Below are 55,963 nucleotides of genomic sequence, written 5' to 3' on the forward strand. Positions count from 1 at the left end.
AGCTGCTGGTGCTGTCGCTGCGCGACCACGCGTACGCCAAGGCGCCGTACCTGCTGGCCGGCGGCGGCAAGGACCTGACCGGTGAGGAGAAGGCGACCGAGGCCCAGTTGGCGCACGTCGACGTGCTGGCGCTGGCCGAGGCGAACCGGCCGCTGATCGGCGGTGCCGAGGAACTCGGGGTGATCGACCCGGACGTGCTCTGGTCCTGCACCACCTGCGGGGCCTGTGTCGAGCAGTGCCCGGTCGACATCGAGCACGTCGACCACATCGTGGACATGCGCCGCTACCAGGTGCTGATCGAGTCGAGCTTCCCGTCCGAGGCCGGCGTGATGCTGCGCAACCTGGAGAACAAGGGCAACCCGTGGGGAGCCCCGCCGAACACCCGGGAAGACTGGACCAAGGGGCTCGACTTCGAGGTGCCCCGGGTCGGCGAGGTCGAGGACTTCGAATACCTGTTCTGGGTCGGCTGCGCCGGGGCCTTTGAGGACCGGGCCAAGAAGACCACCCGGGCGGTGGCCACCCTGCTGCACTCCGCCGGGGTGAACTTCGCCATCCTCGGCGAGGGCGAGACCTGCTCCGGCGACCCGGCCCGGCGGATCGGCAACGAGTTCGTCTTCCAGATGCTCGCCCAGCAGAACGTGGAGACCCTGAACGAGGCGTTCGGCGACCGCGAGCCGGCGAAGCGCAAGATCGTCGCCACCTGTCCGCACTGCTTCAACACCCTCGGCAACGAGTACGGCGAACTCGGCGGCCAGTTCGAGGTCGTGCACCACACCCAGTTGCTGGCCCACCTGGTCGCCGAGGGCCGGCTCACCCCGGTCCAGCCGGTGGACGGCGGGCTGACCTACCACGACCCGTGCTACCTGGGCCGGCACAACCGGGTCTTCACCCCGCCGCGCGAGGTGCTCGGCGCGGCCGCGGCCGACGGGATCACCGAGATGCCGCGCAACCAGGAGCGCTCCTTCTGCTGCGGCGCGGGCGGCGCCCGGATGTGGATGGAGGAGCGGATCGGCAAGCGGATCAACGTCGACCGGGTCGAGGAGGCGATGTCGACCGGCGCGAAGACGGTCGCGGTCGGTTGCCCGTTCTGCTCGACGATGCTGAATGACGGGGTCAACGGCAAGGAGGCCGGCGACCAGGTCGAGGTGGTCGACGTCGCCACCGTGCTGCTCCGCTCGGTCAAACCGGCCGCCCCGACCGCCACCGCCGACCCGGAACCGGCCGGCACCGCCGGCTGAGCGCACCGGCCGGGCGCGGTCCCCAGCGCCGTACCTGTGGAAAACCACACCGGTAGCCTCCAGAGGTGTCAGCAGGGCCGGAGAACGTGACCGACGGCGCCGCTCCGGCGGCCCGGCGGGACGCCGGCCGCGCCCTGCCCGGCCTGCTCCGCCGCTCGCTGCGGCTCGGCGCCGGACTGCTGATCGGTGCGGTGACCGCGGCGGTGGAGCTGACGTACCTGCTCGGGCTCGGGTCGATCCTGCTGGTGCTCTGGGTACGGGCCGAGTCCCGTCGGACGGCGGCGGAGCGGATCGTCGAGCGGATCGAGACCGGCGCCCGCCAGTTGGCCGAGGTCGAACGGTGGCGGCTGGCGACGTTCCTGGAGAGCGAGAACGCGGCCGACTACACCGGTAGCCGGGCCGTGCGCTATCTCGCCGTGCGCTGGGCGGTCGGCATGCTCGGCGGCTCCGTACTGCTGCTCTTCGGCTGGGGCGTGCTCTCCGGCGGGGTCTGGATCTGGGAGGCGGTACACGGCGAGAGCACCCTGCTGACCTTCCTGGCGCAGCTCGTACTCGGGCTGGTCGGCCTCTTCCTGGTGGTGCAGGGCGCGACCGGCGTGGTTGCGCTCGACCGTCGGGTGGCCCGGCGGTTCCTCGGCCCGAGCGGCCGGGAGGTGCTCGAACGCCGGATCACCGAGCTGGCCACCAGCCGGGCCGGGGTGGTGGCGGCGGTCGACGCGGAGCGGCGGCGGATCGAGCGGGACCTGCACGACGGCGTACAGCAGCGGCTGGTCGCGCTCGGCATGCTGGTCGGCCGGGCCCGCCGTACCGCCGACCCGGCCAAGGCGGCGGACCTGCTGCGCCAGGCGCACGAGGAGTCCGGCCGGGTCCTCGACGACCTCCGCGAGGTGGCCTGGCGGGTCTATCCGACCGCGCTGGACAACCTGGGGCTGGCCGACGCGCTGGCCCGGGTCGCCGAGCACGCCGGACTGCCGGTCCGGATCGACCACCGGCTGATTGGGCGGCCAGCGCGGGCGGTCGAGACGGCCGCGTACTTCGTGGTCTCGGAGGCGGTGACGAACGCCGCCAAGCACGCCCGGGCCAGCCGGGTCGATGTCGAGGTCGCGGCCCGGGACGGCCGGCTGGTCGTGACGGTCGTCGACGACGGCGTCGGCGGTGCCGACCCGGCTGGCGTCGGGCTGTCCGGGCTGGCCCGCCGGGTCGCCGCCCTGGATGGCCGCTTCCGGGTCGAGAGCCCGGCCGGCGGCCCCACCACCATCGTCGCGGAGCTGCCATGCGAGTGATGTTGGCCGAGGACTCGATCCTGCTCCGCGAGGGGCTGGTCCGGCTGCTGGCCGAGGAGGGACACCAGGTAACCGCCGCCGTCGGCGACGCGGACGCGCTGGTCGCGGCCATCGCGGCGGACCCGCCGGACGGGGTGGTGGTGGACGTGCGGATGCCGCCGACCCACACCGACGAGGGGCTGCGCGCCGCGCTGGAGATCCGCCGCCGCTGGCCCGCCGTCGGGGTCCTGGTGCTCTCCCAGTACGTCGAGAAGCGTTACGCCGTCGAGCTGCTGACCAGCCAGAGCGGCGGGGTCGGATACCTGCTGAAGGACCGGGTGGCCCAGGTCGGCGAGTTCCTCGACGCGCTGGCCCGGGTGGGCGACGGTGGCGCCGCCTTCGACCCGGAGGTGGTACGCCAACTGCTGGCCCGGACCAGTCACACCGACCCGCTGAGCCGGTTGACCGTACGGGAGCGGGCCGTGCTCGACCACATGGCGCAGGGGCACACCAACGCCACCATCGCCGCGCAGCTACACGTCTCGCAGAGCGCGGTCGAGAAGCACGTGAACGCCATCTTCGACAAGCTCGACCTGGCGCACGTCACCGGGTACAGCCGGCGGGTGCTCGCGGTACTCCGCTATCTGGGCGGCTGACCGGGGCCGGACCGGGCCGCCGCGGTGGACGGCCCGGGACCGGCGGGTCACATCCGGTGGCGGCTGCGCGGCCGGTCGCGGCGGGCCAGCCGGGAGAGCACGAACCAGCCGACCGCGATCACCACCAGCGCGATCACCACCTTCTGGAAGAGGCTGGCGTACTCCTCGACCCGGTGCCAGTTCTCGCCGAGCAGATAGCCGGCCAGCACGAAGACGGTGTTCCAGATCAGGCTGCCGAGGGCGGTGCAGAGCAGGAAGGTGCCCAGCCGCATCCGTTCGATGCCGGCCGGGATGGAGATCAGGCTGCGGAAGATCGGAATCATCCGGCCGAAGAAGACCGTCTTGACCCCGTGCCGGACGAACCACGCCTCGGTGCGGTCCACGTCGGCGAGCTTGACCAGCGGCAGCCGGGCGGCGATCGCCCGGGTACGCTCCCGGCCGAGCAGCGCCCCGACGCAGTAGAGCGCCAGCGCGCCGACCACCGAACCGAGGGTGGTCCAGAAGATCGCCGACCAGAGGCTCATCTCGCCCCGGCTGGCGGCGAAGCCGGCGAGCGGCAGGATGATCTCGCTGGGCAGCGGCGGGAAGAGGTTCTCCAGCGCCACCGCCAGGCCCGCTCCGGGGGCACCGAGCGTGTCCATCAGGTCGGTCGCCCACTCGGCGATCCCGCTCAGCGGGGTGGGTTCGGCGGCCAGCGGAGCCGTATCATCGATCATGAATTCGACGCTAGCCGGTGCCACCTGTCCAAACCCTGTGGACCGGCGCCCGATCGACTGCCGGGCACCACAGTCACGCACTGCGGTGAACCACACACGGCACTCGTTCGTACCTGTCGATGCCGGACCGCCGTCGGCGGTCCCGAACCAGGCGATGGCGGGCCGGCGACGGCCCCAGGACCGCGAGGAGGCGGGCGCCGCGTGGCGGAAAGCGCACCACACCGGATGGCGGCGGAGTCGAGTGGACGGCACCGGAAGGCCGGGCCGGTCGACCGGCGCGACCGGTCGGGACGCCGGCTCCGGGTGATCTCCACGGTGGGGCTCGGGGTCGGGCTGCTGCTCCTGGCCGTCCCGTTCGGCGCGGAGACGCTCCGGACGATGGGCTGGGGTGGCGGCACCGAGCCGGGGGTCGGCGTACCGGCGGCGGTGGCCAGCCCGCCGGCACCGGATTCGACACCGGCGGCCTACCCGACCCCGGACGACGTCCTGCCGACCGGTACGCCCGGAACGACCCCGACGCCGACCTCCAGCCCGACCTCCCGGGCGACCGGCGCTCCCGCGCCGACCCCACCCGCGCCGTCGAACTCGTCGCGGCCACCGCTTCAGGGCGCGGCGGCACCGACGCCACCCGCGACCACCAGCCCACCGCCCCCGCCGGCCGCCCCGACGCCGCCCCCGCAGCCCGTGTTGCTCGGCCCGGACGGCCGGGACGAGCTGGCCCGGATGATGGACCGCTACTGCGACGAGCACGTCGGCGGGGCGAGCTGGGCGGACACCCGTGACGACGGCGGCTGGGAGTGCGAGCGGCTGCTGCTGCCCTCCCGCACCGTCGACATGGACCGGGCCTGCCGGGACACCTACGGCGACGGCGCGTTCGCGGAGAACCCGGAGGGCCGGGACCCGTTCGGCTGGCGCTGCCTGCGGCGCTGAGCAACCCGCGCGGAAGCCTCGCCGGCCGCCCCGGGGCACGCCGGCCCACTCACCGTGGCCACCGGGCAGCCGCCGCCTGGTCGGGCCGGTACTGTGCTCGATAATCGCGGGCCGGACGCAACCACGGTCGAGGTGAACGGATCATCGACGCCCTACTCCTCACCACCCTGTTGCCGCTGGTCGGCTTCGTCCTGCTGACCGCCGGCAACGCCTTCTTCGTCGCGGCGGAGTTTGCCCTGGTCACCGTCGACCGGGCGGAACTCGACCGGCGGGTGGCCGGCGGTGACCGGCGGGCCGGCACGGTCCGCAAGGCGCTGCGGGAACTCTCCTTCCAGCTCTCCGGCGCGCAGCTCGGCATCACCATCACCGCCCTGCTCACCGGCTATCTCGCCGAGCCGGCGCTGGCGAAGCTCTTCGCCCCGCTGCTGCGCCCGGTCGCCGGGGACGCCACCGGGCGGGTCACCCCGCTGCTCGCGCTGGCCCTGGCGACGCTGCTGTCGATGCTCTTCGGCGAGCTGGTGCCGAAGAACGCCGCGCTGGCCCGGCCGATGCCGACCGCGCTGGCCACCGCCGGGCCGATGCGGACCTTCTCCCGGATCTTCGGCTGGCTGATCCGGGGCCTGAACAACTCGGCGAACTGGCTGGTCCGCCGGCTCGGCGTCGAACCGCAGGAGGAGCTGGCCAGCGCCCGCTCCCCCGAGGAACTCGGCCTGCTGGCCGCGATCTCGGCGCGGGCCGGGGCGCTGCCCCGGGAGACCGCGATGCTGCTGCAACGGACTATCCGGTTCGGCGACAAGCGGGCCGCCGAGGCGATGACGCCCCGGGTCGACGTGGTCGCGCTGCGGGCCACCGCCTCCGTCGCCGAGCTGCTGGCGCTGGCCCAGCAGACCGGCCGGACCCGCTTCCCCGTCTACGAGGAGACCGTCGACCTGGTCACCGGGGTGGCCGGGGTCGTCGACGCGCTGGGCGTACCACCCCACCGCCGGTCCCGCACCACGGTGGCCGCGGTGGCCCGCGAGCCGGTGTACGTGCCGGAGAGCCTGGACCTGGACGGCGTACTCGCGGCGCTCCGCTCGGCCGGCGCGGACCTGGCGATCGTGGTCGACGAGTACGGCGGCACCGACGGGGTGGTGACCGTCGAGGACCTGGTCGAGGAGCTGGTCGGGGAGATCGCCGACGAGTTCGACCCGGTCGCCGACGAGTTCGACCCGGACGCCGAGAAGTTTGCCCCGGACGCCGCGCCGGAGACCCCGGTCGAGTTGACGGTGCCGGGCGGGGAACGCACCGTGCTGGTCGACGGGGTGCTGCGCGAGGACGAGCTGGTCGAGCAGGTCGGCTTCCGGCTGCCCGAGGGCCCGTACGAGACGTTGGCCGGGTTTCTGCTGGCCCGGCTCGGCCACATCCCGGTGGCCGGTGAGACCGTCGAGGAGCAGGGCTTCGAGTTCACCGTGGTCGAGGTGGTCCGGCACCGGATCGAGCAGGTCCGGGTGGTCCGGCCCGAGGAGGCCGCCGGGTGAACCTGCTGATCACCCTCGGACTGCTGCTCGGCAACGCCTTCTTCGTGGGCAGCGAGTTCGCGCTGATCGCCTCCCGGCGTACCGTGATCGAGCCGCTCGCGGCCGGGTCGCAGCGGGCCCGGTGGGCGCTGTCGGCGATGAACCAGATCCCGCTGATGATCGCGGGCGCCCAGCTCGGCATCACCATCTGCTCGCTCGGGCTCGGCGCCATCGCCGAGCCGGCCCTGGCGCACCTGCTGGAGGAGCCGTTCCACGACCTCGGGCTGCCGGACCGCGCGGTGCATCCGATCGCCTTCGTGATCGCGCTCGGCGTGGTGGTCTTCCTGCACACCGTGATCGGCGAGATGGTGCCGAAGAACATCACCCTGGCCGGACCGGAGCCGTCCGCGCTCTGGCTCGGGCCGGCGATGCTGGCGTTCTGCCTGGCGACCAAGCCGCTGCTGCTGGCGATGAAGTGGACGTCGGCGCGGATCCTGCGGCTGTGGCGGATCGAGGCGACCGATGCGGTGAAGACGGTCTTCACCGCCGAGGAACTGGCCGGGCTGGTCTCGCAGGCGCGGACAGAGGGATTGCTCGGCTCAGAGGAGCACGCCCGGATCACCGGCGCGCTGGCGCTGAACCGGCGTACCGCCGCGGACGCGCTGCGGCCCTGGGCGGCGGTCACCACCGTGGCCGAGGACGTCTCTCCGGCCTCCCTGGAGGTGCTGGCGACCCGCACCGGCCGGTCCCGGTTCCCGGTGGTGCAGCGGGCCACCCGCCGGGTGCTGGGCTTCGTGCACGTCAAGGACGTCCTCGGGTACTCCGGTGCGGCCCGCCGGGCGCCGGTCCCGACAGAGCTGCTCCGGCGGCTGGCCGTGGTGCCGCCGGACCGGAGCCTGGCCGACCTGCTGCTGTCGATGCGCCGGGAGCGCCGGCACATGGTGCTGGTCAGCGACGGGCGGGTGCCGATGGGGGTGGTCACCCTGGACGACGTGCTCACCGCCGTCGTCGGGACGGCCACGGACCCCACCGGCACCGGTGCGCAACCCGCGCCGGCTGCCGGCCAGGTCTAGCGCGGCGCGCCGATCGGCGACGGCAGCAGGTGTACGTCGTCGGCGTTGACGAACATGATCCGGTGACCGAACTGGATCTGGACGTACCTCAGGTCGCCCCGGACCACCGTCCAGTCACCGGGTGACGAGCCGTCGAAGGTGGTGGCCCGGTAGTACTCGCTGGGCAGCACGTTGCCGACGGCGTACCGCTGCCCGGCGGCGAGGGTGTACTGCAACGGCGTGACCGCCTGCACCGGCACGCCGGCCGGATAGGCGTCCGGCTCCGGGTACGCCCTGCCGTACACCGGGATCGTCGCCCGGCCCGGCTTCGGCGTCGCGACCAGCCCGAGCGCCCACTTCGCGGTCGGGTTGCTCCTCGGGTTGTGGAACCACGCCTTCTGCCCGAGATACCAGATCGCCGTCCAGTCGCCCTGCCGGCCGGCGAGCGCGTAGGTCTGGCCGGCCGAGGCCCGGGCACCGTGGTCGGAGATGTGCATGGTGTTCGGGGTGCCGTCCGGGCGCAGCGCGATGTCGTTCACCAGCGGCGCGTCGGCGGCCGGCGCGGTACGCAGGATCACCGACGACGATCCCCGGGCCGGGCACGGCACCCCGGCGGTCTCGCAGCCGGTGAAGGCCGGCCGGTTGGTGGCGAAGTCCGGATCGATGGTGACCAGGCCGGCGGCGGGCAGGCCGATGCCCCGGAACGGCGCCTTGAGCAGGTCGAAGTAGTGCGACCAGTCCCAGTACGGGCCCGGATCCCAGTGCATGCCGCGCACGTTCGCCGGCAGGATGCCCGGGACGTTGTCGTGCCCGATGACGTGGTCGCGGTCCAGCGGGATGTCGTACCGGTCGGCGAGGTAGCGGACGAGTTTGGCCGAGGTCCGGTACATCGCCTCGGTGTACCAGGTGCCCTGGGCGGCGAAGCCCTCGTGTTCGAGGCCGATCGCCTTGGCGTTGACGTACCAGTTGCCGGCGTGCCAGGCCACGTCCTTGCCCTTCACGTGCTGCGCGATGTGCCCGTCCGCCGAGCGGAGCGTGTACTGCCAGCTCACGTAGGTCGGGTCCTGCACCAGCCGCAGCGTGGTGTCGTAGCTGCCCTCGGTGTCGTGGATGACGATGTACTCGATCTTCTGCCGGCCCGGCCGGTCGGAGAGGTCGTGGTTGCCGTAGTCGCCGTCCCCGAACGCCTGGTAGGGGGCCGGAATCCACTCGCAGGAGATGTCGCGCGGGCACTCCAGCCCGTCCGGACGGGGCGTGCCGGGCAGGCCGAGCCGGTCCAACCAGGAGCGCTGCGGTGCGATCCCGGGGCGGCCGGGCAGGGTGATCCGATGGCCGTCGTCGGTGGTCCGGGTGGCGCCCTCGGCGAGGGTCCGGTACACCTCGTCGGCGAAGGCCGCCGCGGCATCCGCGCGGTCGCTGCCGGCGTACCGGGCCACCGCGCCGTACCAGGCCGCCGGGTCGCTGGCCGGGCCTGTCGGCGCGGCCAGCGCCTGCTGGTACGACGCCAGCAGCGCCGCCCCGCCCCGGATGTTCGCCGCCGGTTCGGCGCGGAGTAGGTGTTCGTCGACCCCGGTCAGCGCGGCGGCGGCGTCCAGGGTCTGCCCGCCGGGCGGTGCGTCGCCGGTCCGGTCGGCGTACGGCCCGGCCGGTCCGGTCACCGGTCGGGCGGGTCGGGCGTCGTCACCGCGCCGGTCCTCGCCGTGCTCGGGGTGTTCCGGCTCGGCGGCCAGCCCGGCGACGTCGGTCAGGTGCATCGGGCCGTACCCGCCGCTGGTGCTCGGCGTGCCGGCGTTCGTGTCCCAGCGAGATTCCAGATAGGAGACGCCGAGCAGCACGCTCTCGGGTACGCCGAACTCGGCCGCCGCGGCGGCGTACTCCTGTTGCCGGGTGTCGGGGGATGTGACGGTGGCTGGCGCGGGGCTGGCCGGCAGCAGCGCGGCGGCGCCGACGACTGCGGCCCCGATCGCGATTCTCCTGCTCAGCGGGTGTCTGGTGGGAAGCATCGAACCTCCATGAGCCGGGGGTGGGCCTGAAGATCACCCTCCACCCGGGACCGGTGCCCGTCAATACCTGCCGACAGAGCTCGTCGCTATGCAGAAAACTTTCACCGACACGCAGCGTGTTCGGCGTGTCCCAGTGGCTCCCACCGTCAGCGACCGGTCCGATACCTAACGAATCGACTCAGATCACGGGGTTGCGTTTGGATAACACCCTTCTCTAGTGTTGGGGACCGTCGAGCCGACGGCAGGCCGCCTAGCCGGGCGGCGACGTCTCGACACCGCCGAATCGTCACACTCAGCGAACCGGGGACCCGAGCTTCATGGGGTGAATCCGCGTCTCACGCGGTAGGGCGACAATCTTCCCGCCCGAACCCGTCAGCTAACCCGGTAGGCGGGCTACGGAAGAAGGAGTACGGACCCCGGTGGCTCCCCCTGCCCCGTCGCGGTCGCCATCCCTCCGGTCGGCATCCACCGACGCCGGGAACGCGAAACCGCGCCCTCGAAGGTCCATTCTCGCCATCGCGCTCACCGCACTGGCCAGCGCCGCGGTGTTGCTCACCGGCACGACGCCGGCGCTCGCCGAACCGTCGGTGGCCGAGATCGAGCAGCAGATCGACACCGCCTGGCGCAAGCTGGAGCCGGTCGTCGAGAAGCACAACGCCACCCGGCAGGACCTGGCCGCGAAGAAGAAGCAGGCCGCCGCCCTGCAGAAGAAGATCGCCCCGCTCCAGTCGCAGATCGACGCCGCGATGAACCGGGTGAGCGACTTCGCGGTGCAGGCGTACAAGGGTGACAAGGCCTCGGCGGTCAACGCCCTGCTCACCTCGAAGTCGCCGACCGCGCTGGTCGGCCAGCTCTCGGTGCTCGACCAGTTCGCGCGGCAGCAGCAGCGCGAGGTGCAGGCGGTCGTCGACCTCAAGGACAAGTACGCCTCCCAGAAGGCTCCGCTGGACCGGCTGGTCAGCCAGTTGACCAAGACCGAGAAAGAGCTGGCGGCGAAGAAGAAGGAGATCGACGCCGAGGTCGAGCGGTTGCAGAAGCTGCGGATCCAGGCGTACGGGAACGGCTCGGCCGGCCCGCTGCGGCCCGCACCCTGCCCGGCCACCTACCCTGGAGGTGCGGCCGGCAAGGCGGTCAAGTTCGCCTGTGCCCAGATCGGCAAGCCGTACAAGTGGGGTGCCGAAGGCCCCGGCTCGTACGACTGCTCTGGCCTGACCCTGGCGGCCTGGAACCAGGGCGGCGTGTCGCTGCCGCACAACGCCCGGGCGCAGCGCAGCCAGACGGCCAGCATCAGCCGCTCCGCGCTACGCCCCGGTGACCTGGTCTTCTACTACGCCGACCTCAGCCACGTCGGCATGTACGTCGGCGACGGCTGGATCGTGCACGCCTCCCGGGCCGGCGAACCCATCAAGATGAAGCGGATGGACGACGGCGAGATCCACAGCTTCGGCAGACCCGGCTGACGCCTGCCGGACCGAGTCAACGGCAGAACCCCCGTCGCGCAGGTGCGGCGGGGGTTCTTGCCATTCGGTTCTGTTCGCGTTCCAGCTTCCGGTCGGGCCCGGTCCGGGCCGTTCGGTGCCGGTGTGCTGCTGCTGTCGACCGCGGCGTCAGCGGGTGGGCCAGGTGCGCCAGTTCTGCCAGGAGCGGCTCGGGGTGGGGCCGCGCTGCCCCTGGTAGCGCGAGCCGTAGACGGCCGACCCGTACGGGTGGGCGGACGGCGACGAGAGCCGGAAGATGCAGAGCTGACCGATCTTCATCCCGGGCCAGAGCCGGATCGGCAGGTTGGCCACGTTCGACAGCTCCAGCGTGACGTGCCCGGAGAAGCCGGGGTCGATGAAGCCCGCGGTCGAGTGGGTGAGCAGGCCGAGCCGGCCCAGACTCGATTTTCCTTCGAGTCTTCCCGCCAGCTGGTCGCCGAGGGAGATCACCTCCAGCGTGGAGGCGAGCACGAACTCACCCGGGTGCAGCACGAACGGCTCGCCGTCCGGCACGTCGACCAGCGAGGTCAGGTCGTCCTGCTGCACCGCCGGGTCGATGTGCGTGTAGAGGTGGTTGTTGAAGACCCGGAAGAGCCGGTCCAGGCGTACGTCGATGCTCGACGGCTGCACCAGCGCGGGCTCGAACGGCTCGAGCGCGAGCGTGCCCGCCTTGATCTCGATCACTAGGTCGTGGTCGGAGAGCAGCACCGGATCACCTTAGCGAGTCGTGCGAAGTCGACGGGCCGCGACCTCGCCGATGGGTGGGATCGGGGTAGGTGATCGAACATGTGTTCGATAGAATGTACCCATGGCATCCTGGTCCGAATTCGCCTCTGACGAGCCCCGACTCGCCGACGCGATCCGCGTCCTCATCCAGCAGTACGGCCCGGGTCTCGGCTACCTGGCGACCGTGCGCGCCGACGGTGGGCCGCGCGTGCACCCGGTGTCCCCGGTCATCACCGACGAGGGACTCTTCTGTTTCGTCGTCGACTCTCCGAAGCGGCGCGACCTCGAACGGGACGGGCGCTACGCGCTGCACTCGTTCCCTCCCGAGGACAGCGACGACGAGGCGTACGTCGCCGGCCGGGCCCGACCGGTGACCGACCAGGCGCGGGTGGACCAGCTCGCCGGCAACCTGCGGGCCGCACCGCAGGTCGACTGGCGGCTCTTCGAGTTCACCGTCGACGTGGCGATGGTTGCCCGGCACGGCAGCAACGGCGCCACGCCGCTTGCCGCCGGAGACCGGTCCGAGCGTCCCGCCGTGCAGGTCTGGCTCGACCCGGCCGGCGCGGCCGGCGGTCCCGAGGGCAGTGCCGCCGCCGCGCCAAAGCGACGCGGCCGGCGCCGGGCCGTCGAAGAGGCGCCGGTCCCGGCGTCCTGACCTACGGCTCGCGGAACGCCTTCCACGCCCTGAGCATCCGGAGCGCCTGCCCAAAGGTGAACTCGTACATGCAGGCGTCGACCGAGTAGTCCATGAAGTTGTGGATCGGGTCGAGGCCCGGCCTTGTCGTGCAGGTGTCCCGTCGCTGCGGGCAGCCGAAGCCCGGCTCCGCCTCGGCGGGCGTGTCGAAGACGTGATCGCCTCGACCCGCGCAGCCCTCCTGGAAGGTGTGGTAGAGGTTCAGCCAGTGTCCGATCTCGTGGGTTGCGGTGTCACCCGCGTTGTACGGCGCCGCCGTGCCGCCCGGCAGCGACTCGGCGAGTACCACCACCCCGTCGTGCGGGTCGAACTCGCGCTTCGGAAAGGACGCCCAGCCGAGCAGTTCGTCGTCCAGTAGTCCGGTGTAGACGTTCAGGGTGTGCTTGCCGCCGACCCGCAGCGCACGCTTCATCTGCGCCTCCGCCGGGCTCTCCGGCACGATCGGATACCAGGCCGGGTTCACCACCCGGTTCACCTTCCTCAGCCTGAAATGGAACGGCGTCCAGGCCCCACCGGTACGCCCGCCGAACGAGTCGTTCAACACCTTCAGTTGGGTGTTGATCAGTGACAGTGGGATGTCCCCGTCGGCCCGGGTCCGCCGCTCGCTGATCACGTGGAACACCACGTTGACGGTGATCCTGAGCCTCGCCGATACGCCAAGCGGTGCCACCCCGACCCGTTGTGCGTACGCCGAGTCCACCGCACGATCCAGTTCGGCGGCCTCGGTCGGAGTCAGCTCGTTCGGCTCGGTGGTGTGCGCCGCTCCGGGCCGCATTTTCCCATCTGGATGAGCCTCGGTCGTCTCGGCGCAGCCCGGTCCGCCGGACCCTCCGGCCGAGCCCGGGGGTGCCGCCACCACCGGACCGGGTCCGAGCAGCAGGACGAGAAAGATGCTCGCCATGCCGGTCATGCCGGAACGCGACGACGGTCGCAGTCCACGAAACGCCATTGCCAACACCCTTTGCATCCGGAGAGTGGCTCTGTAATGACGCAGAGCCATAGTTGCAGGTGGGGCGGACGTTACTCGCCGTGGCCGTAGTTGCAAACGAGGCGGCACGGCGTGGTTCGCGACCGATCCGAGCGAGTGGCAGCGCGCTCGCCGCCGTACCCGGGGGAGGGTGAGTGCATGATCGGACCCGACCAGGTACAGTGGGGTCCGCTCGCGGGTGTAGTTCAATGGCAGAACATCAGCTTCCCAAGCTGACAGTGCGGGTTCGATTCCCGTCACCCGCTCGGACAACGAAGGCCCAGGTCAGAGAACATTTCCTGACGCTGGGCCCTCGTCGTATCTGATCTCTATCCGGGCGTCGTGCCCCCTGCGTGCCCCTCCGGTTTCGCGTGCCCTTCCGTGCCCTCCGTCGTGTCGCCGGCCGGGTCGGCGGGCGCCTGGTCCTGGTCCACGTCGGCGGTGCCGTCGGTGGGCTTGCGCGCGTCCTCGACGAGCTTGCTCAGCGCGTCGGCGATCTTCCGATCCCGGCCGGCGGTCTTGTGTAGGTAGATGAGCGCGGCCCGGGTGGTGGAGTGGCCCATCCGGTCCATCAGGTCGCGCAGCGTCGCGCCGGTTTCCGCCGCCCAGGTGTTCCCGGTGTGCCGGAGGTCGTGGAAATGGAGATCCGGGATGCCGGCTTCCGCCGTTGCCTTACGCCAATGGTCCTGGAAGTTCGACCGGCGCAGCGGCCCATTCTTCGGCCCGACGAACAGCAGCGCTTCCGGACCCTTCCCGGTGAAGTCCTTCAGGTGCCGTACAACGTCGGGCAGACAGATGCTCGGGATGGTGACGACGCGGACGCTCGCGTCCGACTTCGGCGGGCCGAAGACGAGTTCCGCCGTGGGCAGCTCGACGACCGACCGCTCTACCAGCACAGTGCCGCTGTCCGTGTCGACGTGCTTCCGGGCGAGCGCCGCCAGCTCACCCCAGCGCAGCGAGTTGAAGCAGGCCAGCAGGACGAGGATCCGGTACCGGTCCGGCACCGCGCCCGCGATGGTGAACACCTGCTCGATGGTCGCCGTGGGCCGCTCCGGACTCTTCTCCTGGCCGGCGCCCGGGATCTGGCACGGGTTCTTCGTGATCAGCCGGTCGGATACCGCCGTGTTCAGGATCGACCGCAGCAGCCGGTACGCCTTCGCCACCGTCACCGGGCCGACCCCGGCATCCAGCAGCTCCCGCCGCCATTTTCGGAGCCGAGGCGTGGTGACCTCGGTCAGCGTGAGTTTGCCGAGCGCCGGAGCGATGTGCAGCCGTAGCAGCCCCTCGTAGAGCACCACCGTCTTGGGCCGCAGCTTCGGCCGCTCCCGAATCCACGCCTCGCCGTACGGGAGCAGGGCGACCTTGCCCGCTTCCGGGTCCAACCAGTCGCCCCGGGCGATCTCCGCTTCCTTTGCCGAAAGCCAGAGATCCGCGTCCCGCTTCCGGTCGAACGTGTCCGGCCCCGGCCGCAGTACGCCGTCCGGCCCGGGATACCGCACCTGATAGCGCCCGGATGGGAGCTTCCGAACCCGCCCGAAGTGCCGCCGCTTCGGCATTACGCGGCCCTCCGCATGCTGACCGCCGGAGTAGCCGGGATGACCCGGCCGGCGGCGACGAACGCGTCCAGGGCGTCAGGTTCGATCCGGACGTGAGCGCCGAGCTTGACGTACGCGATCCGCCGTTCCTCGATCAGCCGCCGGACGAATCTCGTTGAAGTGCGTAGCCGCTCCGCCGCCTCGTCGACCGTCATCAGCTTGTCCACAGTGGTCATGCCTCCCCGTCTGCCGTTGTGGTGCTTACTGCGGTTGCCGAAAGGTCAGGCGTCGCTCCCTGGGCTGCCCGGTCCTTCGCGGCGAGGAGTTCGGTACGCCACCGGGCGCGTTCGGAGATGGCGCGCATCAGCCGATGTGACATGGGGCCGACGTCCGGGTCGTCGGGTCGGGCGAGTTCCCACGCGTGGCGTACGGGTTCGGTGGTGGCGCCCTGGGCGTGGTCTACCCCGGCAAGGTCGGTGGTGACGCCGAGGAGCGCCCGGACCCAGGCACGGGCATCGTGCTTGTGGTCGGCGAGGGTCTTGCCGGACCAGTCGCGGGAGATGAGGATGCGCCGACCGCCGATGCCGAGGGTTTCCCGCTGGTGCACCTTGCCCTTGCACCGGCCCGGCTTGAGCTTCGCGTGCGCCTTCTTCGGCTGGACGCCGAACAGCAGCCAGTTGGCACACCGGTCGGTGCAGGGTGTGATCTGGAGCTGCTGCCAGAGCCGATCGAGGTGCCGTTGCTGCCGCTCGGTGATGGCCTTGTGGCAGTCGCCGGTGGCCTTGGTGATGTACTTCGTGATGTAGCGGATCGTCCGGGCCGCATCGTCGGTACCGGGCATGACGCCGCGTGCGTCGACCTGGGTGCCGAAGCGGACGACATGCACGGGTTCGGCGTCGGGGTCCTGGTCGATAGCGTCGAGTGCTTCGGTCCAGGTGGTCAGCGGTTGCCGGGTGTCGGGATCGGCCCAGGCTCCCGCATGCTCGTCCCAGACCGGTGGCCGGTCGCGGGTGTAGAGCTGCACGTCGACGGCTGGCCACCACACCTGGTGGTAGGTGGCCGCTGCCACGGTGCGCAGGATTTCGCGGGGGATGGTGCCCCGGATGGCGAAGTGCGCGTGTGGTGCGAGTCGGCGTTGTGGCTCGACGCAGCCGGCGTACTGGACGTTCCAGCCCTCGCAGCGCCGGAGGTTCTGCCAGAACCGGTCGAGGAGTCGGGGGAAGTGGACCGCGTCCCAGGCTGCCCGGCGGTAGTCGTACCGGTCGGGGTTGACCGGGGTGCCGTCGGAGAGCACCGGCCCATACGAGTCGAGAGTGAGGGTTAGCCACATCGACGGCCGGTAGGTCGTGCCGTCCGGGGCGGTGTAGACCTTGCCGACGGTGCGCCGCTCGACCTTGCGGCGGGGTAGGTCGGGTGCGTCCTGTCGCCGCTTGGTCGACCGCTTGCGCCGCCGCCCGGTGTCCTCGTCGCCCTGGCCGTCGTCGCCGGACTGGTGAGGCGGACCGACCCGACCCCGTAGCCCTTCGGCCGTGATCGCCTCTTCCACCTCGCGGATGGCCTGGTCGAGGTCTTCGATCTGATCCCACTGCGAGGCGCGGGTCGCTTCGTCGCGGCCGTATTCGAGGTGCGCCCGCAGCACGATCAGCGCCTTCTGCTCCTCGGTCGCGGGTTCCGGGCCGGGTAGCGGTTCGTCGGTGCGGTGCCAGCCTTCCCGGATCTGCGCCTGCCGTAGCCGGCGGTTCTTCTTGGCGCAGGCCGGGCACTTGTCCTCTCGGGTCGCGCCGCAGGGCAGGTCGATGAACTCAGTCTGTCCGGTGTTCAGGTCGGTGCGGCGCATGGCGAGGGGGCGGATGCAGACGCCGTATTCGGTGGCGACGTCCTTGAGGACGTCGACCGCGCGGGGTAGGCCCATCCGTGCCGCCCGCGACCCCGGCCGGGGTTGCTCCGGAGTCGGGGCGGGCGGGTCGAGGCCGGGCAGGGTCGGTGCCGTCATCGGGCGGCCCCGGCGGAACGGGTGGGGTGGACGACGCCGAGCGGAGGCAGCACCGCCGACGATCCCGGCCGCGATGCCGATACCGGGGCGTAGACGACCGGCGCGCGGTCCTGGACCGGTTCGGGGTCAACGGTGACGGGTCCCGGGTCGGGGTCGTCGACGACGGCTGGCGCTTGGTCGTCGGTGGCCGGGACGGTGGCGGGTGTGCTGGACAGGACGACTTTGACCAGGGCGAGGAAGGCGAGGGAGGGAACCGCGGCCACGATCCAGCCCCAGACCGACGGCTCGGCTTCGGCGACCTGGGCAGCGAGGGAGAGGAAGGCGAAGCCGACCAGGAGGAGGGCGACGAACCCGACCGGACGACCGGCCCGACGCCGGGCACGGATCTCCAGGCCGAGGTAGATGGCCATCAGCTCGACGGCAACGGCGTTGGCCCAGCCGATCCAGTCGGGTTGACCGTGCGCGACGGTCAGGTCATGCACATGGGTGAACGCGGCAGCCCCGGCCATCCCGCCGATGGCGAGCAGGATCAGCAGCCGGGCAGCAGCTTCGAGGCGTACCCGCATCATCGGCCCGCCCCCGCCCGCTCGGTGCGCAGGTCCCGGACGACGTGGGCACCGTCGATGGTCCAGATGGCGCGGATGGCGTGGTCGACGCAGGTCCAGGCACGGTCGCCGGTCCCGTGCTCGATCTCGATCAGGCCTAGCCGGTCACAGGCCAGCTCGCCGGGGTGGAGGGTGCACGACTTCATCGGTTGCCCTCCTCGTCGGGCCGGATGGTCAGGTCGATGCGGATGCGCCGATACCGCAGCTCGGTGCGGTGGTTGAGGAAGGCAGCCAGGCCGCGCAGGGCAGCCGCCGCCTTGTCAGGGGGAGCGACGAGCCGGATGCGCAGCGGCCGGCGGAATGCAGCCGCGAAGCGGTCGAGGGGTGTCATGGCTGATCACCTCCGGGCCGGTCGGATGGTGGTGCGGATGTTGTCGGGCGGCTCGCCGAGCGTGGCCACGGCTTCGGACAGGCAGCGCCACAACGCCCACGCCTCATCAGGCGTGAGGTACATACGGCGGCGGCCGGCACCTACGGCCAGGTAGACGGGGTACGGGTCCGGTCGGTCCGGGTCGACGCGCACCGATACGGCCGTGCTCTGCCCGGTGTCGCTCGGGGTGCGAAGGCGGTAGAACCGTCGCCCGGTCGACTCGGTCATGCCTGCTCACCCCCGTCCTTGTCCGGGTCCTGCCGCAGGAGGTTCAGGAGCGCGTCCGGCAGCAGCGGGCCGACGGACCGCTGTCGGGGCAGGGATGGCTGGGCGGGTTCCGGGGCGGTTTCCCGGCCGACCTGGGCCAGGATGTCCGCGGCATCGACCGGAGCCGGGAAGCGCTCAGCCATGGCCCGGATCTCGTCGTCCGAGATGTACGAGAACCGAACCCGGGCGGGTTCCGGGGTGCCGTCGAGGATGACGTACCCGACGCCCTTGGCCCAGCGCGGCATCTGGTCGGCGAGCGCCCCCCGGTCCCGGGCACCATCACCGAGCACCATGTCGACCTGCGACGCCTCGGTCAGGCCGAGCGCGATGCGGGTGGGGAACAGGTCCCGGAACGGCAGTACCTCCTTGCGCGGGTCCTGCAACGCCGCCACCACCAGGACGCCGACCCCGGCACCCTGGGACAGCAGCAGCCCCAACGACGCGGCGATCCGCTTGCGCAGCTCGACGTCTTGGAGATAGGCGGTCAGCGCGGCCATTTCGTCGATGACGACCACGACCAGGGGGTCGGCGACGGTCGGAGTGTGGACCCGGACGGCGCCGGCAAGCCTGGCCTGCCGTTCCCGCATGACGGTGACGGCCTCGTCCAGGAGGTCGGCCATGGCCTCGAACGACTTGCAGGCGAACCGGGCGAACATTGGCCGGCCCATGGCGAATTCCATTCCGCCCTTCGGGTCGATGACCCAGAGTCGGACCAGCCCCGACGCGATCCCGCCGCCGAGTGCGCGGACGAGGGACCACAGCACCGAGCCCTTGCCGCGTCGGGTGGCGCCGCCAACCAGGACGTGAGTTGCCAGCAGGTGCAGGCACCAGGTACTCAGGTCATCCCGCCTGGCCAGCGGCAACGCAGTGAAGTCCGGTACCGCCGGGACGTCGAACGGCGGAACGACAGCACGGAGCGCGTCAGTGCGGACCAGGACCAGGTAGACGACGCTGGGCCGGTCACGGAACCGAACGGCATCGACCGCGCGGAGCAGCCACGCCCAGCGCCCCGACCGGGTTGGCCGGTCGTCGGGGTGCTCGGAGTAGACCCGGGCATGCCGACGCCCGAACGCATACGCCAGGTTCGACGTGACCCGTTGGAAGTCCTCCGGCGTCTGACCGCGCACCATCCGGACCGCCAGCACGTCCAACGCCGGATCAGAGCGCACCGACAGCAGCCGAGGCAGGACCGTCTGATGGTCGTACCGCTCGGCCAGCCCGCACAGGGTCATAGCCTCCCGCCACACCCGGCGGTAGACGGTCACCCGGCGGAACCAGCCGAGCAGCGGACCAGCGAACCAAGTCCACCACGATGCTTCGTGCCGCCACCGCCACACCGCCGACACCCCGGCGACCAGGACCAGCAGGGTGACGAGACCTTGCCAGCCGTAGTCGAGGTAAACGGTAAGAAGGAACGCCGTCGACACGGTGGCGACCGGATGGCGCAGGCACCACCACAGGGCCCGCCAGCCCCAGCGCAACAGCAGGCCGGAAATCACCAGCCACAACGGCAGTTCGAGCCGCTTGGGCCGGATCACCATCAGGTCCCCGGCCGAGGTCATCACGACTTCACCCCGAGGCCGCCCGATCATCGGACACCCCGCAGGGACACGAACCGGCCCGATGCGTCCCGCACAGCCGGCAGCGGCAGGACGAGCTGATCCCCGCACAATGGGCAACGGCCGTCCGCGCTGTCGGTCGGGTCGAACCGGGACTGACACACACCACACCGCGACCGCACCTGGGCCGTACGGCGCCTACGCTTGGACACGTCAAAGACCTCTCTCGTCACGAGCAGGGGGATTTGGCAAGAGGGCGGGGCTGCCGTCCGCCAAGACCAGACAGCCCCGCCCACCCAGCAGCGGTCAGGCCGCCGCCAACGACGAGTCACGGGTGACGCCGGCCGGGGCACGCATCCCGGTTGCCCGCAGCGAGTACGCCATCCGGCCGTTGTTCGCCACGTACGGCGTCACGGTCATCCCGTCGAACTCCACCGCCTCGAACGGCACTCCCGTCGGCGGCACCGGCTGGACGTCGGCCGAGATCTTGACCGTCGTCTCCCGCGACCGCTTCCCGAGTTCCGGGTCGAGGTCCATCACCCGGACCTGCCACACCCGCTGACCCGTCACCTTGTCCTTCGCCGGAGACCGCCGCCCCGTCTTCTCGTCGTAGTCCTCCACCTCACCCAGCGACTCGGGCACCAACGCGCACCCCGCCGGGAACACGTCCTCACACCGGACCGCGAACCGGGTCCCACCACGCAGAGCCATCGCCCAGACCTCCGAGACTTGTCTGCCAAGTAGTCGACTTGGCTGCCATGTATGCGAAGGTATGGCGACTTGGCAGACAAGTCAACAAGTCGGTCGGAAGTTGTCTGCTTTGAGCAAGAAGTCGTGTCTACGCGAGATGGTGGCGACTCAGCTCTGAGTGGGTTGGCAGCCGAGCCAGAAGCCGACAAGCTGCGGTGCATGGGGCAACGCGTTGATCAACAGAAGGACGTCGAGCGGCTTCTCTACGAGCTGTGCGTCAAGCTGGGCTTCTGCCTACCGCCCGCCGAGAGCCGCCAACTGTGCGAGTCACCCCCACGCGACGTGGACAGCTTCACCGACGCGGTGTTCGAAGCGGAAGGTATGGGCGACATGTCTTACACAGACCTCCGCCAGCAGGTGTGGAAGGTCGTCCATGAGCACATGAGCCGTTGGGCGTAGCGTCAATGACTTGCCTCGGTTGACCAGGGTCAGGAGATCAACGACAACAGCGCGAAGGCCCGTGCTTCGATGATTCGCATCCGTGCGGCGTGTTCGGCCGGGTCGCGGTGCGCGGCCTGGCCGGTCATCTGGCCGGGCCACTTCCGATAGAGCAGGCCGGGTTCGGCGATGAAGTAGCCGTCACTGACGACGTTGGCCGCGATGAGTAGGCCGGTGTCCTCGGAGGCGGGTAGGGCCATCCAGCCACCGAGGGCCAGGAGGAGATCCCGGCGCATGCACAGGGTCGCCGGGTGTACGGGTGCCCGGTAGTCGTTGGCCTTCCAGAAGGCGAGAACCGCACCGCGGCTGATCGGTCCGTCGGGCGGGTCCTTGTCCCAGCCGTGCGTTGACCCGTCGGGGTGCAGGTCCAGGACCCGTGACGTGACCCAGCCGAGGCGTGGATTGTCGGTGAGCGTGGCGATGTCCCGGGCGAGCGCGCCCGGGGTGAGTTGGTCGTCCGCGTCGAGGACTTTGACGAACTCGCCTTCCGCCCGCGCCAGCGCGAGAGTCCGGGCGACGCCGGGGCCACCCGGCCGGCCGCTGCCAGCGAGGATTCGGGGATCGTCGGGGAGCTGGTCGAGCAGTAGCCCATCCTGCCCGTCCTCCTGGACGAGCCACTGCCAGTCCCACCCAGCCGGCATCTTCTGACCGGCCAACGACCCGTACGCGTCGGCGAGGTAGCCGACACTGGGCCAGTGAACCGGCGTGACGACCGAAACGAGTCGGCTCAAGCGTTCCACCGCTTCAGCTTGGTCGTGAAGCAGAGTTCTGTCCGGTCACCTGGGAAAACGATGTCCGCGATCTCTACCACGCGATCCCGGATGTCGTACGACGTCTTGCGCACGTCCAGGACGGCAACCCCGGCCTCGATGTCGAGTAGTTCCGCCTCGTCTGGCAGCGGCGGCCGGGCTTGTACGACCTCTTCGATCCGGTCCAGCTCGATGCCGACGGTGGAGAGCTGATGTTGGGTGCCGCCTGGCCATGGTTCGTAGTCGGCGGACAGTAGTTGCTTGTTGCCCTTCACCAGGTCATACGGCAGGTAGGAGTACGACGCCGACAGTGGCGCGGTTTCGTGCCGGGAACTGGTCCAGTAGACCCGCCGCAGCAGCGGCGCACCGACCGGCAGCCCGAACGCCGCCGCCATCTCCTCGTCCGCCTTCACCTGCGAGTACTCGGCGTGGAACTTGAGATCATCCACCGTCAGGCCGGTGTCATGCTCAGTGCCGCCGGTCCGCCGCCGCTCGGCCTCGTCGAGCAGTACCCGGTCCTTCTCCCACTGGTACCGCTCAGTGTTGCGCCGGCGGACCCGCTGGCGGGGCGCCCGGACGTAGGTGCCCCGACCCTGTTCGGCCCGGACCAGGCCCCATTCCCGAAGCTGCCGGATGGCATTGCGGACGCTGGTCCGAGACAGCCCGGACGAGTCGGCCAACTCCGTCTCGCTCGGCATGGCCGTGCCCCGGGGAAGCTCGCCGCTCTCGATTCGGGCGCGCAGTTCCTCCGCGAGCTGGAGGTAGCGCGGACGCCAGTCACGAGAGTTCACGGCGCTTACGCTACCGCCTAGACGTTGATACGTCTGCCGGGCCGTCGACCTGTCGCGCCGGTCAGTCACAGCCCTCGTCCCCAAGCAGCGGATCATCTCGAAGCTGCCAGGCTCCGACCGGATGCGGAAGGTGGATGATCTCGGAAAGGATGCGGCCGGTCTGCGCGAATGTGAGCAGTACGGTTTCGGTAGACCCGTAGCGCGTGACGCCGACCTTCAACAGCGGGGCGTGCGCGGCGCCGCGATCGGCGACGAGTTGGACGCTGAGCCAACCGCTGCCCTCCCGGCCGACGGTCGCCAGCCGGCTACGGTGTTTTGTGTCTGTCGAGACGCAGCCTTGACACCAGACGGGACACGCATCACCTGATCCGGTTCCCGCGTCCGGGTCTCCTCGGTGGTTCTGGTCACGCCGGGCCATCGTCGTCTCCCCGTGGCGGGGTGAATCCCGCTTGGCGCAGCAGGTCGTCCAGGTGCCGGGCGAGCCGCCACACCTCGGCAAGCCGGAGCACCGCCCCGCCGGATCCCCGCCCCCGCCCGACAGCATGGAACCCGACCATGGGCTGACCCGCCTGCCCGGCGAACAGGTACACAGCGACGCTGCCACCGCCGCGCCGGTCGCCCAATGTCCGTACCGGCCCTTTGTGGTGGCGAAGCGTGTGCTGCATCTGCGGCGGAACCACGAACTCACACCGCTGAGGTACACACCAGGGCGGGTGTACCAGCTCGCGCCGCTGCCCGGACGCCTCGCTCATCGGAGCCGCCTCCCGCCACGTCCTCGGAACTCCTGCCCGAGCGTCAACAGCGGAGCATCTCGCCAACAGGCGTACTCACGCGTTCGGGCCGTAGCCCAGGGCGGCATCGCGGGCCGAGGAGTCGCATGGGCCACGACTCGGCGCGCAGAGGGCACGGGCCGTAGATGTCGAGTGTGGCGCCCAAGCGACCGCCAGAACGCGAGCCAGACAAGTAAGCGAGCACGACGCATCACGACCTCCTTGCAGGGTGATTGAGAGGGCCGGTGGCCGGCTTCCCGGGAACGCTGGACCGGCCAGCGGCCCCGATGACGGCGCGGCGCACCACCGAGATGGCGGCGTCGGGTATCGCCGTGCCCAGCTCAGGCACACATGGAACGCGTCGAACCCGTGTCCGGCGCGTCGGTGAACTTGGATGTGCGGCCGGGGTCACCGGCATGCCAACCCCTTGCCAGCCAGCTACCCGGCCGCACAACTGAAAGGTACCTACAACTAGTCGACTTGTCTATACATCCATCATGACCATGGATGGCTGACGAGAACACGGCAGACAGGTACCGTGGTGTCCGTGCCAACCCCGCACAGACAACCTCGATACAGGGCCATTGCCGACGAGTTGCGTCACCGCATGACCACGGGCGTCATCCCAGCCGGCGCCCTCATCCCTTCAGAGAAGACACTGACTGCGGAGTTCCGGGTTGCGCGAGGAACGATCCGCCAGGCTATTAACGTGCTCCGGAGCGAGGGCTTAGTCGTCACCGACCACGGCCGTGGCACCTACGCCCGTCCAGACCTCCCGGTACGTCATTTCGGTCCTGAGCGCTACAGAGCTCAACGACAAGAGGCGCCCGTGAACGGGGCTGATTGCAACCGACAACACGGCACTGAGCAGACTGAAAATGCATATCAAGAGGTAGTCGCAACGGCCGAGCTGGCCGACCTGTGCCAAGTCGAGCCTGGAACCGTACTGCTTGAACACCGCGCCCTGTATCGCGAACGGGGCGTGCCCTATCAGATAGTAACCTCGTATCTTTCGTCCGAGATGATGATCGAACTTCCTTTAGCGAAGGCGGAGGATGCTCCGTGCCCGAGCGAGCACATCGTGCGCTTGCGGAATGCCGGTATTGCCGTGACTAAGATTCTGGAGGTTGTCCGAGCGCGCGCACCTAGCGTCGATGAGATGCGGGCCCTTCAGTTATCGATAGGCGTACCCGTTCTCGCAATAACTCGGCGTACGTTCTCGGGAGAACGCGTTGTGCACGTCTCGGCGGATATAGTAATGCGAGCCGATTGTGTCGCAGTCGAATATGCGATCACTACTTGAGGAGGCTGCGGCCCTCGGAGCAGGCGCTAGAAAGCCTAGGGAGAAGGGCTCGTTCCAGGTGGGGCTTGTAGGGAATCTGGAATGTACTCGTCGTATGCTTCACGAAGGTAGCGTGTAACGCGCTCGTCAGTTGCTTCATAGTCAAGCTGCTTCTGAAAAAAGGATAGCTTGCGCTCGGCGGAGTCGAGTATCTCTCCCCAGCTCTTCACCCATACCTCGTACTCATCTTGGTCGTCAGCAAGTCCCGCAGGTTTATCGCGCTGATGGATATCGCGTCCGATGGACTGCTGGTACTCATAGGTGACGAGGATGAACTTCCACTTGCACCGCGTGCCGCGATACTGCGGATCTTCCACAATCGCTCTCGCGTACGACTTGATCTGATCAAGTTCTGTTCTGCCTACCTCCACCGTCGGACGTTTCAACTCGACAATGAGTCGTTCATTTTGGCGCTCGTCACCTATTCCCCTGTACAAGAGAATATCGACTCGCCCGGTACGGCCGTCCTCACGTAACACGCTCTGAAGTTCGCCTTCCAGGGCTACTTCCCCACCGAGAAGCCGGAGATACTCCCTCAGAACGTGAGTCAAACCTACCTCGGTCCGCGCTAGAGTCCATTCTTCTCCGAACAGCCACAAGTTTTTGGCAATCATAGGATGCAATTGGTCGACTTCGCGCAAATCGGCGCGTAGGGCGGGGTCTGCGAGTAGCTTCCGAAGTCCGCCGACGAAGTTGAGCCTGTCGACAATAGTATTAGTTGCGCTAATTACGCTCGACAAATGAGTGTCGGCTATTAGGCGACTTAGATGAGTGCGCTCTTGAGGGCTGAGCGATAGGACTCGGTCAAGGATGTTATGTAGGTCGGTTGGACTCCTTTCAAGCGCGGAATGAATTAGGTTTACTGAGAGTTGACGAGGCGTTCCGCGTGGTGGCAATGCATTACGTGCGACGGTCATCACTAGGTCAAATGTCTGGCGCTCGACGACTTGGGTAGGGCTGGTTTCCCGCACGTCGTATGGATACAAGCCCTCGCTCTTCAGTTGATCTATCACCTGACTTGAAATCTCGTTGCGCCGTACAGCCAAATGTTTCCTGATTGCCTGTTCGGCCGCGTAAAGGAGGGCGGCATGCTTCATCGGCAAGATATGAATCTCTTCCGATGGCATGTTGCCGAACCCTCTCCACCGCAAATATGGAGTGAAGGACACGACAGAGTCATGCCAGTCTTCCCCGTGCTCGGTGAGGGCAATACCTTGCGCGTTGCATACGAGCATCTTGCGATCGCTGATTCGCGTCTTCCACTCGACGAATGTTACAAAGGGTGGGGAGTCGGATTGATATTCAGGTGGAACGTCAAGAGGTAGATCGATGATGCTTTGAATAATGTTGTCTGGGTTGAGGATGGAGCTTTCGTACTCCACCTTCACCGAGGGGTACGCCCGGAGGTAGAAGGCGAACCTAGCTGCTAGATTATCCGGCGCCCCTTCGCTTTCAAGTGCGCGAAGTCGCTTGCCCTGCGGAACACCAATAGTTACAACTGTCCCTGTGCTGTCGGTGGTCTCGACGGGCTCATCTATCTGCCAGACTGTCGGCCTTCTCCGGTCCCCACTAATGCGAGTTCTCAGGTTCCGCGCTTCAACCGTCGCCACCGATTCCCATGTAAGGTCGTCGCCGAGAGCTAAGGCATAAAGCCGTCCCTCGCCATTCTTGCCATGAAGAATCCGTTTGTCGCCTACAGTGTGAGTTCGGCGAGCCTTCCAGGTATCACCGTACTCCTGGAACGACTCACGTGCCTGGTTGGGCGTTATGCCGTTACCGTTGTCTATTACAACTATACGCTCAATGGCGCCAATTGGGCCGCGATGAATCTCTACGCGGACCGATGTTGCGTTGGCATCCAGGCCATTCCAAATAAGCTCCGCAATTGCGGCAATTGGCCGCTTATGTTCGAACTGTCTTATTTTTGGTTCCCCAACGGAGAGTAGGACCTCTGGCATCGCCGGCTCCCGTCCTAGATCGCCTGGGATCGCGGAGCACTAAGGTTAGTGACCGCCCCGACGCCTCACTGTCGCCTTCTTGTCACCACGCTCTTGATCCCGCCTTGGGCCCGGGGTCGCCCCGTTACAGGCGAGGCGCATCGGCGCGAGAGGGACGACCGACTTACGCGAGGAACCGACCAAGACCTGTCGCATCAGCAGGAACACGAGTGAAGCGTCTACCGGGTGCCCATGATTTTTCCATCGTCCTTGCCACACTCGCTGCCGAATAGTTCTCTATCTGATCAAGGCGCTCCGCGCGGCGCGGGCCGGGCGCGGCAACCGGCTCCTGCGGAGCCGCCGCCCCGGGCCGCCTCCGGCGCCCGGGGCGGAAAGTCAGCCGGCCCGCAACCCACGCCCGCCCCGCGCGTCAGCCCTGGTCTGTGGAGGGAATCAGGGGACGTAGCCGACAGGTTCCGGGCAGCGCAGACGACAGCACCGACGCTCTCCTACCGGCAGACACCGAAGCCCCGGGCGACCATGCCCGGGGCCGTCGTCTACGTCGAACGGGGGCGAGGCCACCGCGGGGACCGGGGGAGAGGAGAGAGCGGAAGCGGAAGGTTGGGGGAGGATCTGTTTAAGGCGCCTCCGGCGGGGGTCTTCCGACTCCGGGATGGAGTTGCCGAACGGTTCCGGTACGTGGGTGGTTGAGGATCTGCCCATCCCGCCCGCCATCGACCCAGGCAAGCCGAGCAGACCTGCCCCTGGGTGACAAGGTCGTTCGTCCGGTAGGGCGCTCCACCTTGTCACCCAGGGGCAGGCCCGCTCCACGGAGTGTGGGTCGACGGCAGACGGGATGGGCGAGGGCTTAGTCGCAGCTCGCGTGGGAGCTAGGACAAGCTCTTCAACCATTCTTCATAACGCCATCGCAGTGCATCAGGATGAGGTTTCCTGGGTAGTCCCGCGATCGACGAAGAGATGATCCCCAAGGCCGCCGCGGCCGGTCCATCTGGCCTAGTTTCAACGGCATACGTCTCCGGATTAATTGCGAAGAGCCCCGCATCAAAGGCCCTATGGAGCGCAGCATTCAACGGCAGTCCGTTCCGCGGGTCATCCGTTCCCCCAACCGCGTCCGGCACTAGATGTGCGGCATCAATCATCTCCGCCACCGCGATCCCTGAGAGCGGACATCGCGCCCCATACCGCAAGAAAACCTTCAGCTTGAATTCCTGCTGGCCGGGCCGAGTACGCACCGTACCCACGCGACGTCTGCTCCGGTTACCATAGAGCTCGAAGGTCGAGGCATCCGAACGGTCTTCATTAATAATCTCTGCCGGCGACTGTTCCATAAATTTGATCAGGAACCGCTTACTGGCGTCATCCCAACCCGCAACCCAACCGAACTCTACTCGGCGCATCTTGGAGCTAGGCGTCGGACGCGTTATGACAAACAACGGGAGATCGAGCTCTGCACACCCCTTAAGCGCTCGTATTTCCGCTTTATCTCGTCCGGGTGGCCGGTCTGTCTCTGGGTAGTGGTAGAAGATACCCGACTCACTGAGGTCGTCCGGATAGTGGCGACCGGTATGCATTACCCCGACCGCTACACCTCCAGCACGCAGGCCAGTGGTCCGCTTGGCGTCGACCCAAACCCCCTGCCCCCCGCCATAGACAGTCAGCCCACGAAGAAAGGCGGGAGTAACCAAACCAGAAGAGCCCGCTTCATCTCTGACTTGCTCCCACCACTCGCGTCTGCGGGTCCGCTCGCTGTCAACTAGCGCCGCTGTCATCCCGAGATAGGTCTCCGTCTTGCCCGAACCCGCCGGGGCGGAAATGATCACCTGCAAGGTCTCCAAGGCTGCTACCTCCCCGGCCACAGGCTAGCGAGGATCTACGACAACATGGGGACACGTCACAGTCCGCAGCGCGCGCACGTAGCGGGCCAGGCTGTCTCCAGGCCGTCGAACGGCGACCAACAACGATCATCGACGTACCGGAATGTAACCAGGTAACAGCCTTTATCGGGGCCGCAAGCAGGAAGGCGACGGGCGAGTCGACCTGTAGGCCGGACGTTGGTCGTGGGCCGCAGGTGCCACCATGATCATCGGGCACAGATCCGGCACAATCGAGAGCGAAACGGCTGTCAGATGTTGGCAACCACCGGAAGCTCAAGCGCTGGTCAGCGCGGCGATCCGTCCGATTCAGGCCTATCGATGGCCAGCGAGAGGCTTGGGGTTCTAGTCTCCGCCCATCGCCACCTCGTCACGCCAACTCGCCACCGAGCCACCAGGATCGCCCTCCGTTCCATCCGCGCCGCGTCCTCGGCCAACCCGCGTGCCCCCTACGTGCCCGTAGCGTCGGGAAGCCACGGGGAACGGCGGTCAGCCATGGACACCGTGACCAGGAGCGCAGCCCGTTGACCTTGGCCTGGATCGGCGCCCCAGCGAGTTCCCAAGCTGACAGTGCGGGTTCGATTCCCGTCACCCGCTCCACCACGAAGGCCCTGGTCAGATGCCAAGTCCGACCAGGGCCTCTGTCTAGAAGATTTCAAGTTGGCCAGGATGAGTGGTCGGCGGATCCGGCATTGGCAAAAGCTCTCCAGCCTCGACGGCCAAGCGGTCGATCGTGTCGACCGGCACAAGGAAGGCGATGTGCCAGGTCTCGTCGTCCTGGCCGATCAGGGCCGTGACAGTGTCGCCGTTGATCGCCCAGTGCACCGGTATGCCGGCGGCATCGCCGATCTGCAACGAGCGTCGTGCGGCCCAGTCGGCTTCACGGATCGACCGCAGGCGGGCAACCTCGCTGAGGTGGGCACAGAAGTGAAACTCCCACGATGGTGCTTGCAGCATCACCGTAACGACAGCCGGATCGTCCGCGTTGCGATCGATCATCACGTTGACCACCTGGGAAGGATGACAGACGTGACCCGGTGACATGTGCCAGGCTTCGGCGTCCGGCGTGCCCCTACGTGCCCGTAACGCCGGGAAACCACGGGGAACTACGGCGTGCCCTCCGGTTCCGCGTGCCCTTCCGTGCCCTTCGTCGTTCGCCGGCCGGATCGGCGGGCGCCTGGCGGGTGGGGCGGGGCTCAACTCCTGACGGCCTTTGCGATCTTCAGGGCGGCCTGGGCGGGCGTGAGGTGCGTGGTGTCGACGATCTCGGCCTCGTCGCGCAGCCACGTGCGAGCCGCCTCCGCATAGGGCTCGAGGTATTTGAGGCGGAACGGGGAGGGGAGGGGGTGTTCCCCCGCGATACGTCGGCGGAGGGTGTCTTGGTCGGCGTGGAGGACGAAGTGCCTTACCGGGATGGCATGGTGGGCGAGGCCCGTGCTGATCTCGCGCCAGTACTGCTCGACCAGGACAGTCATGGGCATCACCAGGGTGCCGCCGGTGTAGTCGAGTACGCGGCGGGCGGTCTCGACCACGAGTTGCCGCCACGGCGGCCAGTGCTGGAAGTTGTCCGTCGCAGGTAGCCCCGGCGTGATGTCCATGAGTGTCTCGCCGACCTTCTCGGCGTCGAACACCCGTGAGTCCGGGATCAGTTGCTGCACGAGTGCACTGGTCGTCGTCTTACCTGCGCCGTGGGTGCCGTTGAGCCACACGATCATGGGACCGACGCTACCTGTAGCGCGTTGCCCGGGAGGTCGACGTTCGACCTGATGCCGTTCGGTTCCAGCGACCGTGACCAGGTTTCAGTTACCGGGGCTCGACTCAAAGCGCCGGAGGTCTCATGGGCACGATTCCCGCCATTCATCGCTGGTAACCGCCATCTATCGCTGGCAGCCACACGTTGCCGGCTCCAACGAGCATGGTCACCGCCCGTACGGCCTCGTCAAATGCCGTGACCAGCAATAATCCGAGACTCAATGTATCTGAGCCCGGCTGTCGCCTGTTTCACGAGGGCGTGGTGCGGGAGCGGGTCAGCGCGTGCGTCCTGGCGCGGATCCGCTCGGCGTCGGGGTGGCCGAGTTCGTCGAGGATGTGCAGCGCCTGCTGCCAGGTACGACGGGCACTGTCCTGCTTACCGGCGGCCAGGTAGGCGTCGGCCAGCCGGGTGAGGGTATCCGCCTCACCGTGGCGCTCGCCGAGCCGGTGGAACAGGGCGACCGAACGTTGGTAGCAGGTGATCGCCTGCCCGTGCCGGCCGAGGTGGTGTTGGGCGTACCCGAGGCTGTCCAAGGTCGCGGCCTGGGCGGCTAGGTGGCCGAGTTTCCGCTGCAGGGCGAGGGCTTCCTGGCAGTAGGTGAGCGTTTGCTCGTACTCGCCGAGCAGCGCGAGGCACCAACCTATCGCGTTGAGGGTCCTGGCCATGCCCACGCGGTCGCCAACGGCACGATAGAGGTCGAGTGCCTGTCGCGCGTGATGGAGCGCCTGCTGGTGGCGGCCACGCTGCTCGAACACGTTGCCCAGACTGCGGTGGGTGTTGGCCTGGCCGGTCCGGTCATCGAGCCCTCGATAGAGGTCCATCGCCTCCTTCAGGTGTGTCTCCGCCTCGCCGCTGCGGTCGAGGAGGAGGAGGGCGCGGGCGATGGCACGGTGCGAATGCGCCTCAGAGATCCGGTCAGCCATCCGCCGAGCGGCTTCAAGCGCGCTGCGCTGGATGTCGGCCCAGTCTTGCCAGTGTCCCTGTAGGTCGAGGAAGGGAATCAGAGCCCAGGCCAACCGCCAGGTGTGGACGTCGAAGCCTGCGGCGGCGGCCTGCTCGACGAGGGTCAGCAGCACCGGACGTTCCGTCGTGAACCAGGCCAGCGCCTGCTCGTGGTCCCGGATGTCGGCAGGGGTTACCTCGGAGCATGGGGGCGGCAGGGCCACCTGTTCCCAGTGCGGGTTCAGCAGCATGGCTGCGGCGTCAGCCGTACGCAGGTAGTGGTCGAGCAGTCGGTGGCCCGCCGCTCGATTGTCCGCCTCGGTCTGCAGGGTGCCGGCGAGTTCGATGGCGTATGCGCGCAGCAGATCGTGCAACTCGTAGCGGCCGGGCCTTCGCTCGGTGAGCAGATGTGTTCGGGTCAGCTCGGACAGCAGCCGGCGGGCCTCGCGAACGCTGCACCCGGCGATGCTGGCCGCGGCCAGGACGGTGACATCGGGGCCTGGGTGGACGGCCAGCAGGCGGAACAGTCGGGCGGCCGGCGGACTCAGCGCCTGGTGCGACCAGGAGAGGGCGGCCCGTACGTCGGCAGCCACGTCGCCGGCCGTGAGAGTGTCCAGGCGGTCACGGGTCTCGCGCAGCTCGCCCGCGAGCGCCTGGAGCGAGAAGCTGGGATGGGTGGCGGCGCGGGCGCCCACCACGGCCATCGCCAAGGGTAGCCCTGCGCACGCGTCGATGATGTCGTTGACGGCCCTCGGCTCGGAGGCGGCGCGGGCTTCGCCGAGCCGGGCAGCCAACAGGTCGCGAGCCTCCTCAGCCGGCGGCACATCCAGCATGATCGGGTAGGCGCCCTCGGCCGCGACGAGGCTGGAGAGCTGATTCCGACTGGTCACCAAGACCAGACATCCCGGTGTGCCGGGCAGCAACGGGCGTACCTGCTCGGCGTCGCGGGCGTTGTCCAGCACCACCAGCATGCGTCGTCCGGCCAGCAGACTGCGGTACAGACCGACCTGTGCGTCGGGATCGGCGGGGATCTGCTGCGGTGCCACACCCAGGGCGTGCAGGAATCCGCGTAACGCCTCCTGAGGACATCTGGGCGAGCCGGTCGGATCGAATGCCCGGAGGTTCACGTAGAGCTGACCGTCGTCGAACCGGTCCGCGACGCGGTGTGCCCAGTGCACCGCCAGCGCGGTCTTACCCACCCCGGCCATGCCGGCGATCGCCGAGATGACGACCGTGCCGTACCCACCCGCCTCAGCGGTCAGTTGGCGTTCGAGCTGGCGCAACTGTGCCGTCCGCCCGATGAAGCCGGGTATCGCTCTCGGGAGCTGCGTCGGTCTCGGCATCGTGAGCCCGGTCATGGACCGGGTTGGTGCCTCCTCCGTCGCGGCGGTTGCGATGCGCAAATTCGGGTTTGTTTCATCGCTGGACTCGACGGCGAGCCGCCGCCAGGCCCGGCGCCATAGCTGAACCTCAGCCGCGATCATGGACTCAGGTTGGCCGCCGGCCCGCAGACACGCCGTGACATAAAGATCCACGAACTCCAGGCGCGGTAGTTTCGGCAAGCCCTTGCCGTTGAGGACCCAGGAGATGGTCGTGGGCGGTAGCGCGGTCACCTCGTCGCCGTTGGACGCCTGGACGAAGCCTGCCAGGCGCTGCAGCGCCCGCAACGAGGGCTGACCGGACCACCGCCGGAGGTGGGCCAGGCGGACGACAAACGCCTCCGGCGTGTCCACATCCGACGGACGCGGGGGACCGGTCGGTGTCGCTACCGGCACTGCGGCCTCCGAGATCTGATCATGCCCCTGGACCATCGTGAGGCGATCGAGCATAGTCGCGCCGTACTCGACGAACTCGGTCCCCTGGTCACATGTCCCGGACTCTTGGATGAGGACGTCCGGCCCTTGATAAGAACAAGGAGGTGCCCACTGAGTAGGAATGGTCGGGCTTCTCGAAGGCCCTGATCGCCTGTCTCGGAAGGCACTTGCCAGGTGAGGACGACCCGCGCAGGCCCGAAGATTACCGTAATCGGCTACGGGACTCTTCGAGTTCGGCGGGGTTGCGGTGTCCTGGTGATGCCGGACGGCGGCGGCGGTGCGGGTGCGGAGGCGTTGGCTGTCGGTGTTGCGCGAGCCGTAGGAGTCGCGGGCGGCGGTTTGACGACGCGCCTGGTTCCTTCTGATCCGGCGTCGGTGATGCCGGTACGCAGGAACGCGTGGAACTTGCGGGCGACGACCGCCTCAGGAGCCGCCCTGGTGGTGGGCGACCGCAGCGGATCCCTGGCCGTCCAGTGAACGCGGAGGCCAGGGAACATCGAGGACAGGGTCAGGGCGTTGCGCGATAGATTAACGCCGTTGCGATCGCGGCCAGCCCTTCGTCTCTCCCGAGGAAGCCTAGCCCGTCGGTCGTCGTCCCCGTTATCCGCACGTCCGCCTCGACGGCCTCTGACAGTACCCTCTCGGCCTCGTTGCGGCGCGGGGCGATTTTTGGCGTACTTCCCACAACCTGAACTGCGACATTGCCAATCTCGAAGCCGGCGTTGCGTACGCGCAGTGCCGTATCGGCGAGAACCCGACGGCCGCTGGCGTTCGCCCAATCCGGATCATCGACACCGTAGACACTCCCCACGTCCCCCAACCCGGAAGCGGACAGGAGGGCGTCACAGGCCGCATGGGCGGCGACGTCGGCGTCGGTATGGCCGTCCAGGCCCGGGACTCCCTCCCATCGAAGGCCACCGACCCAGCATGGACGTTCGCCGTTGAAAGCGTGAACGTCGATTCCAATTCCTATCCGGGGTACGACAAACATGACCAGACCTTTGCGTGAACCGACATGGTGCGGACGAGCTCCTTCGTGTGTCATTCGCGGGCTACTGCGTCGACGAACCCACCGTTCGACCGACCGTCGTATTGTCGAAAGCCCTGTTGAACGTATCCCGCGCGGGGTTCACGATCGCGATCGACACCAGGCCGCAGGAGAGCAGCAGTACCCCGCTCACAAAGAACGACCACGCAAACCCATTCACGCTCTGGCTAACGATCAGCCCCGTGACGAAAGGTGCGATGACACTCGCGACCGAGGTAACCGCATAGCGCACGCCAAGACTCGCGCCACGCTGCGCAGGGGGACTTATATCCGCTATCGCAGAATTCGAGAATGATGTTTGCACGATACCGACCGAGAACGCTAGGCTCATGAAAACAAGGCTCCACGGGCGGCTGTTCACCGCTGCCATGGCAATCATGCTGGCGCCGGCTAGCGCAACAACTCCGCCGTTGAAGATCCGGTGGACAGTGCGCCGGGCGAATCCGCGATCCGTAAGCGTCCGAGCAAGCCTGTTGGACATCAGGAGGAAAAGCACGGACAAGGCCCCGGGTACAGCGATCACGAGACCGATGTGTTGATCGGAGAAGCCCCCCGCCCGGCTCAGAAAGAGAGGTAGCCAAGCGCCCGCCACCGAGAATCCCCAAGCGACGCCGAATCCGGATACGACGCATCCGATCCACGTTCCGGTAGAGAAGATGCGGGCGCATGCCTGCCGGTGGGTGAGCCGAGTCGACGACGCGGGGACATCCTGGTCGGGATGGACGTCACCATAGGGTCCATCTCTGGCACGGCGGAGCCAGACGGTGGACCAGGCAACTCCGGCGATGGCTAGAGCACCGAATCCAGACCGCCAACCGAGTGCGGTGACGACTGTTTGAAGGACCGGTATTGCTAGCACGGACGCCGCTGTGGCGACTGCCAGGGTCGTGGACGCCCGGGACCTTGACTCTTCGGGATACCAGGTGAATGCGCAGTTGTATGCCTGGGAGTTCCCCGGGCCCGCAGCGATCCCGAGAAGGATCAGAGCGGCCACCAGGGTGATGAGACCCAGGGCGGGAGTGAAGACCATGGCCAGCGCCATCGCGCATAGCAGGGAGAGAAGCCCCAACAGGAGTCGCGATGACGCCCGATAGGCTACAAGCCCCACCAGGATCGACGACAGACTGAAAAATAGGTAGAAGCTGCTGGATATCGCTCCATACTCTGCCGGGCTTAGTCGTAGCTCGGAGATGATGGGGTCGGCTGCCAACCCGGTCACTGTTCTGTAGGAGAAGTTGAGAACCAGAAACGTGCAGAGGAGCCCGATGGTCCCGGTGGAGCAATTCCGGGGTATATCGGCCACGAACCCCGTCCTCACCGCCCGTGAAACTCAACTGGACGGACCGAAAACTCCTCCAACGTTTCGAGCGCAACACGCTTGAGCATCTTCCAGTTCCGAACGTATCCTTCGTTCGTGGTAATGCAGGAGTGCAGACTGTCCTGATAGGTGAGTGCGGAGATGCACAACGAGCTGGCCACGGCTGGCGGCAGGACAAACATCTTCGATATCGCGCTCCCTCCGAGAGACAGGGAGCCTGGAATTATGAGGTTGGTTGTTCCGGCCTGGACCACGCTCTTCCTCTTGAAGGCCGTATAACCTCTCAGGCGTCCCGGCAGGAGCCGGATTCCCAGGTCAACGAGGTTGGCCGTTCCGACAAGAGCTTCGTGCCGCTTGGCGCCAGCTATTTGTTTGATCCGCGAAAGGTCTTCAGTCAGGCCGGGCTGGTCAGGAATCCTGACGAGCGCTGAGCCGAACACGTTCCCGCCATCCTGCGTGGTGGTGCCGTCCCGCCTGTTGACCGGCATAGACACCAGGACCTCTGGGAGCGCGACTCCAACAGCTTCGAAGTATCTCCCCGTCACCCGGGCGGCGAACGCCAGAAGAAGTTCATTCACGCCTCCGCCCCGCTCATGCGCGGCGCCACGCCACTCATGCAGTGGGACCCGGAAAATGCAGGACCTTCGTCTGCTGTCAGGAGCCTCCCCGTACGGGGTTTGTGAAAACAGTGACCGTACGGCATCGACGGTAGCCCGGTACCCGCCGGAATGTCGAACACCTGCCGTCCTCGTAGCCGACCGGTTCACGTCAGACATGGGCCTCGTCGCCACCATCGCGGAGGTAGAGCCTCGCGAGCTTCGGGCCGCACCGGTGTGAAGGGAGGTTTCCGTACCTTCCCGCTTCCCGTCACTCAGGCCGGCGAAGATGGCGATCAGGTTCGCACCGTCGGTGAGGGAGTGATGAAACCTGGCAACGATTGCCGATTCACCGCCGTCCCGTGAGTTCAAAACCGTGATCCGCCAAGGAGGGCGGGTGAGGTTCCACGCTGCGCTGTGTATGACATCCACCTCGCCCATGATCATGTCCGCCGTGGAACCGGCTGGCAGGGGACGCTCCTCAATGTGGTCCGAGACGTCGAAGGCGTCGTCGAGGATCCAGGTGGGCGGCAGGATGTCGAGCAGGGACGGCCGGATAACCTGCTTGAGCCGGTCTACCCGGTCGCAGATCGCGGCAAGCTGGCTTGTCAGGCGGTCGACGTCCACGGGCCCCTGGACGAACGCAACGGCTGACATCGAGACGTTCCCGTACGGTAGATTGCCGATGAAGTAGTAGTTCGCGTCGGCGGCGTTCATCTCTCCGTTGGAAGATACGTTACCCACTTGTTCTCCCACTGCTCGCATACGCTGTTCAGGAAATTTCCGCGACCGGTGCCGAATACTCCACGATCTCCGCGCCACCAACCGGGCCGTACGCATAAACCGCAGCGTGGCAGGAGCCCGACGAGACCAGGTGTCTGGCCAGAACCGGCGCGTGGTCCTGAGATTCGATCAGAAACGCACACGTCGGCCCGGTCCCGGGTATCGATGCGCCCAGCACACCGAAGTCCACGCCCACGTTCAGCGTTCGTTGCAGGTCGGGACGAATTCTGACCGATATCTTGTTGAGGTCGTTCATGAGCGCGAGGCCGAGTTCCTTGGGGTCCCCACTGGCCAATGCCCCCATGAGATCGCCCGACGGCCGCGAGGGATCCAGGATCGCCCGTCCGTCCAACTGGTGGTACCGGTCGTATTCCGAATAGACCAGCGGTGTCGGCATTCCCTGCTTGGTCAACGCGAAGACCCAATGAAAGCGGCCTTCGGTGGGGATTCCTGTCAGACGCTCTCCCCTCCCTGTTCCCAGGGCGGTACCGCCGAATAGGGGAAACGGCACATCGGAGCCCAATCGTTTTGCGATCTCCCTGAGGTCCTCTCGGTTGAGGCCCGTTTTCCAGAGTTCGTTACAGGCAACCAGCGCGGCTGCCGCATCCGCACTCCCCCCGGCCATCCCGCCGGCGACGGGAATGGATTTCGTCAGGGTGAGTCGCACATTAGGGTCGACTCCTGCCCGCTCGGCCAAGGCCATTGCGGCCCTTATGGCGAGGTTGGTGCTGTCGTGAGGAACCTGGTCAACGGCGATCGACTGTTTGGCCTGTACGTCGACAGTCAGGCCGTCGTCCAATTCCGCGCTCACCTCGTCGTAAAGCGACACGGCCTGCAGGATCGTTACCAGCTCGTGGTAGCCATCGTTTCGCCTCGGACCGACACTGTGGTGGAGGTTCACCTTTGCCGGCGCCCTCACGCTGACCCTGATCATGGTTGTCTGATACCAAATCCCTTCAGTGTCTGCTGAGTTGTTGCCAATTGAGCGATAGTCATTGGCATCCGCCGCACGCCCTCCGTTACGGGCTCAGCAATTCTTGGCCTGAAGTAAAGCCATCACTGCCGCCTTTGGCAACGCGTTGCACAGAGCTGCACAGAACTGTTGTCCGGGCGCCCAGCCCGGCAGCCGTGATCGCTGCATGGCTGTGCCGGGCCGAAGCGGGGTCAGTCCACGATCCGGGCTGTGAGGTGGGACGTTGGTCGGGCGGAGCAGGGCGTTTGGGTAGTCGGCCGAGGACGCTCTGAGCCGAGAACTCGTTGGCGTGGAGCCAACGTGGAAATGGATGCCCCGGCACGCCGGGTACCGACTCCGGCACCCGGCCGTCGGCGTTTCCTCGCCGGACGGACGACCCTTGTCGTCGGGCTCCTGCACGGAACCCCTTCAACCGGAACCGCGCGGCGCGCACGCACCGCGTCCTACATCGGCTGGCCGTGGAACGGGCCGACGGTGGGGAAGGAGGCGAGGCGACGTACGACCGGGCCGGCTGGGCGCGACGGAGGGTGTCCGGTGGAATGGTGGCACCGATCGTCCAGGGCGTGTCATCGCACTGACCTCCGCATCCTTCTCACTGCCGCGGCCGAGGGCGTGGTGTGATGGTGTCGTGAGCCGTGCCACGGAAGAGAGCAACCGCCGGATGCTCCGGGCACGGGACGCCATGGACCGGGCGTACGCGCAGCCGCTGGACGTACCCGCGCTGGCGCGGATCGCCCACGTGTCGGAGGCGCACTTCACGCGTACCTTCCGGGCGACGTTCGGCGAGACGCCGCACCGCTACCTCCAGCGGCGTCGGGTCGAGCGGGCGATGTTCCTGCTCCGGGAAACCGATCGCAGTGTGACCGACATCTGCTTCGCTGTCGGCTTTGGCAGCCTGGGGACCTTCAGCCGTACGTTCCGTGACATCGTCGGCCGCTCGCCGAGGACGTACCGGAAGGAGGCGGTGGCCAGGGACGTGCCGACCTGCTTCACGATGGCCTGGACGCGTCCGACCGCCTGACCGCGCTGAGCTGCCGAGACGTTCCACCGACTGAGCAGTTTTGGATAAGTTTCCGGCCGGCTCGGGCCGTAGCGTGATGGACATGTTCAACGCCATCACGCACTCGCAGATCTACGTCCTCGACCAGGATGAGGCCCTTGATTTCTACGTCGGCAAGCTCGGTCTGGAGGTCAACACGGACACCGACCTCGGCTTCATGCGCTGGCTGACCGTGAACGTCCCCGGCGAACCGGAGCGGCAGATCCTGCTGACGACGCCCGGCCCGCCGGCACTGTCCGAGGAGACGGCGCAGCAGGTCCGGGAGCTGGTGACCAAGGGCGCGACGGGCGGCTGGCTGATCTTCAGCACCGACGACTGCCGCAAGACGTACGAGACGCTGCTGGGCCGGGGCGTCGAGTTCACCGAGGAGCCGACCGAGCGCCCGTACGGGATCGACTGCGGCCTGCGTGACCCCTTCGGCAACAGCATCCGGTTCACCCAGCCGAAGTCCTGACCGATCCGAGACTCCTCACCCAAGCGCGAGGCCCCGGCAGGGACACGAGTCCCGTCCGGGGCCTTCGACGTGGCAGGTGCAGGCGCGGTCCCGGCCCGGCCAGGGCCGGCGCACAGGGTAAATGCCAAGGCCGCTCAGCGGTGGTGGCGGATCCGGTCCCAGGTGCTCGGCGGTTCCAGCCGCGCCCCGCTGTGTAGCGCGCCGCTGACCGGGCCGCCGTCGCCGGCGGTCGCGGTGACCTGGCCGTGTTCGGTCTGCGCCGGCAGCCGGGCCGGTACGGCGGGGATCTCGACGTCCAGGCGTACCCGCATGCCGGGCCAGCCGAGCACGGTCAGGTCCTTCCCGGCGTGGATGGTGGTGCCGGTGCCGAGCGGGCCGGTCACGGTGGCGACCTGGTCGCCGCTGCGGACGACCGGGTGCATCTTGAGGGCGGTGGTGGCGGTGCGGACCAGTGGCCGGGTCGCCTTGAAGACCCGGTCGAGCTGTACGGGGGTGTTCGCGCCGGGCTGGCCGAGGACGGCGCCGACGATGGTGATCTTCCGGCCGCCGACCCTGACGACGGCGGCGAAGACGAGACAGCCGCCCGCCTCGTCGGTGGAGCCGGTCTTGATCCCCACCACGCCGTCCCGGCCGACCAGCGAGTTGTAGTTCTTCACCACCCCGGCGACCGGCAGGGTGGCCTTCTGCTGCGCCACGATCTCCGCGAACGCCGGCAGTTGCATCGCCTTGCGGGCAAGGATCACCTGGTCGACGGCGGTGCTCACGGTGCCCGGGTCGAGCCCGGACGGGTCGGTGTAGTGGGTGTCCTTCATGCCGAGCGCGTCGGCGGTGACGTTCATCTTCGCCACGAACGCCGCGACGCTGCCGGAGTCCCAGGCGGCGAGGATCCGGGCCATGTTGTTCGCCGACGGCAGCAGCACCGCCTGGAGGGCCTGCCGTTCGGTGAACACGGCGCCCGCGACGACCGGCACCAGGGACTCGCCCCGGGCCAGCTCCGCCGGGTACGCGGCGGCCTGCGCCGCGCTGACGGTCAGTTTAGGCCCGTGCTCACCCCGGTCGAGCGGGTGCTCGGTGAGGATGACGTACGCGGTCATCACCTTGGTCACGCTGGCGATCGGCACCGGCTCGCCGCCGCCGGACGTGCCGAGCGAGCCGACTCCCTCGACCGAGAGCGCGGCCTGCCCGGTCCTCGGCCACGGCACCACCGGTGCCTTGCCGGGGATCGTCGTCGCCTCCGGCAGGGTACGGGTGACGGCCGCCGCGGGCAGCGGACTGCGCAGCGGCGCGAGCGCGAACAGCGTGGCACCGGCCAGCAGCACGATCAACAGCCCGGCGGCCAGCAGCCAGTGGCTACGCGTACGACCCCGCTTCGGCGGTGGTGGTGGCACAGGTTCGAGCACCTGGGTCGTCGCGGAGTCGAGCATCTGAAATCTCCCCCGTGTGGCGCACCGACCCGCCGCACGGCGCGACCGGTGCACTGGTGTCAGCATCGCTGGCGTTGGCGCTCCTGACTGGTCCGGGCGCCACACCCGCGAGAAGTAGTGCATTGTCGCACCGCCGGGCAACGGCCGCGGTGTGCCTGCGGCCGGGAGGGCAGTGCCGGACGTGCTGGCGACCGGCCAGCTCAACTCAGGGTCGCCACCGCGTACGCGGTGGCCTCGGCGATGAGCGCCTGGTCGTACTCGGCGTCCCGGGTGGCCTTGCTGCTCATGATCGAGATGACCAGCGGCGCGGAACCCGGGGGCCAGACGACGCCGACGTCGTTGACTGTGCCGTAGCCGCCGGTCCCGGTCTTGTCGGCCACCGTCCAGTCCTTCGGCACGCCGGCCCGGATGCGCCGGGCGCCGACGCTGGTGGCGTTGCGTTCCAGCAGGTCGCGGAGGAAGGCGCGCTTCTCGGGTACGAGGGCGTCGCCCAGCACGATCTTCTGGTAGTCGGTGCCGATCGCCCTTGGCGAGGTGGTGTCGCGCGGATCTCCCGGGGTGGCCTGGGTGATCGCCGGCTCGATCCGGTCCATCCGGGTGACCGTGTCACCGAGGCTGCGCGTGTACGCCGTCAACTGGGCCGGCCCGCCGAGATCCCGGAGCAGGAGATTGCCGGCGGTGCCGTCACTGTGCCGGACCGCGGCATCGCACAGTTGCCGGATCGTCATCCCCCTGCCGACGTGCCGCCGGGTGATGACGGCGTTCGCCGTCAGGTCGCGTTCGGCGTACCGGACGACGGTGTCCAGGTGCGACATCGGGTTGCGGGCCAGCACCGCCGCCGCGGCGAGTCCCTTGAACGTCGAGCAGAACGCGAACCGGTCGTCCGCCCGATGCGCGACGACGGTGCCGGTGCCGGTGGCGAGGGCGTACACCCCGAGCCGGGCGTCGAACTTGCGCTCCAACCGGACCAGGTGGTCGTGGCGTCGCGGTGCTGCGGCAGTGGGCGGCGCGGTGGACGGAGGCGTGGCGGAAGGGGGAGCCGAAGGGTGCGGGGATGCCGTTCTCGTGTCCTTGGCACAGCCGGCCAGCGGCGCGAGCACGACGGCTCCGAGTAGAGCCCGGCGGGTGACGGTCGGACGTGATGGTGGCATCTTCTCTTCCCCCGTTGGTGAGTCGCGCAGCCGGCAGGTCGCCAGCGATCGAGACTATCCGCCGGGTTCACCCGGGCGGGCCGGCCCGAGGGCCGCCGTGATCGGCGACCGGCATACTCGCCGGATGCCTGATTTCCTTCCTCCGGAGGCCGTCCGTTTCGAGCTGGTGGACGGCTCCCCCGTGCTGCGGCTGGCGGTCGAGGCACCCGGCCCGGCTCAGGACGACCAGTGGTTGCTGGTCAACCGGTTGACGCTCTGCGTGGTGGACGGGCCGGGCGAGGCCGGCTACCTGGTCGCCCGGCTCGGTCCGGGCGGCGCCGACGCCGCCCCGCCGGGCTGGGACGACGCCGTCGACCGGGCCGCCGGCACCACCGTCGTGTTCGGCGCCGAGCCGCATTCCCCCTCGGTCTTCGCCCGCGCCCTCGCCGACTAGCGGACGGGTGCGGGGAAATGGCGGTCCCGGAAAGTGCCGGCGATGTCGAGGACGCCGGCACGGCTCCGTCCGTAGGGTGACTGCGTGCCGGCGGGGTACGCGGAGACGGAAGCGGAGGACCCGAGGTGAAGTACCTGCTGCTGATCTATGGCAACCAGGAGAAGTGGGACTCGATCCTGGCCGAATCGTGGCCGGCGGAGATCGCCAAGCAGGACGCGTTCAACCGGCGGTACCACGAGACCGGTGAACTGATCGGCGGTTACGGCCTGGCCGACGCCGCCGCGGCCCGGCTGGTACGCCGCGAGGGTGGCGCCCCGGCGGTCACCGACGGGCCGTACCTGGAGACGAAGGAGTACATCGCCAGCTTCTACCTGCTGGACTGCTCCAGCGAGGCGCGGGCGTACGAGATCGCCGCCGACATGCCCTGGGCCGACCAGGAACCCGTCGAGGTCTGGCCGATCCTGCACGAGTCCGCCGCCGACCTGGCGTGACGACCGAGCGACGGCGAGGACGGGTGATCGCGGACCGGAGTGTCGAGGACCTGCTGCGCGAACTGGCACCGCAGGTCCTCGGCACGCTGGCCCGCCGCTACGGCCGGTTCGACGCCGCCGAGGACGCCACCCAGGAGGCGCTGCTCCGGGCCGCCCTGCACTGGCCGGCCGAGGGGATTCCGGACAATCCTCGCGGCTGGCTGGTCACTGTCGCCGTACACCGGTTGCTGGACGAGTTCCGCAGCGAGGCGTCGCGGCGGCGCCGGGAGGACGCGGTGATCGCGGCGACCCCGCAGGCCGAGCTGCTGGGCCGGCCGGCGGACGCCGATCCGGGTACGGACCGGGACGACTCGCTGACCCTGCTCTTCCTCTGCTGCCATCCGGCGCTCTCCGAGGCCAGCCAGATCGCGTTGACGCTGCGCGCGGTCGGCGGCCTGACCACCGGGCAGATCGCCGCCGCGTTCCTGGTGCCGGAGGCGACGATGGCCCAGCGGATCAGCCGGGCCAAGCAGACCATCAAGTCCAGTGGACTGCCGTTCGCGCTGCCCGGGGGGCGGGACCGGGCCGAGCGGCTGCGTGCGGTGCTGCACGTGCTCTATCTGATCTTCAACGAGGGCTACACCGCGTCGACCGGGCCGGAGCTGACCGCGCCGCAACTCTCCGCCGAGGCGCTCCGGCTCACCCGCTGGCTGCGCCGGCTGCTCCCAGACGACGCCGAGGTGGCCGGGCTGCTCGCCCTGATGCTGCTCACCGACGCCCGCCGGCCGGCGCGTACCCGTCCGGACGGCAGCCTGGTGCCGCTGGCCGAGCAGGACCGGCAGAGCTGGGACCGGGAGCGGATCGCCGAGGGGATCGCGTTGATCACCGAGGTACTGCCCCGGGGGCCGGTCGGGCCGTACCAGGTGCAGGCGGCGATCGCGGCGGTGCACGACGAGGCCGAACATGTCGACAAGACCGACTGGCCGCAGATCCTCGCCCTCTACGACCTGCTGGAACAGCTCGCGCCGAACCCGATGGTGACGCTGAACCGGGCGGTCGCGGTCGCCATGGTGCAGGGGCCGGCCGCCGGGCTGGCGCTGCTGGACACTCTCGCCGCCGACAAGCGGCTGGCCACCCACCACCGGCTGCTCGCCACCCGCGCCCACCTGCGGGAACTCTCCGGCGACCCGGCCGGGGCGGCGCTCGGCTACCGGGAGGCCGCCCGCCGCACGGCGAGCCTGCCCGAGCGCCGCTACCTCGCCGCCCGGGCCGCCGAGCTCGACGCCCGGCAGCCCCCTGACCGGGTACGCCGACAGCCGTCAGCGGTTCCAGTCCTGCTTGGCGGCCCGAACCAGCTTGTCCTTCAGCTCCCGGGTGTGCCGTCGGCTGACTGGCAGCTCGGTGTCGTCGACCACCACCACGTAGCCCGAGTTGGCGAGCCGGAGTTCGGCGATCAGCCGGAGCTGCACGAGGTAGGACCGGTGGATCCGGACGAACCCGGCGTCGGCCCACCGCTCGGCGAGGGTGGCCAGCGGCACCCGGACCAGGTGTGAGCCGTCGGCGGTGTGCAGCCGGGCGTAGTCGCCCTGCGCCTCGACCCAACGTACGGCCGAGCGGGGCAGCATCCGGGTGGTGCCGGCCAGCTCGACCGGGATCGTCGGGTCGGGTTCGGCCCGGGCCAGTGCCGCCGGATGGGTGGGTACCACCCGGGAGCCGACCACCCGGCGCAGCGACTCGGCGAGCCGTTCGGCCCGGACCGGCTTGCGTACGTAGTCGGTGGCGCCGAGGTCGAAGGCGTCGACCGCCCCGTCGTCGTACGCGGTGACGAAGACGATCGCCGGTGGCCGGGCGAACCGGCGGAGTACCCGGGCCAGCTCCATGCCGTCGAGTCCGGGCATCCGGATGTCGAGGAAGACCACGTCGACGTCGGCGTCCCGGAGCACCCGCAGCGCCTCGGTCGCGTCCCCGGCGGTGTGCAGCCGGGACACCCGTGGATCGGCCCGCAGGTGGTACGCCAGCTCGTCGAGCGCGGGTGGCTCGTCGTCGACGGCCAGGACGCGCAGGAAACCGGTCACGGATCAGCCTTCCGGGTCGCCCGCCCGCTCGGGTGCACGTGCGCGCAGGCGGTCACGCGCTTGCCCGGACATGGCGGTGGAACTTCGGTATCCGCATGCTCACCTTCGTACCCGATCCCAGGTCGGTCTCGACGACCAGGCCGAACTGGTCCCCGAAGACCGACCGGAGCCGCTCGTCCACGTTGGAGAGACCGACGTGCTGGCCGGAGTCGTCGGCCGGGTCGGCGGCGGCCTCGGCGATGCCGGCGGCCAGCACCGCCGGGTCCATCCCGACCCCGTCGTCCTCGATCGTTATGTGGCATTCTGCCCCGGCGTCCCGGGCCTCGATGCTGACCATCCCCACCCCGGGCTTGCGGGACAGCCCGTGCCGGACGGCGTTCTCGACCAGCGGTTGCAGGCAGAGGAACGGCAGGCTGACCGGCAGCACCTCCGGGGCGATCTGCAACTTCACCTGGAGCCGGTCGCCGAACCGGGCCCGTTCGATGGTCAGGTAGCGGTCGATCGAGCGCAGCTCCTCGGCGAGCGTGGTGAACTCGCCGTGCGCCCGAAACGAGTAACGGGTGAACTCGGCGAACTCCAGGATCAGCTCCCGGGCCCGCTCCGGGTCGGTCCGGACGAACGAGCCGATCGCGGTCAGCGCGTTGTAGATGAAGTGCGGGCTGATCTGGGCCCGCAGGGCGCGTACCTCGGCCCGGGCCAGCCGCTCCCGGGACGAGTCGAGTTCGGCGAGCGCGAGTTGGGCACCGGCCCAGTGCGCGGTCTCCAGGGCGGCCTGCACCAGGCCGGGCGCCGGCTGGTCGTCGGCGATCGCCACCAGCGCCGCGCCGGCCCGGCCGTCGGGACCGGTCAGCGGCGCGATCACCGCTCCCCGGACCGGGCAGTCGACCCGGTCGCAGCGCAGGTCCGACTCGCCGAGCACGGTCGACCGGCGGGTCCTGATGGTGTTGGCGGCGGCGGCGAGGAGTTGCTCGCCGTGGTGGCCGCCGCGCCCGTCGAGGGCGAGCAACCGGTCCTGGTCGGCCAGCGCGAGTCCGGCGGAGCCGACCAGGGTACGCAGGTGGCGTACTGCCTTGGCCGCGCCGGCCGGAGTGAGCCCGGCGCGCAGCGGTTCGGCGGCCAGCCCGGCGGTGTGCAGCACGTCGTAGGTGGCCCGCTGAGTGGCGGTGGCGATGCCCTGCCGGGCCCGGAGCCGGACGACGGCGAAGAGGGCAGCCGCCAGCGCACTGATCATCGCCACCACGGCGACCGCCGTGGACAGGTTAGGCCACCCCACGTAGAGATCCTGACGGTTGGTCGACCGGTTCGCCAAGCCACCGGTCGGGCCGTATCCGCCTCGCCGGGGGTATCCGCTAGTACGCGCCCTTGCGGGCCAGTACCACCCCGACGGTCCGCCACAGGATGCTCAGGTCGTACGCCAGCGACCAGTTGTCGACGTAGTAGAGGTCCAGCCGGACCGCCTCGTCCCAGGAGAGGTCGGAGCGGCCGGAGACCTGCCACAGCCCGGTGATGCCGGGCCGGACCAGCAGCCGGCGCCGTACGTCGCCGAGGAAGTCACCGTCGTCGGCGGGGAGCGGGCGGGGACCGACCAGGGACATCTCGCCCCAGAGTACGTTGATCAACTGAGGCAGCTCGTCGAGCGAGCTGGCCCGGAGGAACCGCCCGGCCGGAAAGACCCGGGGATCCTGCTTGATCTTGAACAGCATGCCGTCGGTCTCGTTCTGGTCGACCAGGCTGGCGAGGCGCTGCTCGGCGTCGACGTACATGGTCCGGAACTTCCAGACCCGGAACGTCCGGCCCTCGTGCCCGACCCGGGGCTGCCGGAAGAAGACCGGCCCGGGGTCGGAGATCCGGATCGCGATCGCGATCGCGACGAAAAGCGGGATCAGCAGCAGCAGCCCCAGCCCGGCGGCGAGCCGGTCGAGCAGGTTCTTGGCCAGCAGCGCCGGGCCGGAGAGCGTCGGCTCCTCGACGTGCAGCAGCGGCAGGCCCTCGATCGGCCGGATGTGCACCCGGGGGCCGGCGATGTCGGTGAGCTGCGGCGCCACGATCAGGTCGACGCCGGAGCCCTCCAGTTGCCAGGCCAGCCGGCGCAGCTCGCCGGGCTCGGTGCTGGCCGAGCCGCAGACCGCGATGGTGTCGCCACCGACCTCGCGGACCAGGGAGAGGATGTCCCGGCCGGCGTAGACCGGGATCGGCGTCTCGATGCCCCGGGCCGCGGCGTAACCGTCGGTGAGGTGGATCGCCACCGGGATCAGCCCGGCGGCCGGGCTGCGACTGATCGCCGTGTAGACCTCCAGCGCCTCCGGCAGGGTGCCGACCAGCACGATCCGCTGCGCGGCCTGCCCGGCCCGCCGGCGCACCGTGTGCAGGATCAACCGGGCGGCGGAGCGGGCGAGCAGGATCAGCAGCAGGGCGCCGAGCAGCGCGGTGCCGACGGTGAGTCGGGACAGGTCGGTCTTGGTGGCGAAGGCGAGGAACGAGACGCTGGCCGCGACCGCGACCCCGGCCCGGGTGACCCGCTTGAACTCGTCGGTGCCGAGCCCGAGGTAGCGGCGGTCGTACGCGCCGTTGCCCCAGAGCAGGATCAACCAGCCGATCGGGAGCAGGACGTACGACACGGTGTGGAACCAGGTGGCGTCGTCGTCGTTGATCTGGAAGCCGGCCCGGGCCTGTTCGAACTGCGAGATCGCGAGCCAGCTCGCCAGTACCGCCGCACCGAAGTCCAGCAGCAGCAGGATCGCGATGTACGGCCGGTGCCAGCGGGACACCCGCCGACGCGCCCGCGCCCACGCCGAACGGGGTACCCCGTTCGGCTGTGGAGTGGTCGGTGGCTGGATCTCGAAGCTGTCGACGTGACGCAGAGTACTCGGTTGGCCGCTGCCTACCGGGCGCTGGAGGCTTGTCGTCACCTCACCCACGTCCTCCCGCGTGACACGTGCCGCCCATTTGCCGTAAGGGCTCGGGTCGCCCACCGTCTCAGTCTCTCCCATGCAGGCCCCGATCCTCATTCGGTCCGGAGCGCCGTCTCGCGGCGCGGAGGCCGAACTGTGATCGCCGGGGACACCGACCCGAAGGAAAGCACCCCGTCCGCCCCGCCGGCAACGAGAGCCGGGCCGCCCACAGCGGAGTCGCAGACCGGGGTCACTATACCGACGGATAGCGGTGGCGGTAGAGCCCGGCGGTTGCCGGTTTCTTGACCAGTGGGCGTTTTTGACCCGGTGTACGAGCCGGGATCACTTACCGTACAAGCAGGATCGCTCAAGCTACAAGCATGACCACGCAGCCGCGAACGCCGATCACTCGGCGCGGGAGCGGCGTCGACCCCCGTCAGCGGACCAGCCGGGAGAGCCGGCGGTCGGCGAGCGGCTTGCCGCCGGTCTGACATTTCGGACAGTACTGCAGGCTGGAGTCGGCGAACGACACCTCACGGATCGTGTCGCCACAGACCGGACAGGGCAGCCCGGTCCGGGCGTGCACTCGCAATCCGGCCCGTTTCTCCCCCTTCAGTTCCGCCGCCCGCTGACCGAGCGATCGCGCCACCGCGTCCCCGAGCACCTGCCGGGTCGCCTCGTGCAGCGCCGCCATCTGCTCGTCGGTGAGCCGGTTGGTCAGCGCGAACGGCGACAGCTTCGCCGCGTGCAGGATCTCGTCCGAGTACGCGTTGCCGACCCCGGCCAGCACCTCCTGGTCGGTCAGCACGCCCTTCACCTGGCCCCGTCGGCCGCGCAGCCGCTCGGCGAAGGTGGACAGGTCGGCGGCGAGCGCGTCCGGCCCGAGCCGGGACACCCCGGGCACCTGGCTCGGATCGGTCACCAGGTACACGGCGAGCTTCTTCTGGGTACCGGCCTCGGTCAGGTCGAAACCGGACCCGTCGTCGAGGCGTACCCGCAGCGCGATGGGGCCCTTGCCGGGCTTGAGCGGCACGCCCGAGTTGAACGCGTCCCGGTAGTGCAGCCAGCCGGCCCGGGCCAGGTGCACCACCAGGTGCAGCTCCGGCACACCGTCGCCGGCCAGCGTCACGTCGAGGAACTTGCCGTGCCGGCCCGCGCCCACGACCTCCCGACCGGCGGCCGCCGACGGCGCCGGGTCGTACGTCTTCAGGGCGCTGATCGCCGCCACCTCGATCCGGTCTACCCGCCGGCCGACCGCCCGCTCGCGCAGGTAGCCGGCGAGCGCCTCCACCTCAGGTAACTCAGGCACGAGATAAACGGTAGCGTTCAATCCCGGCCACGCGCCCGACGCGCGGACGGCGGGAGGACGTGATCATGGAGGAGGAGCGACCGGCGTGCAGGTGATCGTGGCGCACAACCGGTACCGCGAGGCGCAGCCGTCCGGCGAGAACACCATCGTCGACCAGGAGATCAGTCAGCTCCGGGCCGCCGGGGTGACCGTCCATCCCTTCCTGCGCAGTTCCGACGAGATCGCGGAGTTCTCGCCGGCCGCCAAGGCGCTGCTGCCGATCTCGCCGATCTACGCGCCAAAGGCGCAGCAGGAGCTGAGCCGGCTGATCACCGAGCACCGGCCGGACGTACTGCACCTGCACAACCCGTACCCGCTGCTCTCGCCCTGGGTGGTCCGGACCGCGCACCGGCACGGGGTACCGGTGGTGCAGACGGTGCACAACTACCGGCAGGTCTGCTCCTCCGGGCTCTACTTCCGGGACGGCAAGATCTGCCAGGACTGCCGGGGCCGGGCCCTGGGGGTGCCGGCGATCGTGCACCGCTGCTACCGGGGCTCCCGGGCGCAGAGCGCGCTGATGGCGACCACGCTGGCCGTGCACCGGCCGACCTGGCGCTCCGTGGACCGCTACATCGCGCTCACCTCCGGGATCGCCGCGCACCTGCGCGACTACGGCATCCCGACCGAGCGGATCGTGGTCAAGCCGAACGGCATCCCGGATCCCGGCATCCCGGCGCCGCTCGGCGAGGGCTTCCTCTTCTTCGGCCGGCTCTCCCCGGAGAAGGGGGTCGGGCTGCTGCTCGACGCCTGGCGCCGGCACCCCGACGGCGCGCTCGGCCCGCTGCGCATCGCCGGGGACGGCGAACTGCGTCCGCTGGCGGAGGCGGCCGCCGCCGAGCGTGCCGACGTCGAGTTCCTCGGCCCGCTGGACCGGGCCGGGGTGGCCGCCGCGCTCCGGTCCACCGCCGTGGTGTTGGCCGTGCCGACCTGGCACGACGTGCTGCCCACGGTGGTGATCGAGGCGCTGGCCGCCGGCCGCCCGGTGCTGGGTACCGCGCTCGGCGGCATCCCGTACCTGGTCGGCGCGGACGACCCGGCCGGTGCGGCGGGCTGGCTCGTCCGGCCGGAACCGGCCGAGCTGGCTGCGGCGCTGCCCACCGCCCGGCAGACCGCCGCCGAGGTGGCCCCGCTGGCCCGGGCCCGCTACGAGCGCACCTTCCACCCCGACGTGGTCACCAAGCAACTCCTGGACGTCTACGCCGGGCTGGCGCGGCGCTGACCACCCCGGCCGGTGGTCGGCCTGCGCGTCGCACCCGCCGGCCGCCGGTGCGGCCCGACGGGTGCGGCCGAGGTCAGCGGAGCGAGGCGCGGGCCGAGAAGGCGATGCTGGCCAGCAGGAAGCCGCCGTTGACGACCGTGAACGCGGCGATCAGCCAGGTGGTCCACTCCGGTACGACGGTCAGCACCAGCCCGGCCAGGAAGATCACCGCACCGTAGTCCCGGATCAGCTTCACCAGCCGGACCGGCAGCGAGGTCGAGGTGACCATGCTGGCCGCGTTCGGGCCGGCCGCCATCACCGAGGTCACCAGATTGACCATCCAGGTGCCGGCGAAAGCCGCGACCAGCCAGATCGGTGCCGAGGGCCGCTGCGCCACCGCCGTCGCCGACAGCGCGGTGACCAGCGCGATCTGGGCTGCCACGTCACAGAGCACGTCCACCCGGGCGCCGGCCGGGCTGCCCTGGCCGGTGACCCGGGCGAGCTGCCCGTCCGCGCAGTCCAGGGCGTACGCCAACTGCCAGCCGAGCAGCGCGACCAGCCCCACCACCCAGGCCGGTACGTCCCCGGCGGCGACCGGCCCGGCCAGGGTCACCACGGTCACCGACACCGCCAGCCCGAGCACCAGGTTGCCCATGGTCAGCGCGGTGGGCGGCAGCCCCATCCGGTGCGCGGCCAGGGCCAGGGCGGCGCCGATCCGCTGGCTGATCGCCTCGCTGAACAGGCCACCGCCCCGGTTGACCCGGTAGAAGTCGGCGGCGGTGGGCGGGGACACCAGGTCAGCCGAGATGTTCACGGATTGCATCGCCGTAGTTTGCCAGCCGTTCACCGATCGCGTCAGGAGCCAGGTCGAGGTGTTCCAGAATGGTGTATCGATCCGGCCGGGTGCTCGGGGCATAGTGGACGGCGGCCACGAACTCCTCGTCGGTCAGCCCCAGCTCCGTCGGGGTGGTGGGCAGCCCGTGCCGGTGCAGGCAGGAGGCGAGCTGGCCGAACCGCTCCAGGTCGCCGCGCAGGTAGGTGCAGAAGAGCGCGCCGAGCCCGACCTGCTCGCCGTGCGACGCGGCACCCGGGTTGAGCCGGTCCAGCGCGTGCGAGATCTCGTGGCAGCCGCCGCTGACCGGCCGGGTCGAGCCGCAGATCGAGGAGGCGATCCCGCCCAGGATCAGCGCCTCGGCCAGGGTGGTCAGGAAGGCGTCGTCGGTGATCTTCCCGGGGTGGTTGAGCAGGGCCTCGGCACCGGAGCGGGCCAGCGTGACGGCGAGCCCGTCGATCGGCTCGGCGCGTACCCGGTGGGCCAGCTCCCAGTCGGCGACCGCGCTGAGGTTGCTCAGCGCGTCCCCGATCCCGGCCTGGGTCTGCCGGTCCGGGCCGTTCTCCACGAAGTCCAGGTCGACCACGATGGCGATCGGGATGTGCACCCCGTAGGAGCCCTTGCCGCCGTCGTGGTCGAGCGAGGCGGTCGGCGAGGCGATGCCGTCGTGCGCCAGGCTGGTCGCCACGGTCACCATCGGGATGCCGTAGCGCGAGGCGGCCCACTTGGCGGTGTCGATGGTCTTGCCGCCGCCGATCCCGACCACCGCGTCGTAGGAGCGGCGGCGCAGGTTCTCACCGAGTTCCTGGGCCGCGTCCAGGGTGCCGCCGGTCACGGTGAAGACGTCGGCGTTGCCGAGACCCGGCCGGCACAGCTCGGCGATCCGCTCGCCCTGCCCGGGGCCGACCACCACCGCCACCTCGCCGCCGGCCGAGATCCTCCGGTCGGCCAGCAGCGCGCCGAGGTCCGCGACCGCGCCGCGGCGCACGTCGATCACCAGCGGGGTGTTGACGGTACGGGCTAGTAGTGGCATGCGATCTCCCGGGCTCGGGCCAGGTCCTCGTGGTTGTCGACCTCGACCCAGGGCAGGTCGCCGATGGGTGCCGCCCGCACTTCGCCACCGCGCTGCGCGAACTCCTGGTAGCCGTCCTCGTAGTAGAGGTTGGGGTCGCGCCGCCAGGTCGCCTCCAGCGCGTCCGCCAGCTCACCGGCGACCCGGGACTCGATCACGGTCGCCCCGATGTACTCCCCGTACGCCTGCGCCGGGTCCATCAGCTTGCTGATCCGGACGAGCTGGCCGGAGTCGTCGAAGACCGTCTTCATCTCCTCGTCGGCGAGCTTCTTCACGGTGTCGACCGCGAGCAGGATGCCGGGGCCGCGCCGGGCGAGCAGGGTCCGCTCCACGTCGACCGGGTGCACGGTGTCGCCGTTGACCAGCAGCGCGCCCTGGGCGAAGTGCTCCCGGGCCAGCCAGAGCGAGTACGCGTTGTTCCACTCCTCGGCCCGGTCGTTGTGCACCAGGCTGAGCTTCACGCCGTACCGGTCGGAGAGGGCGGACTGCCGGGCCTCGACCGCTTCGGCCGCGTACCCGACCACCACGGTCACGTCGGTCAGCCCGACCTCGGCCAGGTTGTGCAGCGCGATGTCGAGGATCGTGGTCTCGCCGTCGACCGGAATGAGTGCCTTGGGCAGGGTGTCCGTGTACGGCCGCAGCCGGCGACCCGCCCCCGCGGCCAGTACCACACCGATCATTCCGGGTCCTTCCTCGCGACACGTCCAACGCACGGAGGATAGCGCTGCGTGTCAGGAGTACGAATTCCCGGCAAACAGCCGGCTAACCCATGTCGATGCAACGCTGGGTGAACGGGCGGAAACCACCCGTCGAGGCAGGTAACGGAAGGCGAGCTGCGGCAGCTCTTCCGGGAGGCGGGCGGGCCCGGTGCTCAACCGGGCAGCGCGGCCAGGTCGGCGAGGAGCCGCAGCCGTTCCGGCGGGGTCAGCCCGGCGTACGGGCCGGCCGCCCGACGGTCCGTCTCCAGCTCGATGGCGAGCCGTTCCGGCCCCGCCGCGAGTTCGGCGATGCTCCGGGCGGTGTGCCCGGCGGCCTGCCACGCGGCGGCGTGCGCGTCGGCGCGGTGGTACCGGAGCGTGCCGAGCCGGTTCAGCAGCAGCACGCCCGGCGGGGTGCCGTCCGGCTCGTACGGGGGTGCCACCGCCTCGAACGCCCGCCCGTCGGTCGGCCCGTCGACCGGGACGGTCTCGGCCGGGGTGGGTGGCAGGTGACCGTGCCCGGTGCCCGGTACCGGCAGCTCGGCGGGACGCAGCCCGTCGAGCGCGGCCGAGAGCAGCCGGCCGAGGATGCCGACGAGCCGGCGTACCCGTTCGGGGTGCCCGGCCCAGATCTCCCCGGTCACCTCGGCGTGCAGCTCGGCGAGTTCGGCCAGGAAGGCCCGGCCGCGCTCGGTGGCCAGCACGCCGCCGTCCGGCAGCCGGTACAGCATCCCGTGCGCGACCTGCTTGTCCAGTACCCGCTGGCACTCGGCCAGGTCGCCGTAGCGGAGCAGGGCGGCCAGCCCGGCGCGGTCGATGGTGCCGCCGGGTGCCGCCAGCCGGGTCCGGAAGTCGATCAGGAAGCCGGTCGCGGCCGGCCCGCCGTAACTCTGGATCAGTTCGGCGCCGCCCCGGACCCGGGTGGTCGCCATGACGGTGCGGAAGACCCGGTCGACGGCCGGCCAGACCAGCGCGGCGGCCTGGTGCGGGGCGAGCGGGACCGGGTCGTTCACAGGCCGATCAGGTGCAGGGCGCGGAAACCGTCCTCCGCGATCCGCCGGATCAGCCCGTCGTTGACGTCGCGGTGCTCGTCGAGCACGGCGACCTCGTCCTCGCCGAGCCACCGGAACTCGGTGTGCTTGCCCGCCTCCAGCCGGGGGCGGGCGAGGTCGCCGTCGACCCGGACGAGGAAGTCGGTCTCGATCCGGTCGATGCCGTCGTCGGGCGTGTACCGGTATTCGCCGACCGTGCCCAGCACCAGCGAGACGGTCCAGCCGGTCTCCTCGGTGACCTCACGGAACAGCGCCTCTTCGACCGTCTCGCCCGGTTCGAGGTGACCACCGACGATGTCCCAGGTGTTGGGAAAGAGCTTCCGGTGAGGGGACCGTCGCTGGATGAAGATCCGGCCCTCGTCGTCGACGATCAGGGCTCCGGCGCAGCGTAGGGGCTCTGTGGACACGCGTCGAGACTAGCCACCCCGGTCCCGCCGCCCACACCGCCGCTTGTGGTTCCCCGGCCGAACGTCCAGTCTGTCCCTAACCGGTGTCCCCGTCCCAAGGATGTGATGAGTGATGCGGGTACGTGAAGCGATGTCCAGCAATGTCCTGGTGGTCGGCCCGGAGCACTCCCTCCGGCAGGCCGCCGAGATGATGGCCGAGCGGGGCGTCGGCTCCGCGGTCGTCGTCGACCCCGACTCCGAGGGCATCGGCATCATGACCGAGCGCGACGTGCTCAAGGCCGTCGGTGCCGGCCTCGACGTCGACGTCGAACGGACCGCCGCGCACCTGACCTGGGACGTGGTCTACGCCGGACCGGACTGGACGGTGCACGAGGCCGCCGAGGCGATGTCCCGGGGCGGCTTTCGGCACCTGGTGGTGCTGGACGACGGCGAGGTGATCGGGATGATCTCGGTCCGGGACATCGTCCGGGTCTGGGTCGGCGCCCCGGCGGTCGCCTCGATCTGACCGACCCGAAGCCCGAGGGTCCGGCCGTCCCGTCCAGCGGGCGCCGGACCGTCACCAGCCGGGGCGAATCGCCCGCCGGCCGGTTTCGGTCGCCCAAGATACGGACATTGTCGTGCCTCCGCCCGGGACGCTGGCAGCGCCCGTACGCTGGGTAGTCATGACTGTCGAGCAGCTGATCTCCTTCGCCCGTGGGGCGCCGTCGCTGGACATCGTCGACATCGAGGGGCTGAAGGCCGCGGCCGGACGCGCGTTCGACGCCGACCCCGCCGGCATCACCGGGTACGGGACATCCGTCGGATACCCGCCCCTGCGGAAGTGGATCGCCGACAAGCACGGCGTCGAGGTCGACCAGGTCCTGGTCACCAACGGGTCCCTCCAGGCCGACGCGTTCCTGTTCCAGCACCTGGTACGCCCCGGCGACGCGGTCGTGGTGGAGCGGCCGACCTACGACCGGACCCTGCTCAACCTGCAACGCCAGGGCGGTGAGCTGCACCCGGTCACCATCCAGCCGGACGGAGTCGACACCGACGAGCTGGGCAAACTGCTCGAGTCCGGGGTACGCCCGAAGCTGGCGCACATCATCCCCAACTTCCAGAACCCCGCCGGGGTGACCCTGTCGGCGGAGAAGCGGCAGGCCCTGCTCGACCTCGCCGCCGAGTACGACTTCACGATCTTCGAGGACGACCCGTACGCGGACATCCGGTTCCGGGGCGAACCCCTGCCCTCGATGCTCTCGCTCGACCGGCAGGGCAGCGTGGTGCACGCCTCCAGCTTCACCAAGACGGTCTGCCCGGGCGTCCGGGTCGGCTACCTGGTCGGCCCCGCCCCGCTGATCGCGGACATCGCCAAGGAGGCGACCAACCTCTACATCTCGCCCGGCATGGTGGCCCAGGCGATCGTGCACCAGTTCTGCGTCAGCGGCGACCTGGACCGGTCGATCCGGACCGTCAGCACCGCGCTCGGCGAGCGGGCCGCCGCGCTGGCCGCCGCACTGCGGGAGCACATCCCGGACGCCCGGTTCACCGAGCCGAACGGCGGCTACTTCCTCTGGATCGAGCTGCCGCAGAACGTGCACGTGGACCGGCTGGCGCCGGCCGCGGCCGAGCGGGGCGTCACGGTCGTCAAGGGCAGCGACTTCCTGGTGGAGGGGGGCCAGCACGCATTGCGGCTGGCGTACTCCGGGGTGACCGTCGACCAGATCGACGAGGGGGTCCGCCGGCTCGCCGACGCGGTGCGGGCGGTACGCGAGTAACCGGTGTTCCACGGCTGACCGGTGCGACGGATGCCGGGGTACGCCGCCGGGGCGAACACCGCCCGGTGGCCGTACCCCGGCTTTTCGCGTCCGGAGCGGGTGGGCGGTGCCGGTGCCGGGCCTTCGGTCGCTCGGCCGGCGGGCGGATGTCAAGCCGACCGGGCGTTTCGGTGGGAATCTTCTGTCAGATATCTGACA

The 55,963-nt window shown here is 69.3% G+C and carries 53 protein-coding genes, 1 tRNA gene, 1 pseudogene and 1 riboswitch (1 of these 56 running past the window's edge); of the genes and pseudogenes, 19 read left to right on the top strand and 36 right to left on the bottom strand.

Annotation, left to right across the window (positions count from 1 at the left end):
- The 3 genes from ACSMXO_RS00510 to ACSMXO_RS00520 form a co-directional block, all read left to right on the top strand.
- On the top strand, positions 1-1,238 hold the 3' portion of the coding sequence (locus tag ACSMXO_RS00510) for a (Fe-S)-binding protein (RefSeq protein ID WP_455416316.1). The gene continues 964 nt to the left of window position 1, outside the view; the window shows 1,238 of its 2,202 coding nt (coding positions 965-2,202); its start codon lies off the left edge, out of view; it ends in the stop codon at positions 1,236-1,238.
- 65 nt (positions 1,239-1,303) lie between these two features.
- Entirely contained in the window at positions 1,304-2,521 is a 1,218-nt protein-coding gene (locus ACSMXO_RS00515; protein ID WP_455416317.1) for a sensor histidine kinase, read from the top strand.
- A complete protein-coding gene (locus tag ACSMXO_RS00520) occupies positions 2,512-3,156 on the top strand; it encodes a response regulator (protein ID WP_455416318.1) in 645 nt (214 codons plus the stop codon). The genes ACSMXO_RS00515 and ACSMXO_RS00520 overlap by 10 nt, the downstream gene beginning before the upstream one ends.
- 47 nt (positions 3,157-3,203) lie before the next feature.
- Here the strand turns inward: ACSMXO_RS00520 and ACSMXO_RS00525 are convergent, their stop codons facing one another.
- Entirely contained in the window at positions 3,204-3,872 is a 669-nt protein-coding gene (locus ACSMXO_RS00525; RefSeq protein ID WP_455416319.1) for a DedA family protein, read from the bottom strand.
- A 201-nt stretch (positions 3,873-4,073) separates the two neighbouring features.
- Here ACSMXO_RS00525 and ACSMXO_RS00530 point away from each other — a divergent pair, with 201 nt between their 5' ends.
- The 3 genes from ACSMXO_RS00530 to ACSMXO_RS00540 all read left to right on the top strand — a co-directional run bounded on the left by ACSMXO_RS00530 (position 4,074) and on the right by ACSMXO_RS00540 (position 7,371).
- Positions 4,074-4,802 carry a hypothetical protein gene (locus tag ACSMXO_RS00530; protein ID WP_455416320.1) on the top strand — a complete coding sequence of 243 codons (729 nt, stop codon included), beginning with the start codon at positions 4,074-4,076 and terminating at the stop codon, positions 4,800-4,802.
- 170 nt (positions 4,803-4,972) lie between these two features.
- Complete coding sequence (locus ACSMXO_RS00535; protein ID WP_455416321.1) at positions 4,973-6,319, top strand: hemolysin family protein; 1,347 nt, start codon at positions 4,973-4,975, stop codon at positions 6,317-6,319.
- A complete protein-coding gene (locus tag ACSMXO_RS00540; protein WP_455416322.1) occupies positions 6,316-7,371 on the top strand; it encodes a hemolysin family protein in 1,056 nt (351 codons plus the stop codon). Before ACSMXO_RS00535 ends, ACSMXO_RS00540 begins: the two co-directional genes overlap by 4 nt.
- Here ACSMXO_RS00540 and ACSMXO_RS00545 read toward each other — a convergent pair.
- On the bottom strand, positions 7,368-9,353 hold the full coding sequence (locus ACSMXO_RS00545) for an N-acetylmuramoyl-L-alanine amidase (protein WP_455416323.1): 1,986 nt from the start codon (positions 9,351-9,353) through the stop codon (positions 7,368-7,370). The genes ACSMXO_RS00540 and ACSMXO_RS00545 overlap by 4 nt on opposite strands.
- Before the next feature lie 266 nt (positions 9,354-9,619).
- Positions 9,620-9,760, top strand: a riboswitch (cyclic di-AMP (ydaO/yuaA leader).
- Between the two features lie 12 nt (positions 9,761-9,772).
- On the opposite strand from ACSMXO_RS00545, the gene ACSMXO_RS00550 reads away from it, so the two are divergent.
- Positions 9,773-10,813: a C40 family peptidase gene (locus tag ACSMXO_RS00550; protein ID WP_346261028.1), complete on the top strand. Its 1,041-nt coding sequence runs from the start codon at positions 9,773-9,775 to the stop codon at positions 10,811-10,813.
- A 147-nt stretch (positions 10,814-10,960) separates the two neighbouring features.
- Here the strand turns inward: ACSMXO_RS00550 and dcd are convergent, their stop codons facing one another.
- Positions 10,961-11,539, bottom strand: a complete 579-nt coding sequence (gene dcd / locus ACSMXO_RS00555) for a dCTP deaminase (RefSeq protein WP_346261027.1) — start codon at positions 11,537-11,539, stop codon at positions 10,961-10,963.
- A gap of 100 nt (positions 11,540-11,639) precedes the next feature.
- On the opposite strand from dcd, the gene ACSMXO_RS00560 reads away from it, so the two are divergent.
- Positions 11,640-12,212, top strand: coding sequence for a pyridoxamine 5'-phosphate oxidase family protein (locus ACSMXO_RS00560; protein WP_346261026.1), 573 nt, complete (start codon positions 11,640-11,642; stop codon positions 12,210-12,212).
- 1 nt (position 12,213) lies between these two features.
- Here the strand turns inward: ACSMXO_RS00560 and ACSMXO_RS00565 are convergent, their stop codons facing one another.
- The gene (locus tag ACSMXO_RS00565) at positions 12,214-13,200 is read right to left on the bottom strand and encodes a zinc metalloprotease (RefSeq protein WP_455416324.1); all 987 of its coding nucleotides are present in this window, start codon (positions 13,198-13,200) and stop codon (positions 12,214-12,216) included.
- Between the two features lie 213 nt (positions 13,201-13,413).
- Here ACSMXO_RS00565 and ACSMXO_RS00570 point away from each other — a divergent pair.
- Positions 13,414-13,484: transfer RNA gene (locus ACSMXO_RS00570), tRNA-Gly, on the top strand.
- A 63-nt stretch (positions 13,485-13,547) separates the two neighbouring features.
- Here the strand turns inward: ACSMXO_RS00570 and ACSMXO_RS00575 are convergent.
- The 9 genes from ACSMXO_RS00575 to ACSMXO_RS00615 form a co-directional block, all read right to left on the bottom strand.
- Positions 13,548-14,717 carry a tyrosine-type recombinase/integrase gene (locus ACSMXO_RS00575; protein WP_455416325.1) on the bottom strand — a complete coding sequence of 390 codons (1,170 nt, stop codon included), beginning with the start codon at positions 14,715-14,717 and terminating at the stop codon, positions 13,548-13,550.
- Positions 14,718-14,773: 56 nt separating this feature from the next.
- On the bottom strand, positions 14,774-14,989 hold the full coding sequence (locus tag ACSMXO_RS00580) for a helix-turn-helix domain-containing protein (protein ID WP_455416326.1): 216 nt from the start codon (positions 14,987-14,989) through the stop codon (positions 14,774-14,776).
- Positions 14,986-16,746: a replication initiator gene (locus ACSMXO_RS00585; RefSeq protein WP_455416327.1), complete on the bottom strand. Its 1,761-nt coding sequence runs from the start codon at positions 16,744-16,746 to the stop codon at positions 14,986-14,988. Before ACSMXO_RS00585 ends, ACSMXO_RS00580 begins: the two co-directional genes overlap by 4 nt.
- Positions 16,743-17,315, bottom strand: a complete 573-nt coding sequence (locus ACSMXO_RS00590) for a DUF2637 domain-containing protein (protein ID WP_455416328.1) — start codon at positions 17,313-17,315, stop codon at positions 16,743-16,745. The genes ACSMXO_RS00585 and ACSMXO_RS00590 overlap by 4 nt, the downstream gene beginning before the upstream one ends.
- A complete protein-coding gene (locus ACSMXO_RS00595) occupies positions 17,312-17,497 on the bottom strand; it encodes a hypothetical protein (RefSeq protein ID WP_455416329.1) in 186 nt (61 codons plus the stop codon). Before ACSMXO_RS00595 ends, ACSMXO_RS00590 begins: the two co-directional genes overlap by 4 nt.
- Positions 17,494-17,682, bottom strand: a complete 189-nt coding sequence (locus tag ACSMXO_RS00600; protein ID WP_455416330.1) for a hypothetical protein — start codon at positions 17,680-17,682, stop codon at positions 17,494-17,496. The genes ACSMXO_RS00595 and ACSMXO_RS00600 overlap by 4 nt, the downstream gene beginning before the upstream one ends.
- Before the next feature lie 6 nt (positions 17,683-17,688).
- Positions 17,689-17,949, bottom strand: a complete 261-nt coding sequence (locus tag ACSMXO_RS00605; RefSeq protein ID WP_455416331.1) for a hypothetical protein — start codon at positions 17,947-17,949, stop codon at positions 17,689-17,691.
- On the bottom strand, positions 17,946-19,550 hold the full coding sequence (locus ACSMXO_RS00610; protein ID WP_455416332.1) for an FtsK/SpoIIIE domain-containing protein: 1,605 nt from the start codon (positions 19,548-19,550) through the stop codon (positions 17,946-17,948). Before ACSMXO_RS00610 ends, ACSMXO_RS00605 begins: the two co-directional genes overlap by 4 nt.
- A 303-nt stretch (positions 19,551-19,853) precedes the next feature.
- Positions 19,854-20,258 carry a transcriptional regulator gene (locus tag ACSMXO_RS00615; RefSeq protein WP_455416333.1) on the bottom strand — a complete coding sequence of 135 codons (405 nt, stop codon included), beginning with the start codon at positions 20,256-20,258 and terminating at the stop codon, positions 19,854-19,856.
- A 198-nt stretch (positions 20,259-20,456) separates the two neighbouring features.
- Between ACSMXO_RS00615 and ACSMXO_RS00620 the strand changes: the two genes are divergently transcribed.
- Positions 20,457-20,696, top strand: a complete 240-nt coding sequence (locus ACSMXO_RS00620) for a hypothetical protein (RefSeq protein ID WP_455416334.1) — start codon at positions 20,457-20,459, stop codon at positions 20,694-20,696.
- A 29-nt stretch (positions 20,697-20,725) separates the two neighbouring features.
- Here the strand turns inward: ACSMXO_RS00620 and ACSMXO_RS00625 are convergent, their stop codons facing one another.
- From ACSMXO_RS00625 to ACSMXO_RS00635, 3 genes are all read right to left on the bottom strand, one after another.
- The gene (locus ACSMXO_RS00625; protein WP_455416335.1) at positions 20,726-21,466 is read right to left on the bottom strand and encodes a glycosyltransferase family 2 protein; all 741 of its coding nucleotides are present in this window, start codon (positions 21,464-21,466) and stop codon (positions 20,726-20,728) included.
- The gene (locus ACSMXO_RS00630; RefSeq protein ID WP_455416336.1) at positions 21,463-22,275 is read right to left on the bottom strand and encodes a GntR family transcriptional regulator; all 813 of its coding nucleotides are present in this window, start codon (positions 22,273-22,275) and stop codon (positions 21,463-21,465) included. The genes ACSMXO_RS00625 and ACSMXO_RS00630 overlap by 4 nt, the downstream gene beginning before the upstream one ends.
- 61 nt (positions 22,276-22,336) lie before the next feature.
- Positions 22,337-22,693 carry a hypothetical protein gene (locus ACSMXO_RS00635; protein ID WP_455416337.1) on the bottom strand — a complete coding sequence of 119 codons (357 nt, stop codon included), beginning with the start codon at positions 22,691-22,693 and terminating at the stop codon, positions 22,337-22,339.
- An 899-nt stretch (positions 22,694-23,592) separates the two neighbouring features.
- Between ACSMXO_RS00635 and ACSMXO_RS00640 the strand changes: the two genes are divergently transcribed.
- Positions 23,593-24,348 (top strand): GntR family transcriptional regulator, encoded by a 756-nt coding sequence (locus ACSMXO_RS00640; protein ID WP_455416338.1) that lies wholly within the window; start codon positions 23,593-23,595, stop codon positions 24,346-24,348.
- A gap of 35 nt (positions 24,349-24,383) precedes the next feature.
- Here ACSMXO_RS00640 and ACSMXO_RS00645 read toward each other — a convergent pair whose 3' ends face one another.
- The 9 genes from ACSMXO_RS00645 to ACSMXO_RS00685 all read right to left on the bottom strand — a co-directional run bounded on the left by ACSMXO_RS00645 (position 24,384) and on the right by ACSMXO_RS00685 (position 37,404).
- A complete protein-coding gene (locus ACSMXO_RS00645; RefSeq protein ID WP_455416339.1) occupies positions 24,384-26,345 on the bottom strand; it encodes an ATP-binding protein in 1,962 nt (653 codons plus the stop codon).
- An 869-nt stretch (positions 26,346-27,214) separates the two neighbouring features.
- A complete protein-coding gene (locus tag ACSMXO_RS00650) occupies positions 27,215-28,180 on the bottom strand; it encodes an HNH endonuclease (RefSeq protein WP_455416340.1) in 966 nt (321 codons plus the stop codon).
- A 681-nt stretch (positions 28,181-28,861) separates the two neighbouring features.
- Positions 28,862-29,227, bottom strand: coding sequence for a hypothetical protein (locus tag ACSMXO_RS00655; protein WP_455416341.1), 366 nt, complete (start codon positions 29,225-29,227; stop codon positions 28,862-28,864).
- 185 nt (positions 29,228-29,412) lie between these two features.
- The gene (locus ACSMXO_RS00660) at positions 29,413-29,931 is read right to left on the bottom strand and encodes an AAA family ATPase (RefSeq protein WP_455416342.1); all 519 of its coding nucleotides are present in this window, start codon (positions 29,929-29,931) and stop codon (positions 29,413-29,415) included.
- A gap of 286 nt (positions 29,932-30,217) precedes the next feature.
- The gene (locus tag ACSMXO_RS00665) at positions 30,218-32,254 is read right to left on the bottom strand and encodes an ATP-binding protein (RefSeq protein ID WP_455416343.1); all 2,037 of its coding nucleotides are present in this window, start codon (positions 32,252-32,254) and stop codon (positions 30,218-30,220) included.
- A gap of 979 nt (positions 32,255-33,233) precedes the next feature.
- Complete coding sequence (gene ispF / locus ACSMXO_RS00670) at positions 33,234-33,716, bottom strand: 2-C-methyl-D-erythritol 2,4-cyclodiphosphate synthase (RefSeq protein ID WP_455416344.1); 483 nt, start codon at positions 33,714-33,716, stop codon at positions 33,234-33,236.
- Positions 33,717-33,777: 61 nt separating this feature from the next.
- A complete protein-coding gene (locus ACSMXO_RS00675) occupies positions 33,778-35,076 on the bottom strand; it encodes an MFS transporter (RefSeq protein WP_455416345.1) in 1,299 nt (432 codons plus the stop codon).
- Positions 35,077-35,087: 11 nt separating this feature from the next.
- A complete protein-coding gene (locus ACSMXO_RS00680) occupies positions 35,088-36,404 on the bottom strand; it encodes a wax ester/triacylglycerol synthase domain-containing protein (protein ID WP_455416346.1) in 1,317 nt (438 codons plus the stop codon).
- Between the two features lie 55 nt (positions 36,405-36,459).
- Complete coding sequence (locus ACSMXO_RS00685; RefSeq protein WP_455416347.1) at positions 36,460-37,404, bottom strand: 4-(cytidine 5'-diphospho)-2-C-methyl-D-erythritol kinase; 945 nt, start codon at positions 37,402-37,404, stop codon at positions 36,460-36,462.
- 667 nt (positions 37,405-38,071) lie between these two features.
- Here ACSMXO_RS00685 and ACSMXO_RS00690 point away from each other — a divergent pair.
- Together ACSMXO_RS00690 and ACSMXO_RS00695 are read left to right on the top strand one after the other, a co-directional pair.
- On the top strand, positions 38,072-38,464 hold the full coding sequence (locus tag ACSMXO_RS00690) for a helix-turn-helix domain-containing protein (RefSeq protein ID WP_455416348.1): 393 nt from the start codon (positions 38,072-38,074) through the stop codon (positions 38,462-38,464).
- 82 nt (positions 38,465-38,546) lie between these two features.
- Positions 38,547-38,957, top strand: coding sequence for a VOC family protein (locus ACSMXO_RS00695; RefSeq protein ID WP_318398443.1), 411 nt, complete (start codon positions 38,547-38,549; stop codon positions 38,955-38,957).
- Between the two features lie 134 nt (positions 38,958-39,091).
- On the opposite strand, the gene ACSMXO_RS00700 is transcribed toward ACSMXO_RS00695, so the two are convergent.
- A complete protein-coding gene (locus ACSMXO_RS00700; RefSeq protein WP_455416349.1) occupies positions 39,092-40,381 on the bottom strand; it encodes a D-alanyl-D-alanine carboxypeptidase family protein in 1,290 nt (429 codons plus the stop codon).
- Positions 40,382-40,581: 200 nt separating this feature from the next.
- Entirely contained in the window at positions 40,582-41,532 is a 951-nt protein-coding gene (bla, locus tag ACSMXO_RS00705) for a class A beta-lactamase (protein WP_455416350.1), read from the bottom strand.
- Positions 41,533-41,656: 124 nt separating this feature from the next.
- On the opposite strand from bla, the gene ACSMXO_RS00710 reads away from it, so the two are divergent.
- From ACSMXO_RS00710 to ACSMXO_RS00720, 3 genes and pseudogenes are all read left to right on the top strand, one after another.
- A complete protein-coding gene (locus tag ACSMXO_RS00710) occupies positions 41,657-41,965 on the top strand; it encodes a hypothetical protein (protein WP_346263185.1) in 309 nt (102 codons plus the stop codon).
- A gap of 125 nt (positions 41,966-42,090) precedes the next feature.
- Entirely contained in the window at positions 42,091-42,456 is a 366-nt protein-coding gene (locus ACSMXO_RS00715) for a YciI family protein (RefSeq protein WP_346263184.1), read from the top strand.
- A gap of 23 nt (positions 42,457-42,479) precedes the next feature.
- Positions 42,480-43,715, top strand: a pseudogene (locus ACSMXO_RS00720) (RNA polymerase sigma factor); the annotation flags it as partial.
- Between the two features lie 39 nt (positions 43,716-43,754).
- Here ACSMXO_RS00720 and ACSMXO_RS00725 read toward each other — a convergent pair.
- From ACSMXO_RS00725 to ACSMXO_RS00740, 4 genes are all read right to left on the bottom strand, one after another.
- Complete coding sequence (locus ACSMXO_RS00725; protein ID WP_346263182.1) at positions 43,755-44,510, bottom strand: LytR/AlgR family response regulator transcription factor; 756 nt, start codon at positions 44,508-44,510, stop codon at positions 43,755-43,757.
- 52 nt (positions 44,511-44,562) lie between these two features.
- Positions 44,563-45,741, bottom strand: coding sequence for a sensor histidine kinase (locus ACSMXO_RS00730; protein ID WP_455419121.1), 1,179 nt, complete (start codon positions 45,739-45,741; stop codon positions 44,563-44,565).
- A gap of 118 nt (positions 45,742-45,859) precedes the next feature.
- On the bottom strand, positions 45,860-47,428 hold the full coding sequence (locus ACSMXO_RS00735; RefSeq protein WP_346263192.1) for a sugar transferase: 1,569 nt from the start codon (positions 47,426-47,428) through the stop codon (positions 45,860-45,862).
- Positions 47,429-47,837: 409 nt separating this feature from the next.
- Positions 47,838-48,710, bottom strand: coding sequence for an Fpg/Nei family DNA glycosylase (locus ACSMXO_RS00740; RefSeq protein ID WP_455416351.1), 873 nt, complete (start codon positions 48,708-48,710; stop codon positions 47,838-47,840).
- A gap of 85 nt (positions 48,711-48,795) precedes the next feature.
- On the opposite strand from ACSMXO_RS00740, the gene ACSMXO_RS00745 reads away from it, so the two are divergent.
- Complete coding sequence (locus ACSMXO_RS00745) at positions 48,796-49,968, top strand: glycosyltransferase family 4 protein (RefSeq protein WP_455416352.1); 1,173 nt, start codon at positions 48,796-48,798, stop codon at positions 49,966-49,968.
- A 73-nt stretch (positions 49,969-50,041) separates the two neighbouring features.
- Here the strand turns inward: ACSMXO_RS00745 and ACSMXO_RS00750 are convergent, their stop codons facing one another.
- The 5 genes from ACSMXO_RS00750 to ACSMXO_RS00770 form a co-directional block, all read right to left on the bottom strand.
- On the bottom strand, positions 50,042-50,770 hold the full coding sequence (locus ACSMXO_RS00750; RefSeq protein ID WP_346263178.1) for a CDP-alcohol phosphatidyltransferase family protein: 729 nt from the start codon (positions 50,768-50,770) through the stop codon (positions 50,042-50,044).
- Positions 50,745-51,812 (bottom strand): iron-containing alcohol dehydrogenase family protein, encoded by a 1,068-nt coding sequence (locus ACSMXO_RS00755; protein ID WP_455416353.1) that lies wholly within the window; start codon positions 51,810-51,812, stop codon positions 50,745-50,747. The genes ACSMXO_RS00750 and ACSMXO_RS00755 overlap by 26 nt, the downstream gene beginning before the upstream one ends.
- On the bottom strand, positions 51,800-52,531 hold the full coding sequence (locus ACSMXO_RS00760) for a phosphocholine cytidylyltransferase family protein (RefSeq protein ID WP_346263176.1): 732 nt from the start codon (positions 52,529-52,531) through the stop codon (positions 51,800-51,802). Before ACSMXO_RS00760 ends, ACSMXO_RS00755 begins: the two co-directional genes overlap by 13 nt.
- A gap of 191 nt (positions 52,532-52,722) precedes the next feature.
- On the bottom strand, positions 52,723-53,562 hold the full coding sequence (locus tag ACSMXO_RS00765) for a hypothetical protein (RefSeq protein WP_455416354.1): 840 nt from the start codon (positions 53,560-53,562) through the stop codon (positions 52,723-52,725).
- A complete protein-coding gene (locus ACSMXO_RS00770; protein ID WP_455416355.1) occupies positions 53,559-54,008 on the bottom strand; it encodes an NUDIX hydrolase in 450 nt (149 codons plus the stop codon). The genes ACSMXO_RS00765 and ACSMXO_RS00770 overlap by 4 nt, the downstream gene beginning before the upstream one ends.
- Positions 54,009-54,120: 112 nt before the next feature.
- Here ACSMXO_RS00770 and ACSMXO_RS00775 point away from each other — a divergent pair, with 112 nt between their 5' ends.
- Both ACSMXO_RS00775 and ACSMXO_RS00780 read left to right on the top strand, forming a co-directional pair.
- Positions 54,121-54,513, top strand: coding sequence for a CBS domain-containing protein (locus ACSMXO_RS00775; RefSeq protein WP_346263173.1), 393 nt, complete (start codon positions 54,121-54,123; stop codon positions 54,511-54,513).
- Between the two features lie 157 nt (positions 54,514-54,670).
- On the top strand, positions 54,671-55,765 hold the full coding sequence (locus tag ACSMXO_RS00780) for an aminotransferase-like domain-containing protein (protein ID WP_455416356.1): 1,095 nt from the start codon (positions 54,671-54,673) through the stop codon (positions 55,763-55,765).
- The last annotated feature ends 198 nt before the right edge of the window (positions 55,766-55,963 follow it).

This window comes from Plantactinospora sp. DSM 117369, from assembly GCF_053764795.1.

Excerpts from the sequence above, each read along its gene's own strand:
- ACSMXO_RS00520 (WP_455416318.1), top strand. The coding sequence starts at position 2,512 with ATGCGAGTGATGTTGGCCGAGGACTCGATCCTGCTCCGCGAGGGGCTG.
- ACSMXO_RS00525 (WP_455416319.1), bottom strand. The coding sequence starts at position 3,872 with ATGATCGATGATACGGCTCCGCTGGCCGCCGAACCCACCCCGCTGAGC.
- ACSMXO_RS00545 (WP_455416323.1), bottom strand. The coding sequence starts at position 9,353 with ATGCTTCCCACCAGACACCCGCTGAGCAGGAGAATCGCGATCGGGGCC.
- ACSMXO_RS00560 (WP_346261026.1), top strand. The coding sequence starts at position 11,640 with ATGGCATCCTGGTCCGAATTCGCCTCTGACGAGCCCCGACTCGCCGAC.
- ACSMXO_RS00565 (WP_455416324.1), bottom strand. The coding sequence starts at position 13,200 with ATGGCGTTTCGTGGACTGCGACCGTCGTCGCGTTCCGGCATGACCGGC.
- ACSMXO_RS00580 (WP_455416326.1), bottom strand. The coding sequence starts at position 14,989 with ATGACCACTGTGGACAAGCTGATGACGGTCGACGAGGCGGCGGAGCGG.
- ACSMXO_RS00585 (WP_455416327.1), bottom strand. The coding sequence starts at position 16,746 with ATGACGGCACCGACCCTGCCCGGCCTCGACCCGCCCGCCCCGACTCCG.
- ACSMXO_RS00590 (WP_455416328.1), bottom strand. The coding sequence starts at position 17,315 with ATGATGCGGGTACGCCTCGAAGCTGCTGCCCGGCTGCTGATCCTGCTC.
- ACSMXO_RS00595 (WP_455416329.1), bottom strand. The coding sequence starts at position 17,497 with ATGAAGTCGTGCACCCTCCACCCCGGCGAGCTGGCCTGTGACCGGCTA.
- ACSMXO_RS00600 (WP_455416330.1), bottom strand. The coding sequence starts at position 17,682 with ATGACACCCCTCGACCGCTTCGCGGCTGCATTCCGCCGGCCGCTGCGC.
- ACSMXO_RS00605 (WP_455416331.1), bottom strand. The coding sequence starts at position 17,949 with ATGACCGAGTCGACCGGGCGACGGTTCTACCGCCTTCGCACCCCGAGC.
- ACSMXO_RS00610 (WP_455416332.1), bottom strand. The coding sequence starts at position 19,550 with ATGACCTCGGCCGGGGACCTGATGGTGATCCGGCCCAAGCGGCTCGAA.
- ACSMXO_RS00615 (WP_455416333.1), bottom strand. The coding sequence starts at position 20,258 with ATGGCTCTGCGTGGTGGGACCCGGTTCGCGGTCCGGTGTGAGGACGTG.
- ACSMXO_RS00620 (WP_455416334.1), top strand. The coding sequence starts at position 20,457 with ATGGGGCAACGCGTTGATCAACAGAAGGACGTCGAGCGGCTTCTCTAC.
- ACSMXO_RS00635 (WP_455416337.1), bottom strand. The coding sequence starts at position 22,693 with ATGGCCCGGCGTGACCAGAACCACCGAGGAGACCCGGACGCGGGAACC.
- ACSMXO_RS00645 (WP_455416339.1), bottom strand. The coding sequence starts at position 26,345 with ATGCCAGAGGTCCTACTCTCCGTTGGGGAACCAAAAATAAGACAGTTC.
- ACSMXO_RS00660 (WP_455416342.1), bottom strand. The coding sequence starts at position 29,931 with ATGATCGTGTGGCTCAACGGCACCCACGGCGCAGGTAAGACGACGACC.
- ACSMXO_RS00665 (WP_455416343.1), bottom strand. The coding sequence starts at position 32,254 with ATGCCGAGACCGACGCAGCTCCCGAGAGCGATACCCGGCTTCATCGGG.
- ispF (WP_455416344.1), bottom strand. The coding sequence starts at position 33,716 with ATGTTTGTCGTACCCCGGATAGGAATTGGAATCGACGTTCACGCTTTC.
- ACSMXO_RS00680 (WP_455416346.1), bottom strand. The coding sequence starts at position 36,404 with ATGAACGCCGCCGACGCGAACTACTACTTCATCGGCAATCTACCGTAC.
- ACSMXO_RS00685 (WP_455416347.1), bottom strand. The coding sequence starts at position 37,404 with ATGATCAGGGTCAGCGTGAGGGCGCCGGCAAAGGTGAACCTCCACCAC.
- ACSMXO_RS00695 (WP_318398443.1), top strand. The coding sequence starts at position 38,547 with ATGTTCAACGCCATCACGCACTCGCAGATCTACGTCCTCGACCAGGAT.
- ACSMXO_RS00700 (WP_455416349.1), bottom strand. The coding sequence starts at position 40,381 with ATGCTCGACTCCGCGACGACCCAGGTGCTCGAACCTGTGCCACCACCA.
- bla (WP_455416350.1), bottom strand. The coding sequence starts at position 41,532 with ATGCCACCATCACGTCCGACCGTCACCCGCCGGGCTCTACTCGGAGCC.
- ACSMXO_RS00710 (WP_346263185.1), top strand. The coding sequence starts at position 41,657 with ATGCCTGATTTCCTTCCTCCGGAGGCCGTCCGTTTCGAGCTGGTGGAC.
- ACSMXO_RS00730 (WP_455419121.1), bottom strand. The coding sequence starts at position 45,741 with ATGATCAGTGCGCTGGCGGCTGCCCTCTTCGCCGTCGTCCGGCTCCGG.
- ACSMXO_RS00750 (WP_346263178.1), bottom strand. The coding sequence starts at position 50,770 with ATGCAATCCGTGAACATCTCGGCTGACCTGGTGTCCCCGCCCACCGCC.
- ACSMXO_RS00755 (WP_455416353.1), bottom strand. The coding sequence starts at position 51,812 with ATGCCACTACTAGCCCGTACCGTCAACACCCCGCTGGTGATCGACGTG.
- ACSMXO_RS00760 (WP_346263176.1), bottom strand. The coding sequence starts at position 52,531 with ATGATCGGTGTGGTACTGGCCGCGGGGGCGGGTCGCCGGCTGCGGCCG.
- ACSMXO_RS00775 (WP_346263173.1), top strand. The coding sequence starts at position 54,121 with ATGCGGGTACGTGAAGCGATGTCCAGCAATGTCCTGGTGGTCGGCCCG.
- ACSMXO_RS00780 (WP_455416356.1), top strand. The coding sequence starts at position 54,671 with ATGACTGTCGAGCAGCTGATCTCCTTCGCCCGTGGGGCGCCGTCGCTG.